The sequence below is a fragment of the Pseudomonas sp. SB113 genome, from assembly GCF_040754745.1.
GTDB classification, from domain to species: Bacteria; Pseudomonadota; Gammaproteobacteria; order Pseudomonadales; family Pseudomonadaceae; genus Aquipseudomonas; species Aquipseudomonas grimontii.
The window spans coordinates 57672-113851 of sequence record NZ_JBFMHW010000018.1 but is presented as its reverse complement, the minus strand read 5'-3'; the positions used below and the strand labels follow the sequence as shown (position 1 = coordinate 113851).

60 protein-coding genes (2 of these 60 cut by a window edge) are annotated in these 56180 nt (G+C 59.2%); 44 read left to right on the top strand and 16 right to left on the bottom strand.

Going from position 1 to position 56180, the window contains the following annotated elements; all coding sequences use genetic code 11:
- The 23 genes from AB1462_RS22305 to AB1462_RS22195 all read left to right on the top strand — a co-directional run.
- Positions 1-207, top strand: partial view of a YmfL family putative regulatory protein gene (locus AB1462_RS22305; protein ID WP_367247942.1) — the end only. Its footprint begins 276 nt before the window's first position; the window shows 207 of its 483 coding nt (coding positions 277-483); its start codon lies off the left edge, out of view; its stop codon occupies positions 205-207.
- Between the two features lie 64 nt (positions 208-271).
- The gene (locus AB1462_RS22300; protein WP_367247941.1) at positions 272-574 is read left to right on the top strand and encodes an ogr/Delta-like zinc finger family protein; all 303 of its coding nucleotides are present in this window, start codon (positions 272-274) and stop codon (positions 572-574) included.
- A gap of 3 nt (positions 575-577) precedes the next feature.
- Positions 578-940: a hypothetical protein gene (locus AB1462_RS22295; RefSeq protein ID WP_367247940.1), complete on the top strand. Its 363-nt coding sequence runs from the start codon at positions 578-580 to the stop codon at positions 938-940.
- A 66-nt stretch (positions 941-1006) separates the two neighbouring features.
- Positions 1007-1240, top strand: coding sequence for a hypothetical protein (locus AB1462_RS22290; RefSeq protein ID WP_098480574.1), 234 nt, complete (start codon positions 1007-1009; stop codon positions 1238-1240).
- Positions 1241-1255: 15 nt separating this feature from the next.
- On the top strand, positions 1256-3973 hold the full coding sequence (locus AB1462_RS22285; protein WP_367247964.1) for a toprim domain-containing protein: 2718 nt from the start codon (positions 1256-1258) through the stop codon (positions 3971-3973).
- Positions 3974-4021: 48 nt separating this feature from the next.
- On the top strand, positions 4022-4162 hold the full coding sequence (locus AB1462_RS22280) for a hypothetical protein (RefSeq protein WP_367247939.1): 141 nt from the start codon (positions 4022-4024) through the stop codon (positions 4160-4162).
- Between the two features lie 53 nt (positions 4163-4215).
- Entirely contained in the window at positions 4216-4488 is a 273-nt protein-coding gene (locus AB1462_RS22275) for a hypothetical protein (protein WP_367247938.1), read from the top strand.
- 10 nt (positions 4489-4498) lie between these two features.
- Positions 4499-5089: a hypothetical protein gene (locus AB1462_RS22270; RefSeq protein WP_367247937.1), complete on the top strand. Its 591-nt coding sequence runs from the start codon at positions 4499-4501 to the stop codon at positions 5087-5089.
- Positions 5086-5475 carry a hypothetical protein gene (locus AB1462_RS22265; protein ID WP_367247936.1) on the top strand — a complete coding sequence of 130 codons (390 nt, stop codon included), beginning with the start codon at positions 5086-5088 and terminating at the stop codon, positions 5473-5475. The genes AB1462_RS22270 and AB1462_RS22265 overlap by 4 nt, the downstream gene beginning before the upstream one ends.
- Before the next feature lie 59 nt (positions 5476-5534).
- Positions 5535-6497 carry a hypothetical protein gene (locus AB1462_RS22260; protein ID WP_367247935.1) on the top strand — a complete coding sequence of 321 codons (963 nt, stop codon included), beginning with the start codon at positions 5535-5537 and terminating at the stop codon, positions 6495-6497.
- Between the two features lie 61 nt (positions 6498-6558).
- Positions 6559-6999, top strand: coding sequence for a hypothetical protein (locus AB1462_RS22255; RefSeq protein WP_367247934.1), 441 nt, complete (start codon positions 6559-6561; stop codon positions 6997-6999).
- The gene (locus AB1462_RS22250) at positions 6996-7169 is read left to right on the top strand and encodes a hypothetical protein (RefSeq protein ID WP_177318316.1); all 174 of its coding nucleotides are present in this window, start codon (positions 6996-6998) and stop codon (positions 7167-7169) included. The genes AB1462_RS22255 and AB1462_RS22250 overlap by 4 nt, the downstream gene beginning before the upstream one ends.
- On the top strand, positions 7166-7369 hold the full coding sequence (locus AB1462_RS22245; RefSeq protein ID WP_367247933.1) for a hypothetical protein: 204 nt from the start codon (positions 7166-7168) through the stop codon (positions 7367-7369). The genes AB1462_RS22250 and AB1462_RS22245 overlap by 4 nt, the downstream gene beginning before the upstream one ends.
- Positions 7359-7691 (top strand): hypothetical protein, encoded by a 333-nt coding sequence (locus tag AB1462_RS22240; RefSeq protein WP_367247932.1) that lies wholly within the window; start codon positions 7359-7361, stop codon positions 7689-7691. Before AB1462_RS22245 ends, AB1462_RS22240 begins: the two co-directional genes overlap by 11 nt.
- Positions 7688-8323: a hypothetical protein gene (locus tag AB1462_RS22235; protein WP_367247931.1), complete on the top strand. Its 636-nt coding sequence runs from the start codon at positions 7688-7690 to the stop codon at positions 8321-8323. Before AB1462_RS22240 ends, AB1462_RS22235 begins: the two co-directional genes overlap by 4 nt.
- Positions 8320-8592, top strand: coding sequence for a type II toxin-antitoxin system HicA family toxin (locus tag AB1462_RS22230; RefSeq protein ID WP_367247930.1), 273 nt, complete (start codon positions 8320-8322; stop codon positions 8590-8592). Before AB1462_RS22235 ends, AB1462_RS22230 begins: the two co-directional genes overlap by 4 nt.
- Positions 8585-8791 (top strand): hypothetical protein, encoded by a 207-nt coding sequence (locus tag AB1462_RS22225; protein WP_010213996.1) that lies wholly within the window; start codon positions 8585-8587, stop codon positions 8789-8791. The genes AB1462_RS22230 and AB1462_RS22225 overlap by 8 nt, the downstream gene beginning before the upstream one ends.
- 78 nt (positions 8792-8869) lie before the next feature.
- A complete protein-coding gene (locus tag AB1462_RS22220) occupies positions 8870-9079 on the top strand; it encodes a hypothetical protein (RefSeq protein WP_010213998.1) in 210 nt (69 codons plus the stop codon).
- Positions 9076-10218, top strand: coding sequence for a tyrosine recombinase XerC (gene xerC, locus AB1462_RS22215; protein WP_019817887.1), 1143 nt, complete (start codon positions 9076-9078; stop codon positions 10216-10218). The genes AB1462_RS22220 and xerC overlap by 4 nt, the downstream gene beginning before the upstream one ends.
- Before the next feature lie 327 nt (positions 10219-10545).
- The gene (locus tag AB1462_RS22210; protein ID WP_367247929.1) at positions 10546-11874 is read left to right on the top strand and encodes a tyrosine-type recombinase/integrase; all 1329 of its coding nucleotides are present in this window, start codon (positions 10546-10548) and stop codon (positions 11872-11874) included.
- A 906-nt stretch (positions 11875-12780) separates the two neighbouring features.
- Complete coding sequence (locus AB1462_RS22205) at positions 12781-13761, top strand: integrase domain-containing protein (RefSeq protein WP_367247928.1); 981 nt, start codon at positions 12781-12783, stop codon at positions 13759-13761.
- Positions 13758-14033 (top strand): hypothetical protein, encoded by a 276-nt coding sequence (locus AB1462_RS22200; RefSeq protein WP_367247927.1) that lies wholly within the window; start codon positions 13758-13760, stop codon positions 14031-14033. The genes AB1462_RS22205 and AB1462_RS22200 overlap by 4 nt, the downstream gene beginning before the upstream one ends.
- Positions 14034-14456: 423 nt before the next feature.
- Entirely contained in the window at positions 14457-15434 is a 978-nt protein-coding gene (locus tag AB1462_RS22195; protein WP_273527772.1) for a DUF4917 family protein, read from the top strand.
- Between the two features lie 209 nt (positions 15435-15643).
- On the opposite strand, the gene AB1462_RS22190 is transcribed toward AB1462_RS22195, so the two are convergent.
- The 3 genes from AB1462_RS22190 to AB1462_RS22180 are packed head-to-tail and all read right to left on the bottom strand — an operon-like array spanning position 15644 to position 19536.
- A complete protein-coding gene (locus tag AB1462_RS22190; RefSeq protein ID WP_367247926.1) occupies positions 15644-17014 on the bottom strand; it encodes a hypothetical protein in 1371 nt (456 codons plus the stop codon).
- Position 17015: 1 nt separating this feature from the next.
- Positions 17016-18179: a UvrD-helicase domain-containing protein gene (locus tag AB1462_RS22185; protein ID WP_103308411.1), complete on the bottom strand. Its 1164-nt coding sequence runs from the start codon at positions 18177-18179 to the stop codon at positions 17016-17018.
- A gap of 19 nt (positions 18180-18198) precedes the next feature.
- Positions 18199-19536, bottom strand: a complete 1338-nt coding sequence (locus AB1462_RS22180) for a protein kinase (protein ID WP_103308412.1) — start codon at positions 19534-19536, stop codon at positions 18199-18201.
- A gap of 1046 nt (positions 19537-20582) precedes the next feature.
- Here AB1462_RS22180 and AB1462_RS22175 point away from each other — a divergent pair.
- Both AB1462_RS22175 and AB1462_RS22170 read left to right on the top strand, forming a co-directional pair.
- Positions 20583-20867, top strand: a complete 285-nt coding sequence (locus AB1462_RS22175; RefSeq protein ID WP_090401066.1) for a DUF3077 domain-containing protein — start codon at positions 20583-20585, stop codon at positions 20865-20867.
- 345 nt (positions 20868-21212) lie between these two features.
- Positions 21213-21392, top strand: coding sequence for a hypothetical protein (locus tag AB1462_RS22170; protein ID WP_367247925.1), 180 nt, complete (start codon positions 21213-21215; stop codon positions 21390-21392).
- Here the strand turns inward: AB1462_RS22170 and AB1462_RS22165 are convergent.
- Positions 21389-22705: an OprD family porin gene (locus AB1462_RS22165; RefSeq protein WP_259194603.1), complete on the bottom strand. Its 1317-nt coding sequence runs from the start codon at positions 22703-22705 to the stop codon at positions 21389-21391. The genes AB1462_RS22170 and AB1462_RS22165 overlap by 4 nt on opposite strands.
- Positions 22706-23116: 411 nt before the next feature.
- Here AB1462_RS22165 and AB1462_RS22160 point away from each other — a divergent pair, with 411 nt between their 5' ends.
- The gene (locus AB1462_RS22160; RefSeq protein ID WP_315337642.1) at positions 23117-25189 is read left to right on the top strand and encodes a TonB-dependent siderophore receptor; all 2073 of its coding nucleotides are present in this window, start codon (positions 23117-23119) and stop codon (positions 25187-25189) included.
- Positions 25190-25388: 199 nt separating this feature from the next.
- Here the strand turns inward: AB1462_RS22160 and AB1462_RS22155 are convergent, their stop codons facing one another.
- The 3 genes from AB1462_RS22155 to AB1462_RS22145 form a co-directional block, all read right to left on the bottom strand.
- The gene (locus AB1462_RS22155; RefSeq protein WP_367247924.1) at positions 25389-25604 is read right to left on the bottom strand and encodes a hypothetical protein; all 216 of its coding nucleotides are present in this window, start codon (positions 25602-25604) and stop codon (positions 25389-25391) included.
- 234 nt (positions 25605-25838) lie between these two features.
- The gene (gene aguA, locus AB1462_RS22150; RefSeq protein WP_090401071.1) at positions 25839-26945 is read right to left on the bottom strand and encodes an agmatine deiminase; all 1107 of its coding nucleotides are present in this window, start codon (positions 26943-26945) and stop codon (positions 25839-25841) included.
- A gap of 122 nt (positions 26946-27067) precedes the next feature.
- Positions 27068-29968 (bottom strand): aminotransferase, encoded by a 2901-nt coding sequence (locus AB1462_RS22145; RefSeq protein WP_367247923.1) that lies wholly within the window; start codon positions 29966-29968, stop codon positions 27068-27070.
- A 146-nt stretch (positions 29969-30114) separates the two neighbouring features.
- Between AB1462_RS22145 and rfbB the strand changes: the two genes are divergently transcribed.
- The 7 genes from rfbB to AB1462_RS22110 are packed head-to-tail and all read left to right on the top strand — an operon-like array spanning position 30115 to position 37189.
- On the top strand, positions 30115-31197 hold the full coding sequence (rfbB, locus tag AB1462_RS22140; protein WP_367247922.1) for a dTDP-glucose 4,6-dehydratase: 1083 nt from the start codon (positions 30115-30117) through the stop codon (positions 31195-31197).
- A complete protein-coding gene (rfbA, locus tag AB1462_RS22135; protein ID WP_367247921.1) occupies positions 31194-32069 on the top strand; it encodes a glucose-1-phosphate thymidylyltransferase RfbA in 876 nt (291 codons plus the stop codon). Before rfbB ends, rfbA begins: the two co-directional genes overlap by 4 nt.
- The gene (gene rfbC, locus AB1462_RS22130) at positions 32066-32611 is read left to right on the top strand and encodes a dTDP-4-dehydrorhamnose 3,5-epimerase (RefSeq protein ID WP_259194609.1); all 546 of its coding nucleotides are present in this window, start codon (positions 32066-32068) and stop codon (positions 32609-32611) included. The genes rfbA and rfbC overlap by 4 nt, the downstream gene beginning before the upstream one ends.
- Positions 32608-33489 carry a dTDP-4-dehydrorhamnose reductase gene (gene rfbD / locus AB1462_RS22125; RefSeq protein WP_367247920.1) on the top strand — a complete coding sequence of 294 codons (882 nt, stop codon included), beginning with the start codon at positions 32608-32610 and terminating at the stop codon, positions 33487-33489. Before rfbC ends, rfbD begins: the two co-directional genes overlap by 4 nt.
- 36 nt (positions 33490-33525) lie before the next feature.
- Positions 33526-35334: an ATP-binding protein gene (locus AB1462_RS22120; protein WP_090401077.1), complete on the top strand. Its 1809-nt coding sequence runs from the start codon at positions 33526-33528 to the stop codon at positions 35332-35334.
- The gene (locus AB1462_RS22115; protein ID WP_090401078.1) at positions 35331-36707 is read left to right on the top strand and encodes a sigma-54 dependent transcriptional regulator; all 1377 of its coding nucleotides are present in this window, start codon (positions 35331-35333) and stop codon (positions 36705-36707) included. The genes AB1462_RS22120 and AB1462_RS22115 overlap by 4 nt, the downstream gene beginning before the upstream one ends.
- 26 nt (positions 36708-36733) lie before the next feature.
- A complete protein-coding gene (locus AB1462_RS22110) occupies positions 36734-37189 on the top strand; it encodes a thioesterase domain-containing protein (protein ID WP_259194611.1) in 456 nt (151 codons plus the stop codon).
- A 77-nt stretch (positions 37190-37266) separates the two neighbouring features.
- Here the strand turns inward: AB1462_RS22110 and cysQ are convergent, their stop codons facing one another.
- Together cysQ and nudE are read right to left on the bottom strand one after the other, a co-directional pair.
- On the bottom strand, positions 37267-38103 hold the full coding sequence (gene cysQ, locus AB1462_RS22105) for a 3'(2'),5'-bisphosphate nucleotidase CysQ (RefSeq protein WP_090401079.1): 837 nt from the start codon (positions 38101-38103) through the stop codon (positions 37267-37269).
- The gene (gene nudE, locus AB1462_RS22100; protein ID WP_090401080.1) at positions 38100-38666 is read right to left on the bottom strand and encodes an ADP compounds hydrolase NudE; all 567 of its coding nucleotides are present in this window, start codon (positions 38664-38666) and stop codon (positions 38100-38102) included. The genes cysQ and nudE overlap by 4 nt, the downstream gene beginning before the upstream one ends.
- An 87-nt stretch (positions 38667-38753) precedes the next feature.
- Here nudE and yrfG point away from each other — a divergent pair, with 87 nt between their 5' ends.
- Positions 38754-39416 carry a GMP/IMP nucleotidase gene (gene yrfG / locus AB1462_RS22095; RefSeq protein ID WP_090401081.1) on the top strand — a complete coding sequence of 221 codons (663 nt, stop codon included), beginning with the start codon at positions 38754-38756 and terminating at the stop codon, positions 39414-39416.
- Positions 39417-39524: 108 nt separating this feature from the next.
- On the opposite strand, the gene lysM is transcribed toward yrfG, so the two are convergent.
- A complete protein-coding gene (gene lysM, locus AB1462_RS22090; RefSeq protein WP_053140321.1) occupies positions 39525-39965 on the bottom strand; it encodes a peptidoglycan-binding protein LysM in 441 nt (146 codons plus the stop codon).
- Between the two features lie 132 nt (positions 39966-40097).
- On the opposite strand from lysM, the gene AB1462_RS22085 reads away from it, so the two are divergent.
- The 4 genes from AB1462_RS22085 to AB1462_RS22070 all read left to right on the top strand — a co-directional run bounded on the left by AB1462_RS22085 (position 40098) and on the right by AB1462_RS22070 (position 44946).
- Positions 40098-40985: a LysR family transcriptional regulator gene (locus AB1462_RS22085; RefSeq protein WP_048725293.1), complete on the top strand. Its 888-nt coding sequence runs from the start codon at positions 40098-40100 to the stop codon at positions 40983-40985.
- Positions 40986-41082: 97 nt separating this feature from the next.
- Complete coding sequence (gene fdhD, locus AB1462_RS22080) at positions 41083-41922, top strand: formate dehydrogenase accessory sulfurtransferase FdhD (RefSeq protein WP_259194612.1); 840 nt, start codon at positions 41083-41085, stop codon at positions 41920-41922.
- Positions 41919-44267 (top strand): FdhF/YdeP family oxidoreductase, encoded by a 2349-nt coding sequence (locus AB1462_RS22075; protein WP_259194613.1) that lies wholly within the window; start codon positions 41919-41921, stop codon positions 44265-44267. The genes fdhD and AB1462_RS22075 overlap by 4 nt, the downstream gene beginning before the upstream one ends.
- Positions 44268-44472: 205 nt before the next feature.
- Positions 44473-44946: a glycine zipper domain-containing protein gene (locus AB1462_RS22070; protein ID WP_090401085.1), complete on the top strand. Its 474-nt coding sequence runs from the start codon at positions 44473-44475 to the stop codon at positions 44944-44946.
- Positions 44947-45089: 143 nt separating this feature from the next.
- Here AB1462_RS22070 and AB1462_RS22065 read toward each other — a convergent pair whose 3' ends face one another.
- The 3 genes from AB1462_RS22065 to AB1462_RS22055 all read right to left on the bottom strand — a co-directional run bounded on the left by AB1462_RS22065 (position 45090) and on the right by AB1462_RS22055 (position 48884).
- Complete coding sequence (locus AB1462_RS22065; protein ID WP_367247919.1) at positions 45090-45521, bottom strand: acyl-CoA thioesterase; 432 nt, start codon at positions 45519-45521, stop codon at positions 45090-45092.
- A gap of 23 nt (positions 45522-45544) precedes the next feature.
- Positions 45545-47482 carry an ATP-dependent DNA helicase RecQ gene (locus AB1462_RS22060; protein WP_090401087.1) on the bottom strand — a complete coding sequence of 646 codons (1938 nt, stop codon included), beginning with the start codon at positions 47480-47482 and terminating at the stop codon, positions 45545-45547.
- 226 nt (positions 47483-47708) lie between these two features.
- Positions 47709-48884, bottom strand: coding sequence for a tetratricopeptide repeat protein (locus tag AB1462_RS22055; protein ID WP_090401088.1), 1176 nt, complete (start codon positions 48882-48884; stop codon positions 47709-47711).
- Between the two features lie 177 nt (positions 48885-49061).
- Between AB1462_RS22055 and AB1462_RS22050 the strand changes: the two genes are divergently transcribed.
- The 5 genes from AB1462_RS22050 (at position 49062) to AB1462_RS22030 (ending at position 52173) form a co-directional block, all read left to right on the top strand.
- Positions 49062-49232, top strand: coding sequence for a YhfG family protein (locus AB1462_RS22050; protein WP_083221252.1), 171 nt, complete (start codon positions 49062-49064; stop codon positions 49230-49232).
- Positions 49232-49831, top strand: coding sequence for a putative adenosine monophosphate-protein transferase Fic (locus AB1462_RS22045; protein WP_090401089.1), 600 nt, complete (start codon positions 49232-49234; stop codon positions 49829-49831). The genes AB1462_RS22050 and AB1462_RS22045 overlap by 1 nt, the downstream gene beginning before the upstream one ends.
- A 332-nt stretch (positions 49832-50163) precedes the next feature.
- On the top strand, positions 50164-50634 hold the full coding sequence (locus AB1462_RS22040; protein ID WP_367247918.1) for a hypothetical protein: 471 nt from the start codon (positions 50164-50166) through the stop codon (positions 50632-50634).
- Between the two features lie 277 nt (positions 50635-50911).
- The gene (locus AB1462_RS22035; protein WP_090409817.1) at positions 50912-51268 is read left to right on the top strand and encodes a DUF1493 family protein; all 357 of its coding nucleotides are present in this window, start codon (positions 50912-50914) and stop codon (positions 51266-51268) included.
- 53 nt (positions 51269-51321) lie between these two features.
- Positions 51322-52173 carry a DMT family transporter gene (locus tag AB1462_RS22030; RefSeq protein WP_090401091.1) on the top strand — a complete coding sequence of 284 codons (852 nt, stop codon included), beginning with the start codon at positions 51322-51324 and terminating at the stop codon, positions 52171-52173.
- 57 nt (positions 52174-52230) lie between these two features.
- Here AB1462_RS22030 and AB1462_RS22025 read toward each other — a convergent pair whose 3' ends face one another.
- Complete coding sequence (locus AB1462_RS22025) at positions 52231-53772, bottom strand: phosphoenolpyruvate carboxykinase (protein ID WP_367247917.1); 1542 nt, start codon at positions 53770-53772, stop codon at positions 52231-52233.
- Between the two features lie 179 nt (positions 53773-53951).
- A complete protein-coding gene (hslO, locus tag AB1462_RS22020; protein WP_367247916.1) occupies positions 53952-54854 on the bottom strand; it encodes an Hsp33 family molecular chaperone HslO in 903 nt (300 codons plus the stop codon).
- A 126-nt stretch (positions 54855-54980) separates the two neighbouring features.
- Between hslO and AB1462_RS22015 the strand changes: the two genes are divergently transcribed.
- A complete protein-coding gene (locus AB1462_RS22015) occupies positions 54981-55784 on the top strand; it encodes a phosphatase PAP2 family protein (RefSeq protein WP_090401094.1) in 804 nt (267 codons plus the stop codon).
- A 63-nt stretch (positions 55785-55847) separates the two neighbouring features.
- Here AB1462_RS22015 and AB1462_RS22010 read toward each other — a convergent pair whose 3' ends face one another.
- On the bottom strand, positions 55848-56180 hold the 3' portion of the coding sequence (locus AB1462_RS22010; RefSeq protein ID WP_090401095.1) for a S4 domain-containing protein. Its footprint extends 75 nt past the window's final position; only the last 333 of its 408 coding nucleotides appear in the window; the start codon falls outside the window, past its right edge — the gene reads right to left on this strand; its stop codon occupies positions 55848-55850.

Sequence of the window (56180 nt, the reverse complement as noted above, 5' to 3'; positions counted from 1 at the left end):
GACCTCTACCAGCGCTCCCTGGTCACCGACGTGGCCGAGGGCAAGGTCGACCAGATCATTGCTAAGGCCTTGGCCGACGGCCGCCTAGAAGAGGCCGAGCTCGCCGACATCATCGCTGCCCACCGCGCGCACATTGCCGCCAGGCATGCCGAGGTGGGGGCCGTTATCACGTTGCACCGGAAAATCCCGGGCAATCAGGAACAGTAGTTGGCGCACGAAGCGTCGCATTTTTCGGCTTCGGCCAATGCCGCACTCGCGGCGGGGAGAATTCATGAGCACCAATCACGGCGGCGGTTACAAGTGTCTGTGTCCGGCCTGCGGCAGCCGGATGCGTATCCGCAATTCGGAAGAGCAAACACCCATCTTCAAGACCATGTATGGCGAATGCACCAACCTGGGATGCGGCGCCACCTATGGCGGCTCCCTATCGTGGGAGTACGAGCTAACCACCTCGGGCCTGGACCGGCCCCGGGTCCGTCTCCCGGTTGCCCCCTCGGTAAAACGCAGGCAAGCCATCCGCGACAGCGCCGAGAAGACCAACCAACTCGACATTTTCACCGTCCTGGAGGCCTAAGCCATGGAACTCGTGCAGCTCACCGCCCCGCAGCTCAACGACTACCGCACCGTCATGCAGAGCAACGCCGCTGCCTTCATCAAGCGCCACCAGCAGGAACACCTGCACGACGACAGTCTGTTCGACCGCGCCGTCAACAACCTGGTCGACGTGTGGGACGTGCCCGTGTTCATGGCCGACCGCCTCGTCCACCTGGCCATGACCGAGCGTTTGCCCAAGGGCCGCCGCTGGATCGGCATAGACATGGCCAGCGGCCCGGACTTTTGCGTTTTCCACGACCGACGCGCCAACAAGATCGTTCAGGTGCCGAGCTCGAACAGGCTGCATAGCTTCCTGCAAAACCTGGCCAACCAGGCCCCACGCTAACCCACAAACGCCCAGCCCCACTCCCGTGGGTTTGGGGAAGTTGCACCCGCAATCCGAGGACGCGCCATGCAAAACGCCGTTGCGATCCAACTGGACCTGCCCAAGCCCTGGGCTGAAGCGCTGCTCAGCAGCCTGCGCGCCGAGCTGCGCCGGAGCATGACCGAGCACTGGTACGACGACCGCTACCGCACCGTGCCGGCTGGTTTGCGCAGCAACCGCATCCTCGACGACTACCCGGCCCTCGCCGGCCACAAACGCACCATCGGCGCGCTGCAAGCCGCCCTTGCCGCCAATCAGTAAGGCAACTCCATGACGATGCAAGAGAAACTCAGGGGCGAGGTGCTCCGCCGGATTGAGTCCGACTTCGGTCTCAAGCACATGACTGGCACCAACTACATGCGCAAGGGCAAATGCCCATCGCACAAGTGCGGAAAAAACACCCTGTACACCTTCCACGACTCGCCTTGGATGCTTATCTGCGGCCGGCCGGAAGCGTGCAACCACCGCGTCCATGTCAAGGACCTCTATAGCGACCTGTTCAACGACTGGAGCGAGCAGGCGCCGGCCACCGCCGATGAGCCAACCGCCACCGCCCGCGCCTACCTTCAGTTTGCCCGGGGCTTTCGCCTTGAGCTCATTGACAGCTGGTTCACCCAGGAGAACTACTGGAGCCGCGACATCGGTGCCGGCAGCGCGACCGTACGTTTCCCCCTGGATAAGGGAGGCTACTGGGAGCGCCTGATCGACCGTCCCGAGCGCTTCGGTAAGCAGAAAGCACGCTTCAAACCGGGCGAGAGCTACAAGGGCGTTTGGTGGTGCCCGCCTTCACTCACCCTGGTCGACGTCGACGAGCTGTTCATTGTCGAGGGCATCTTCGACGCCATCGCCCTGCTGCACCAGGGCATCCCCGCCGTCTCTATGATGAGCAGTGCCCCTTTCCCCGAGGAATCAGTCCGCGCCCTCAAGAAGGCATGCCAGGAGGCGGACAAGCGCCTGCCACGCCTGGTCTGGGCGCTGGATAACGAACCTGTGGCCAAGGCCAACATGCGCCGCTGGGCCAAGGAGGCCCGCGACCTGGGCTTCAAGTGCGACGCCGCTGTCATCCCGCAGCGCGGCGCCAAGAAAATCGACTGGAATGACCTGCACCAGCGTTGGGCCTTCATTGAGGGCGACGACGAGCGCGCTAAGCGCGTCGAGCTGGACCTTGCCGATGCACGTCACCAGGGCGCGCTGCTGCTGGCCGACTCGGCCGAAGAAAAGGGCTTGCTCATGTACGAGTGGGACGAGCGCAAGGAATTCAACTTTACCTACCGCTCCCGCCTGTACTGGTTCCACCTGGACCTGGAGAAGTTCGAGCGCGCTGCCCGCGAATTGGAAGGCTCTAATCACCAGGAAGATCAGTTACTCAGCGACAAGCAGCGTCGGGACAAGGCTCTGCGCCAGAGTTCGTCCGTGGTGCGTATCGCCAATTGCGCTTTCCAAGCGCTGTACTACATGCGCAACGACGTGACCCAGGAGGCCTGGTACTACTTCCGCGTAGATCGACCAGACAGCCGTGCCGTCAAGACAACCTTCACTGCCTCGCAGATAACTGCCGCACCGGAGTTTAAAAAGCGCCTGCTCAACGAGTGCAACGGAGCCATGTTCACCGGCACTCCGCAGCAGTTGGAGCGCATGCTCGGCTTCCAGCTCGACGACCTCAAGACCGTCAACACAATCGACTGGATCGGCTACACCCGCGAGCACGGCGTCTACGTGTTCAATGACCTGGCCATCGCCGGCGGCAAGGTGCACAAGCTCAACGTAGAGGACTTCTTCGACGTAGGGTCCCTGAGCATCAAATCGCAGAGCCTGTCCCCTATCCTGCACATCAACGCCGACCTGGCCGACTACGACGAAGAGTGGTTCGAGCTGTTCTGGCGCTGCTTTGGCGTGCGCGGCGTTGTCGTGCTGACCTGGTGGTTGGGCGCCCTGTATGCCGAGCAAATCCGCCAGTTGCACAAGTCCTACCTGTTCCTGGAGCTGATCGGCGAAGCCGGCTCCGGCAAGACCACGCTGGTGGAACTGCTCTGGAAGCTCACCGGCCGCATCGAATACGAGGGCTTCGACCCGTCCAAGGCCACCCCAGCCAGCCGCGCGCGGAACTTCGCCCAGGTCGGCAACCTGCCGGTCGTGCTGATCGAGTCCGAGCGCGAACAGAAGGAAGGCGCCCCGGTGAAGCACTTCGACTGGGACGAACTCAAGACCGCCTACAACGGCCGCAGCGTGCGTTCCACCGGTGTGAAGAACAACGGTAACGACACCCGCGAACCACCGTTCCGTGGCGCTCTGCTGATCGCGCAGAACAACGCCGTCAACGCCTCCGAGCCGATCCTCCAGCGCCTGGGCCATGTGCATCTGACCCGCGAGCACCAGACACCGGAAACCAAGCTCTTCGCCGAGCGCCTGGAACGCATGCCGGTGGAGCAGCTCAGCGGCTTCATCATCAAGGCGCTGCAGCCCGAGGCTAAGGTCCTCAAGCTGCTGGACGAGTGCACCTCCGGCTACGAGCAGCAGCTCCTGGCGCTGCCCGGCATCCGCACTGTACGTATCGCCAAGAACCACGCCCAACTGCGCAGCCTGGTGGACGCACTGCAATTGGTCGTACCGCTGAGCGACGAGCGTGCCGCCCTGGTGCATGCCGAGGTGGAGCGTATGGCCCAGGAACGTCAGGAGGCCATCAACGCCGACCACCCACTCGTGCGTGAGTTCTGGGACATGGTCGAGTTCCTCAACGGCCCTCTGGCCGAGCCCGGCGGCAAACTGAACCACTCCCGCAAGTCGGGCTTCTTCGCCATCAATCTCAACGAGTTCGTCGAGACGGCGGCCAACAAGCGCCAGCAACTGCCGAACCTCAGCGAGCTCAAGCGCGTGCTCAAGACCAGCAAGTCGCCCAAGTTCCTGGAAACCAACAAGCCCATGAATTCAGCCATCGCCGTCGATACCCACGGCTCCGCAAGGACAGTGCGCTGCTGGCTGTTCCAGCTCGTTTAACCCAACCCCGGCGCGGCAACGCCGGCATCAACCCCAAGGAGAAGCACCATGCACGACGACAACGACCACTTCTACCAGAGCAACCGCGTCGACACGCTGGTCACCCTGGTTATTAGCGGCCTGACCCTGCTGGCCCTCGCGCTGGCCGGCTACTACGCCCCGTCTCTTCTGAGCGTGGCACTGCACTAAACCCACCGCCCGGACGCGGCAACGTCCGGGCAACCAACCCAAGGAGAAGCACCATGCAATTGAACGTAGAACGCGGCGCACCCGCCACCGGCAAGACCATCCGCCTGCGCCAGATCGCCAAGGCCGACGGGCAAAGCGAGCAAGAGATTCTGGTAGGCCGCCACTGCACACCTGACGCATTGGCGCGCTCGGTACGGTGGCTCGCGAATCGAGGCGCCAATGTCATCTGCATCGACGAATGCAGCGAAGAACAGATTGAACTTTTACAGGTCCTGGCGCGCCGCCTGCCGGGCAACCAGACCATCCACGCCGTCGTTGCGAACTGAGGGGACCACCATGTCGAACTACTTCTACAAGTCCGAAGCCCCAGAGGTGGTGGCCATCGTCCGGGAGTTCTACCAGGCGAAAGACCTGCTGAATGAGCAACTGGTCGAGTTGGGCAATCTGTTCGGCGGTGCCATCGCCCCAATGCGCGACATCACCTCCCACTACGCCGGCGGCGTGAAGCTGTCCGCCAGCCGCGAGCTGGACGTCCACTGGTGCCGCCCTGACGAGTACGGCTACCGCAGCCTCCGCCAACAGGCAGTGCCACCCAAGGGCATCACCAAGGAGCAGCGTGCTGCTATTCGAGCCGAGCACGAGCGCCTGCGCGAGTTATGGAAGGAACACTGCCCGCCTAGCCTGGACACCCACGACTACTGGGACCGGCTCAACCTGAACACCGGCAGCCTGCTGCTTTGTGGCGGCATCAAGTTTGAGCACCAGGGCGTGGCCTACTTCGTTCTCGGCTTCTCCATCAACCAGGCCGACCACGAAGCGAACGTAGCTGCAGACCAACCTACGTCCGGCTGGATCACCGGTGCGGTGGAGATTCTGCCGAGCGAATACGAGGCCGCCCGCGTGGCCAAGTTGGGAGAGCGCGCATGAGCACTCAGCTACTCGCAGACCTGAACATGCTGTTTGCTTTCGAAGACGTGGCCACCGCCAACAACTGGCCCACGGCGCGCAACGAGGCCGACACCGGGTACGTCGACCCAGTCACGCAGGCGCGCTGGGAAGGCTTCGAGTTGGCCCATGGGCCACACGGCGTGCGTCCCGAGGGGCAGCAGTTGTACGCAGAAATCAAGAAGTCGAGTAAGTACGCGCACCAGGCGACCTGGGCAAAGAGCCAAGGGCCGTACCCATTCCCTGTTCGAGTCGTAGACGACCGCGGCGGCCTGTACTGCGTCGCCGGGGGACCGGGCGGCGCGTACCGACTGGCGGACGTGAACCTGTACGTGATCGAAGACGGCAAGAAAGTCCGCGTCCGTTGACCACTGGCAGGCCCCGCCGAGCGGCAACTCGGCAGGGCCTGCCCCCAAGGAGAAGCACCATGCACCACTTACAACAACACCACCGCTGGCCGTTACTGGCCATGGTCGCCGCACTGGCGGGCGTGACCGCCACGTCGGTGGCTCTGGCTATCGCCGCGCTGATCGACAACACCCTGCTCGCCGTTCTGTTCGCCTCGGCCGCGGTGGTCCTGGACCTGTTCAAGTACGTCGCCTGGCCGCTGGCCCTCGGCCTGCTGGTCGTGCGCCGAACCCTTTGCGCGCTACTGATGATGGCCTGCGCGCTGGCCCTGGGCGCCGTCTCCGGCTGGGCCACTTACGACCGGCTCATGTCCTCGATCATCAACAGCCGCGCCGAGCACCAGGCCCGCCAGGAACAACGCCAAATCGACCTGGTGGAGCAGCGCGACGCAGACGCCGCCCGCATCGGGCAGCTCGACAGCGATGCGGCAGCTTTCCACCAGCAGGCCAACGCACTGCGCGAGAGAGGCATGGTCACCCGTGCCCTGGAGCTGGAGACAGCCTCCATGGCACGCATCGACGCCGAACGGGAGCGCGCCCAGGCGCGTCGGGACCAGTCGTCGCAAGAGCTCACTGCCCTGCTGGCGCTGCCAGCCAAGGCCGCGGGCCTGCCTCTCGAATTGGCCACCCTGCTCTGCCTCGGCTTCGCCGCTGCACTAGAGATTGTGCCGGCCCTGATCCTTTCCGCCCTACGTCCAGCACCCGCGCAGGAACGCGCCCCGGTACCAGTAGCAGCGGAACAGGAACGGACCGAGGAACAGCAACAGGAACGCCAGAAAACAGAGCAGGTTCCAGCAGCCAGCGAAGGGCTGCCGACCGATTTGCTGCAGCTCATAGCCAGCACGGAAAGAGGAACGAAGGTGGCAGTGCGTCAGGTCGCCAAGTGTCTGCGGATAGGCAGTGACCGAGCCACCAAGCTGATGCAGAAGGCCGCCGAAGCCGGCCTGCTGAGCAAGACCGCCGCCGGTTACGTGGCGGCATAAAAAAAGATGGCCCCGGAGGGCGGCAACCCTCCGAGACCGACCAACCCCAAGGAGAAGCACCATGCAAGTACAAACCCCCGAAGTCAGCACCGAGAAGGCTACCACACTGCGTTATGACACCATCGTCATCCGCGGCGCCACCGGCAAGGAAGTTCCCCACACCGTAGACGGCGGCGAAGTGGTCAGTTGGGCGCGCGGGCATGAACTGGCAGCCGGCGATGCCCTGCTGGAGTTCGTCAACTACGTCGCCGATGCTGATTGCGGCATCAGCCCGGAGCTGAGCGCAAAGGCGCGCAAGGCACTAGACCTGATGGAGCGGCGCAACAGGCTGGGCTGGGAGGCGGACGAACAGCCAGAAGACTGGCAGGCCTCGGTTAACCGTGCAGCGCAAACGGCCCGCGAAGTGTTCAGCGAATCCCATGACGACGCCATCCAGGCGATTGAGTACATGCAGGCTCTGCTGCAACTGGCTGCCCCTGTCGTGCAAGGCGGTGACGTATGAAGCCATGCACCCTCGGCAAACGTCACAGCTGGACATTCGTCCGCAACGTCGTCACCAGTCATCTGAGCGGCCGCATCGGCCGCATCACCAAGCGCGGGCTCTATCGCTGCGAATGCGGCGCTCAGAAAAACGGCACCCCCGGCCACCAGGACGCAGGAGGTGCCCAATGACCAACCGCATCCGCCCGACCATGGCCAGCCACCGCCTGGACCTGCCCAGCATTTGCGACATCTGTGGCAAGGCCCGATCCACCCGCAAACACGCCGCCTGCAGCCGCACGCGCCAGCAACTCAAGCGAGAAGAGTGGGCCAGCTACATGGACAACATTGCCGCCAAGAAAGCCAAGGGAGGCCGCCGCCATGCAAACTGATAACACTTCGCCCATTACCATCAACGTCCGCCAGAGCACCGGCACCTATATCGCCAAGGCCAATGGCCACAAGGCAACCGCAAGCTGCACCACCGGCCCGATCCAGGCGGCCGAGTCGCTGGCACGCAAGATCGGGCTGGCCCCCAGCATGATCCAGGAGCAGCAACGTGACGGACTCGGCTACGGCTGCTCACGCTTCACACACCCCGGCGAGCTGGCCACCAACACCAGCGACAGGGCGCACTGCCCAAACTGCGGCATTTGCCACACCCGCGAGGAAACCTGCATCGAGGCGAAGGCGCGCATCGGAGGTGTAGCATGACTGACTTCTTCTACCTGCAGGACAGCCGCAGCAACGTCGGCAGCCGGGCGATGTTCTGGCGCGAGAGCGGCGGCTACACCTCGAACCTGGACGAGGCCGAGCAGTTCAAACGCGAGTCCGCAGTCAAGCAGTACGAGTGCCGCGAAACCGACCTACCCTGGCCGGTGGAGTACGTCCGCACCCGGGCACAGGTCGGCGTCGATCATCAGTACCTGGACGTGCCAGCGGAACAGGCGCTGGCCGCTGCGCCGGCGGACGACCGCATCTACGTCGCCTACAAACAGGCATGGGACGGCAACTGCCTGATCTGGATGGCGCTGGGCATTGGCCCCACGTCCAACCTGACGGACGCCAGCACCTGGAGCCTGGAGCATGCGGCAGGCTTCACCGGGCGCGGCTATTTGCCATGGCCGAAAGGCTACATCGACCAGCACAGCCGGCCGGTTGTGCTGGCCTCCATGCTCGACCACAAGCAAGCACTGCGCTCGATCGGCCTCAAGCTGCCCAAGCTTAAGCGCCCGCGCTCCCAGCGCTACAGCGACCGACTCAACTGCGACGGCTGCGGCCGCTTCCTCAGTGACCGCCAACGCTTCGAGGATTGCCCCAACTGCGGCGCGAGGAATGCGCCATGAGCCGCCGTCTGATGGTCCAGGGCGGCCGCCGCTGTGGTCGCTTTAAACGCCTGCTGCCGCTGCTCCAGTACGCCCAGGGCAACGGCTGGTCAGTCGCTTACACCAACGGCGGACACCTGCGCTTTACCAAGCCTGAGCGGCCAATCATCCACACCAGCAGTACGCCGAGCGATTGGCGTGCTGTCCACAACGCCTTGGCCGTCCTGGCCAGAGCCGACCGGATGACTGTGGTGGAGCTTTCGCATGGGGTGGCCATCTACCATGGCTGACCAGGACGAACGCCAGCACATGCTGGAATGCGAGGCCAGGTACTGGCTCCGGCGTGGGAACACCACGCCGGAGAAGGTGGCCGAGCTGAAAGAGACCCACCTCAAGAAGCGCGGCGAGCAGGCCGTCACCCGGCTGATCGAGGAAATGCGCAAGCAGTGGCGTCGCCGCCACGAATGGCTAGGGAGGGAGCATGGGTAACGACGTGCGGCGAGAAGGCCGGAGCTACGATTCTCGGCGGTGGCCACAGGCCGTCGGCAGTACACTGGAGGCCCAGCCATGAGCGAAGTCTCCCGCGTGCTGACATTCGACGACCTCAAGCGCATTACCGGATATGCCCGACGGGCAGACGTGGAGCGGACCCTGCACGAGCAGGGCATCCGCATTTTCCGGGGCCGCACCGGTCCCTGGACCACCGTGGAGCTAATCAACCAGGCCGGCGGGCTGAAAGCCGGCACCCAGGAGCAGTACGGCGTCGAGATTCTATGAGGCGATCCAGGAAGAACAACCCCAATATCCCCCAGCACATCGACCAGGCCGCTATCCCAGCGGCCGTTTTCTTTGACCACCGAGGCAAGGGAACCTGGTACACCCTGCACCGCGATGAAGCCGGCCGGCAGCGCCGGCAGAACATCGCCAGCTGTTCGGCCACGCTGGCCGAGCTGCACAAGATCATGGAAGTCCGCAACGGCATCGACCGCGAGAGCCTGAACCACCTTTGCGAGCAGTACCATGACAGCGCCAGGTTCAAGAGGCTCGCGCCGAAAACCCAGGAAAGCTACACCTGGTCGCGCGACGTTCTGGCCAAAATTCCCACCAAGCTGGGCAAACCCCTCGGCGAACTGGCCGTGCGCAAGTTCACCCCTGCGCTGATCCAGCGGATCATTGACCGGATCGCTGACGAGGGCACGCCGTCTAAGGCTGCCCATGCGCTGCGGTACCTACGCCTGGTGATGCAATGGGGCCGCAACCGCGGCTATCTGGACAGCAATCCGGCCATGGGCATCGAGGCGCCTGTAGAGCGCAAGCAGCGTCGGCTGCCGTCGCATGACGTGATGCAACGCCTGATCGGCCGCGCCCGCGAGCTGGGCCAATTGAAACGCGGGCAGAAGGACGCGGTACCACCGCACCTGAGCTACGTCATGGAACTGGCCTACCTATGCCGGCTGCGCGGCATTGAGGTCGTCACCCTGACCGACGCCAACGAGTTGGCCGACGGCGTGCTCACCAACCGACGCAAGGGCAGCCGTGACAATGTGGTCACCTGGACGCCGCGCTTGCGAGCCGCCTGGGACGCTGCAAAGGCCCGCCGCTCCCAAGTATGGAAAGCCCGGGGCACGGCCGTGCCGGTCAATCCCGAGAAACGCTTCATCATCACCGCCGACCACGGCGGCCCGTTGGGCAAGTCCGGCCTGGACACCGCCTGGAACCGCTTCATGCGTAACGCCATCGTGGCGGGTGTTATCACCGCCGAGCAACGTTTCGGCCTGCACGACCTCAAACGTCGCGGCATCACTGACACCCCAGGCACCAGGGCCGACAAGCAGGAAGCCAGCGGCCACCGCGACGAGTCCATGCTCGACATCTACGACCTGAGCATCCCGAAGGTCGCCCCCTCAGCTCTCTGATCCCCCCGAAACCTGCGTAACAAGCGCGCCGGACTCCGCATGGAATCCGGCCGTCAGCGCTGCCATTACGTAACAAGCCACGACCTAAGTGACTGACCAGCAGGCCGAAAATGGTTTTCTTGTAATCAGTAGGTCCCGGGTTCGACTCCTGGTGCCGGCACCACATTAGGCTCCATTGCATTCCACCGAATGCTCTGGAAGCCCCGAAAACCCGCCCTTTGGCGGGTTTTTTCGTTCCAGGACCCTCTGTCGGGATCCAACAAAATCCCCCTTCCCCGAGGGTATGTTAGGGGTACTGCGATTTTCCGGCCAGGAGCGCGTACCCCTATGCCACGTCTAGCGATCCCCCTCAGCGACCTGCAATGCCGCACGGCCAAAACCCGCGAACGCGCCTACAAACTGTTCGACGGCGGCGGCATGTACCTTTTCGTCAAGCCCAATGGCGTGAAGACCTGGCGCTTGAAGTACACCAAGCCCAGCGGCAAGGAAGGTACGCTCATCATCGGCAATTACCCCATCGTTACCCTTTCCGTCGCACGGCGTAAGCGAGACGAAGCCAAGGCGTTGCTGCTAGACAACCTCGACCCAATGGAAGAAAAAAAGAAAGCCAAGATCGTAGCCCAGCGGGCGGCATTGCTTTTCGAAACCGTTGCTCTGGAGTGGCACGCCGACATGTCCCGTCGCTGGACCGAAGGACACGCAAAAACCGTGATGAGCCGACTGCGTACCCACGTCTTCCCGCTGATCGGCCAACGACCCATCGCTGAACTCGATACCCATGACCTGCTAGAGATCACCCAGCGCATCAAGGAACGCGGCACCATGGATGTGGCGTTAAGGGTAAAGAACTACTTATCCACCATCATGCGCGGGGCCAAAAGGGCTCGGCAGATCACCATGAATCCTGCACTGGATCTGGCAGGCTCGATTCACGCGCCGCGCACAGTCCATCGCCCGGCCCTCTCCCTCAACCGCCTACCCGAACTGCTACACCGTATCGACAACTACAATGGCCGCGAGCTGACGCGCCTTGCCGTCCTGCTCACGCTACATGTATTCGTCCGCTCCAGCGAACTGCGCTTCGCGCGATGGAGTGAGTTCGACCTCCAACGCGCCATGTGGGAAATCCCCGATACACGCGCACCGATTGAAGGGGTACGCAACTCCACACGTGGGACCAAGATGAATGGCGACATTCAAATGGTTCCGCTATCGCCGCAGGTCATCGAAATACTGGAGCGCCTGCGCAGCCTCAGTCGCTTTTCAGAGTTAGTGCTACCGGGCGACCACAAGTACTGGAAGCCCATGTCCGAGAACACGGTGAACACCATGCTTCGCAACGTCGGCTATGACACCAGCAAGGACGTGTGCGGCCACGGCTTCAGGACCATGGCCTGTAGCGCCCTGCTTGAGTCCGGGTTATGGACCGACGCAGCCATCGAAAGACAAATGAGCCATAAGGAACGCAACCGTGTGCGTGCCGCGTATATCCACAAGGCCGAATTCCTCGAACAGCGCAGGCTGATCATGGCGTGGTGGAGTAACTACATCGACGCCAACCGCCATGGGCATGTGACGCCCCACGAATTCGCTCACCCAGTCGGCGACAACATCACAGTCCTACAAAATAGCCGTGGCGCATCCAAACGTGGGTAAGCCTGTGAGATCACCGTTGTCCGCCCTTCCACGCGGGTCCATCCAAGCGGGGCTGCAAAGCCGCCCTGCTTGGATGGACCTCATTTAAAAAATCTAAAGCCCACGCAAATTGTCTGTGGAAAACCATAGATTTCCACCGGTGGATAATTTCATCCACAGCCGCAGAATTCCCGAAAATTCGAGCCTTGACCCAAATTATCCACAGGCGTAGAAAAGATCGGGCAAAGCGCTGTCTTTGACAGCAACCCAGGTAGCCAGAACCTTTAAGGCTACGCCACACCGTGGTGGTTCTCCCAAAGTGCGATTAGCGTCCGGCGGCTCGCACGGTCACAGCGATGTGATGGATGCCTACTTCTACCAGAGTGCCCACTGCGGCAACTCATACCCCTTTATAGCTGCCCTGCAGCAACCTATCCGCTTGGCCATTTCATTGCGCCAACCTGCGCCCGTCTCTTTCTTCCGGAAAGAGACGGGCGCTCCTACCGCTGCTGCAGCCCACCTCGTACAAGGCTTTGCGGCATTTCCCCTCGTGACAATCGGCGTGACAAACACCGAAGTCACCAGCAACAGCGATGCAGATGATGGTGCCGCAGCCCAAGGAATGGGCTGTACCTGACTGACAGTCAGGCATGCCCCGGTCATCTCATCACTGCCTTCACCCGACTCAGGATCTCGCGGCGCTGATCTCGTCAGCCAGTGCAACCTCCACCCGCCCACCTCTTCGGAAGTGTTCAGGAGGCCAGATCTTGAGATGCCCAAGCTCCCGGTCGTAAAGAGCCGCCAGTCCCGCGTTAGTGGACAACCCTCACAGGTCGCAGGGGCCTTGATCCCTGATAACACTCAACATTCTTGGCGGGATGACGTGGGGAAGGTTTCAAAGGTTTTGGCTTCGAGAGGAGATTGATCATGGCATTGGTCGGTAGACGAGACGGGCGGAATTTTGGCTATGGCCGGCAATTGAGTTATGCCGGGCCACAGGCGTTGCGCGATCTGTTTGGCGACGGGCATTACGGCACGGTCAAGGCGCACAGTGATCGCTGGCAGGCGTTTGTGCTCTGGTGCCGATCCGAAGATGGGCCCGGATACAACGATGCTCGACAGATTGATCGGCAGACCTTGCTGGACTATGCCGGGCATCTGCGTCAGCAAGTTGAACAAGGCGACCTCGCCATCGCCACTGCGCAAAACCGATTGTCCAGCGTGAACCGAACCATGGCCGCGCTTCGCGGTGATCAGTATGTGAAAGTGCCGAGCCCGAGCAAGGCGCTGGGAATGCGGCGCACCAGTGTTCGTTGCTCGGTTCCGCAAGGCCAAGACCGCGAACAGGTGAAACGGATCGTCGACGTGCTTTGCGAACATCAGCAGCCGCGCGCCGCAGCCATCGTGCAGTTAGCGCGAACCACCGGCATGCGCATGCGCGAGGCCATTTTGGCCGACCTGTCCCGATTGCAACGTGAAGCAGAGCAACTTGGCAGAATCAACATCCAGGACGGCACCAAAGGTGGCCGCTCAGGTGCATCGGCACCTCGCTGGATTACGGTAGATGATCATGTTCGTGACGCACTTAGGTTTGCCGAACAGGCCTCGCCCGACGGTAGCCGCAACCTGCTTGCTCCGAACGAAAGCTACCAGGACTTTCTGCGGGACACCGTCCGCCCCGCACGGGACATCATCCATAAGCACGACCTCAAAGGCTTCCACGAATTGCGGGCAGCCTATGCGTGCGAACGCTATAAGCAAATCACGCACCATCTCGCCCCCATCAACGGTGGCCATTGCTATCAACTCGACCGACGCCTAGATCAGGATGCCCGAGTACAAATCAGCTATGAACTGGGGCACGGCCGTATCGACGTGGTGTCGGCTTACATTGGTGGTCGAGCATGAGCATGGCATTCGATATGGAGCTGTTCCTGTCAGGCGTCCTGACCGGTTCGCATACCACACGCCAACGCCACCTTAGTCAGGCAAAGACTATCCAAGCAACAATCGCTGATCGCTGGCAACGCGACAATCCATGGACTTGGCAGAGAAAACACCTTGCGTGGTTTTTGAATCACCACCTAAAGCAGCACACTGAATCGACGCGCTATTACTATTTGCTGACCATGCAATTACTCACTCATCGCCTAGGGAAACCCTGGCAGCTCAACCGTTAAGCGAAGGTCAGAAAACGGCCCATAGTATGTAAAAACGCTTCGTCAAAATTGATGTTTGCGCGTCTATGCGAAATCTGAAAATTATCGGCTACTCAGCCGATCTGGATTTTGCATAGAAATGCGATTTCCAGCCCAACACCGGGCTCAAATCGCGCTGAAAAACGTTTTTACACAACCTCGACCAGAAGCGGATGTAATCCCAATTGCATCCTAATATTTTCACGGATAACCTCATCCCTTCTCAATACCACGCGCAAAGGGACTTGATGTCATGGTGTATAGCTGCTTTTCCCCTCATGCTCTCAAACGCCACACGGCAGAGCTGCTCTGTGCTCCATCTTCGGAATGTTGTCCACCTCGTCCCACTGGGTGTTGCCTACAACAGTTGGGGTCTATTTCATGTTATGCAATTGGAGCTACCAAGTGCTGACCTTTCAAGAAGCTTTAAATAGTATTGATAAAGAAGAAACGCCCTCGATTTTGTTAGCGAACGGATTTTCTCAAGCTTGGAATGCGCAAATATTTAACTACGCAAACCTTCTTGAAGCTGCGAACTTCGGTGAACGAGACGCGATAATTAGATCGTTATTCACAAATTTGAATACCTATGATTTTGAAGCAATCATGAGGCAATTGGTCGCAGCCGAGATTGTTTGTAAAGCATATGGGGTAGAACAGGCAACCATTAATCAAATAAAGCAAGATCAGGAGAAGCTGAAACAAGCTTTAATAACTGCGATTTCGAATACCCATCCACATGTGCCGAATGAAGTCTCGGATGCGCAATATACCTTCGTGCGTAAATTTATCTCCGGCTTCAACAAAATATTCACTGTTAACTACGACCTGCTGCTTTACTGGTCTAGAAATAAAAATGATTTACCACCGCACAATTATAGAACTGACGATGGGTTTCGAGCCCAGCAGCGATGGGCAGGGCATAGCACAAATCAAGAAGTTCATTTTTTGCATGGAGGACTCCATATATACGATACTGGCTCAAACATAAAAAAACATGCCTTTACTGAGGATGGAGAAACAATTATCGAGCAGGTTAGACAAAATCTTGAGCAGGGAAAGTTTCCCCTATTTGTTTCCGAGCCCGGTCATGAGGGTAAGCTCAAGAAGATCGAACACAATCCGTACCTGAACTATTGCTTTCAGGAACTAAGAAATCTCAAAGGGACGCTATTTATATACGGACACTCAATGGATGAGAACGACAAACACATTTTCAGTCAGATTAAGAGCAGTCAGATAAGCAAAGTGTTCGTGAGTATTTACGGCAATGAGTATAGTGAGGCGAATACAAGAGCTAAGGCAAATGCGCACGCATACCTTCACCGGCCTGGGCTCAATGTGGATTTCTTTGATGCCGCAACGGCCCCGGTGTGGGCGTAACATAACGGTTTGGTTAGATTATTAACACTTTTAACTCAGCAGATAACTCGAGTATTAATCACGGCAAAGAACAAAGAGGGACAGATTTATTTTTAAGACAAGACCTCAAAGCTTATCTAGAAATAAATCTGTACGCTTTTCGCGACTTTCGCTCCCTGTCGGGCCAAGCCTCTCCCGCCTTTATAAAAATTTGGGAGAGGAATACTAAATCAAAACTCTTTCTGCCTGCCCACCTTTCTTCCAGTTGAATATTTTTCTCTACTACGATCAGCATGAAGATCACGATCGTCTTTAGTCTCCAACAAACTGGATATTTTATCTAGTAAATAGCGAATCTCTTTATTCCTATTTTTTAAAACAACCTCATGATCATCGTTAACCTTTCTTCGACCAACTCTGAAAGTTGCGGAAACTTTAGGAAAAATTTCGACCTCAATTGTGCTCTGCCGCAATCTTCTTGTACGCGGCACGCCCACATCATCAATACTAACAACTCGCAATTCATCTAACGAAATATCTGACTGACTAGTTTCCCAGAAACCTCGCCGCCCAACACGCTCACGCGCAAGTCTACGACCAAGGCTGTCCCCAATAAATATATAGTCGGAGCCTGGAGTGAAGGCGGAAAAAAGAGCAAACCAAAGTGGTGCAAGTTTTAGTTTCGGGAACAAATCATACGCCAGAGACAAATACTGCAATGACCCGCCTCCAACTCTTGCAGCCAAATACCCTGCAATAATGGAGTTTGAGCTCTGAGTGCCGCGTCCCGATACTAGTATTTCAGTTATTGCTTCATCAAAGGCTCTTACCCGTGCCTCTCTACTACCATCCATGAGTTTCAACGCATTTCGCGAAGCTGGTAGATTTTCGGTAATAAGTTCCCACTCTAATGTAATTGATTTCCGCCCGAGTAAAACTGCACCTATAAAATCAAGCGTACCAGGGGCTGATGGTTCCTGTAGCAACGAGTAAGATTTACTATTATATGTCAAGCTATCAAGAACTAGCTTCCAAAAACCAATAAGCTCTTCAACTGAGAGAGGTAGCATTTCGCCACCAAGCAAATCCCTTGCCTCTGACCAACGATCAGCCAACTCATCAATCTGATCGCTTTTATCATCATAATTTACCATCTGAATTACTGAGTCAGAAAATGTACCAAAGCAAGCAGACACAGGTACATCTGCAACTCCGGCTTTTTTTCCACCCATTTGGACATATGCCTCAGCAATTACGACTGCGACAAAGCGAGACAATATATCTTCAGGTAGCCCTTGTACCTTATTAAATATCCTACGCGCGACCCCAAGGCCTATAACGTTAAAGAAAGCTGAAAATGGTTTATACGATCCGACATACGTACTCACAAAAGCAAAAAAATCTACCAAATCCGCGTCTGGAACTATAATTAGAGGAGGCTCTGGGGTTTTCAGCGTAGGTTTTCTACTCCAAACAAGAAGAACCTCCCCACTCTGCACATCCAGAATCTCGCTCTTAGCGGTATTATCTCTAGCAGGGAGCGTAATTCGATCCCCTAGCCAAGATACGAAGTCTTTTCGACCCATAGATAATGTATACATCTCAGCCTCTAGCCTTAAATAATTCAGCAGCAGAAACAGGATGCTGCGAGTTAACAGTCAAGAGAGCGATTCCTTTCTGGATATACCCAGGCAGCGCCCTTTCCGAATAAATAGCAAGCGATGTTTTTGCTCGAGATACAGCGGTGAACGACATGTTTTTTTGCGCCTTAAATCTGGTCACTTTGTCCATGGCCAGCAGATGCAGCGCTCTGAACTCAAGGCCCTTAGCCCCATGAATTGTCGTTATTACAATACGTTTCTCTGGCTCAAATGAGTGATATCCAAGTGTGCTATTTTGGACTTGGGTATCACCGTTAATATCAGACAACCCGAAGACCCTGGCGACCTCGGTCACATCCGCATTTTTAGGGCACAGAACACCAATTAATCCAAGCGGATATGCCCGTAACTGATCACGAACGGAGTCGATGCATTTTGCTATTTGCTGCTCCAGCGATAGACCAGAAAAGTCCTCTACGGTAGAGGGATTATCACTCTCCACATAATTACAATTAATTTCCAGCGATAGGTCTGTACCATTGTGATTGCGAATACCATCGGCGACTTTACATATCTCTAGACCGTTACGATAATGATGCGGCAAACTTTTTACATCATCACAGAATGCCTTTAGTGCGTCCAAACCACCGTTCTGAGAGTATATGCGTTGGCGCTCATCCCCGACAGCAAATATACGATCTGCAAAGGACGAAATGACCTCTATTTCATCTGCAGAATAGTCTTGGGCTTCGTCGAGTAAAATACAGTCAAACCGATCTTCTAAATTCCCTCGCATAGATAGGGACTTCAACCCTTGAAGGATAGCGTCCCGAACATCATCAAAGTCGCCTTCCGAATCAACTTCGATACCATTAGACTCTAGTAAACCTCGGGCCCATGAAACATATGTCTGTATCCGCTCAGGAGGAAAGGTGTACTGATCTGCCCCCATCACCAGAAATTCACGCAATACTCTACCAATGGTTAGCACAGAAAAATTCTTTAAGCTATTCGCATGCAAATATTTCGCCCGCATAACTAACAGGTTCGTCTTCCCTGAGCCAGGCGGTCCTAAAACTAAAAAATTTCCGTTCATGTCGAGGGAGATTACCTCCTTCTGGTTATCGTCAAGCTTTTCAATATCTGCCCACCATGTCTCTTCCATAAAACCCTCTGACAGTTATTTATTCCTGAAATTTATCAACGCACTTAAATAGCGCATCCTCTAACGCACTCATAACTCCGCCAGCGTCAAAAACACCGTCATAAAAATCTTCGAATCCAGAACAATCTATGCCTCCAGGAATCGCATCACGAAAACCTTCAAAAGATAACGTGAGAGCTCTCTCTACTGCATCTCTGATCAAGATATGGACGACAAAAACCAACCCATCATCCAACCCGAAGTCTGAGCTAGCGGCGAACTTTACAACAATACATCTAGAGCATTTTTTATTACCCAAAAAACTAACCGGAGGTAACACATCCGCTCTTATATTTCTAATACCTACCGATATAAAATCTTTTGCCTCACCAAAAAAGAAATTTTTATCCGCCTCCGTTTCGGCTCGCTGCTCTCTTCGTTCCAATCCCTGAGCGCGTTTGAAAGACAACCTATCTAGGACCTTCTGTTTTGCAGATACTCCTTCAGCCGGAAAAAGCTTTTCGAGAGAAAAGTCTTCCCAAGTCAAGCATCCCAGCCTTAACTCTGGCTTCTTTAAAAGGCAACATCTTGCGACGTGTATTAATCGATGGAGGGTTTCAGGTCCCTCGATGACAGGAACTTCGTTTTGGACCGCGTTAACAAGCCGCGCATATGGAATAGTACTTTCCTCAAACAGCCTCCGACGCATGATCAGGTCATGCATTACTCCGCCTATCTGATAGAAAGTGAGTGCTCGCCACCCCGCTATATCGTGAGATTCATTTCTTAACAAAAACTCTGGCGAGCTATATTGTAAAGTTCCAACAAACTGCTGAATACCATCACCATCAGTTAAGCCGGCCTCACCCACCACTTTAATAACACCAAAGTCAAGCAACACCAGTCGGCTATAATCATCAAGCAAAACAATATTTTCAGGCTTTATGTCCCGATGAACTAAATTCCGACTTTCTAGAAACTGAGCAGCGCTTGCAAGCTGGCTTATCAAAGTAGGTACTTTATCAAGTGGTACCTTATCGAGAACTCGCTTTAAATTCTCCCCTGACAAATATTCCATGACCAAATAATGATTACATGATTCGTGATCGAAGCCGCCGCCTATCACCGCTACCATATTAGGATGATGCACACCAACCAACTGCAACTCTCTCTCAATTCGAGCCAGTTGAACCCGATCTCCATAACGTTGAATTAACTCATCATCGAATATCTTCAACGCAACCTTCTGGCCGTCATCTGCAAACGCTTCAAATACGGCAGCAGATTTTCCGTTATCTATAAGTGCCCCTACACACCAGTTCCCAATAATCTTCCCGGCGAAATCTTTTTCCCATTGCGCGGCCTTTACAGCATCCATACATTCACCTTCGACTGGTGTTTACAATTCAGCGGTGCATCGGGTACTCAATCATTGACACCCTCTGCTCCCTGCTCGCACTCAACGGGTACCACTAGACACGAATCTACACGAATCCATTAGGCCTTGGCACGCTTCAACCGAAACAGATTACGTACGTGCTTCTAAGCTGCGAATGACTGAAAAAGGTAGCCGCATTATCCGCTGCCTAATCAGCGTTTCATTTAAGATGCATCCTACAACGCACATAGAAGGGACATTTATCGCGTCCATAGGACAAAGTATTAAAGAGTGCTTCGCACAGTAGATTTGAGGGAAGCTTTAGGTGTCGATCAATAGCCAGATTGCCCTGGAGGATAGGTACGTAAGCGCCCGAGTTCGATTCCACTGACCTCCATAACTAGCTGATTTATTTATAGTTACCTATCGGGGTACGCCAAATTTTCCACCGAATTCCAGACCCGCAGAAAACCTAGCCCCGCCGACCACTACCGTTCGTCTGGTGCCGGCACCATATAAGACGAAGCCCCTGCAGAAATGCAGGGGCTTTGTTGTTTCTGGGATATTCATCCTCGATCAACCCTTTCCCGCCTCACCCCCCTTCCTGTTGAATCACCTCTTTTCGGGCCAAAACTCCAGATTTCATCCTTTATGCTGAATTATGGGTAGCCAATAATTACGGCGTATTCATAAAACAAATAATGGCATCAACGCCTAGTCGCAACCTTTCAGGAAGAGCTGAAAAATCAACCAATCCATTTTCCCGATTGATCCTCACCGCTCACCACGCTAACCTCCCCCCGTCGCTGCCAATTCAGCGATCGGGCCTGAGAACCCGGCAAGATGCAGGCGCACAAAGCGCCCCCAACACCCGATTTTGAAGGCGTTTTTTTTTCGCCTGAAAATTCGTGCAATGGCGGCTGTGCGTGGGAGACCTTCGGGTCTGCCGGGTTCCTGTATCTCCGGTTTCTCAGCCTGCGCACAGCTGCCACCCATTCGCCTGAGAACGAACGTGGTAGCTCTCACTCGATATGGGAGTTTTACCGATGACCGCTACACATCCCTCTGCGTTAACCACCCTCGGCGTCACCCCGTTCTCCTTTCACTCCGACCAACCTCTGTTCCGCGTCAACAGCGGTGTTTCCCTGCATGAAGCCTTGCATCACGTTTCCGACTTGCTCCACGTTGCCAAGCTGCTCGCCGAAGATGCAGCGATGACCAAGGAGACGGACCGTTATGCCTGGGCGTCGCATTATTTGCAGGAGATGAGCAAGGCGGTGATTGATGATGTGGTGAAGGTGTTGGAGTCGCCTGGGAATACCGAGCTATAGGAAGGGCTATGGTGGTTGGGGGTCGTCGCGGTTTTAATCGGCCCCGCGTGGCAGCTGTCGAGCGCAAGCGAGGCTGCGTTTGCGGGCTGCCTGATACACCGCAACGCAGCCTCGCTTGCGCTCGGCAGCTGCTACGGATGTGCGTGGTGTTGGGTAAGACGGTGGTTAGCTGCCAACTTTAAGCGCCTCGGCCTGGGGCGCTTTTTTCGGTATAACCCACCTACCCGCGTCGTGAGCAGACTCATGAACGCTCTGAAACTGATCTGACTGCGGGTCGTTTTCCCGCTGTTGCTGGCCGCCCTCGGTGGCTGGGAGCGTCAGCGGGCTGACGAAGCCACCCCTGCGATGGTCGACCTGATCAATGAAAAATTCAGCGTGCAGACAGCCCTCTCGCGTCCGGAAAAAATCGAAGCCGAACTGCCTACCGGCCACGGAGTGAACCGTGCGATCCACGCCCATAAAAAAACCCCGAACCAGCCGGGGGTTTTTATCGCCTGGAATCAGGCGCTACGCGCGATCAATTAGAAAACGTTGATCGGGTAGTCGGCGAACAGACGGATTTCGTTACCGCCGACGTTGTACTTGTCGGCATTGCTGGAAACGCGCAACCAGGACGCACGCGCACGCAGGCTCAGGTCTTTGGCCGGACCGCTCTGCACGACGTATTTGAACTGGTTGAAGATTTCACGCTCGGTGCCATTGCCACGGTTGGAACCATCGTCAATGTTGGTACCACGAACGTAGGCAACGTTGTAGGTCAGGCCAGGCACGCCGAAGGTGCTGAAGTCCAGGCCGTAGCCGGCTTGCCAGGAGCGCTCGTCCTTGCCGTTGAAGTCGGACCAGTAGGAGTTGGCCAGCAGGATGGTGTTGCCGCCGTCGCCGATGCCGCCAGCGTTGCGGTAGCCGCCGTACAGGTAGCCGGTGTCGCCGGTGCTGCGCTGGTGAGCGACGGTGAAGCTGTGCGGGCCAACAGCCCACGTGGCGCCCAGGCTCCAGATCTTGTTGTCGCGAGCGTCTTCGCTGCCTTGGTTTTCCAGGGCGAAGCTCTTGTCCAGCTTGGTTTTGTAGCCGTTGAAGTCAAAGGTCAGCGACTGTTTCTCTGGCAGCACCAGTACGTAGTTGACGTTGACGTATTGCTTCTTCAGCACGTCTTGCATGTCGGAGGCGTACAGCGCGGCCGACAGGTTTTCGGTGAATTTGTAGCTACCACCGACGTAGTCGATGCTTTTCAGACGGCCGCTGTCGGTGCCTTCGGCGCTCTTGCGAGCTTCCTTGGTGAAGTGACCGGCGTCGAGTTGCAGGCCGGCGATTTCTTTGGAGACGATCGACGTACCCGTGAACGTTTCGGACAGCAGACGGGAATTGTCGTAGGCCAGGACCGGAACGTTAGGGAACTGATCACCGTACTTGAGCACCGTGTTGGAGACGCGGAACTTGACGGCTGCGCCACCTTTGGCCAGGTCGTGGGGTGCCGAGCCAGGGTTTGCCGTGCCATCAGGGTTGGTGGTGCCATTACCCTGCTTGAAGAAGTCGATACCGCCCGCACCGGCGCGACCTTGGCCACCGTCCAGACGAATCGCATATTGACCGATCACGTCCACACCCACACCGACGGTGCCTTGGGTAAAGCCGGACTCGAACTTGCCGATGAAGCCCTGGCCCCACTCGGCTTTGTCTTGCTTGCCGTTTTTGTAGTCGCGGCTGATGTAGGCGTTACGTGCTGCGATGTTCAGATGGCTGTCTTCAACGAAACCCTTGGATTGCTCCTGGTCGTTTGCCATTGCTGTCGATGCGCTCAAAATCCCCAGAGCGATCAGACTCATCCGTTGCTTCAACATTTTTTTGTATTCCTTATTACGGGTTGAGTACGCGCTATGACACCGGGCTCCATGTCGCTTTTCTGGTGTCGACTTTCTCCAAAAAAAAAAGGCCCGCGGACGACTGAACATGCCGCGGGCCTTTTCTTATTGGATGAGTCATGGCTGTTAGCCACAGGCGTTGGGCGCAATCCTAGTCGCGCGTTGAACTATGTGTCAATTTCGTGAATCGTCTGTATTTAGGCGAAATAATTCTAAGCAATGGCCTACGGCCTTTCTGAAAACGACCTAATCCTGTGTTTAGCGACCTCAAAAACACATTTCGTAACAAATTTCAAAGCCGACACGTTTGGTAATGGATAACGCTCGCAAATGCAAAGCATTACCATTAGCGCGCTTTTTTCCTGCCAAACACTTTGGATGCATTCCACCATGCCTGCCCTTCGCCTGACGCCCATGACCCTTGGGCTTTCTGTTCTGCTGTCTGCCGGTTTTGCCTGTGCGGCCACCACCTTGCCCGAAACTTCGATCAGCGCCGAAGCTGACGAAGACGACCCGCGCGTCAAGGAAACCAGCACCGCTACCCGCACTGCCACACCCGTGCGTTATGTGCCCCAGGCCATCGACTCGGTGAAGACCGAAAGCCTGCGCGCCTACGGCACCAACGACCTGGGCCGGGCGTTGAGCGGCATCCCCAACGTGAGCAGTGGTGCGGACACGCGCTTCGACAGTTTGCGCATCCGAGGCTTCGACGCGAGCAATGACTTCTACCTCGATGGCATTCGCGACGACAGCCAGTACGTACGCGACCTGCACAACATCGAGCGTATCGAAGTGCTCAAAGGGCCGGCCGCCGTGCTGTACGGGCGCGGCGGCCAGGGTGGGATCGTCAACCGCGTGAGCAAACTGCCAACGGCCGGGCATAAGTCGAGCATCGAAGCCCAGGGCGGCAGCAACGATTTGCGCAGTGTGTATGCCGACCTGAGCACCGACCCCACCGATAACATCAGCCTGCGCCTGAACATGGGCAACCAGGACAACAACAGCTTCCGCGACGGCGTCAGCGGCAATCGCCAACTGTTCGCGCCGTCCATGAGCTGGCAGCTCACGCCGGACCTGAACTGGCTGGTGCAATACGAGTACAGCCGCTACAACCGCACGCCGGATCGCGGCATCCCCGGCGTCAACGGCCGCCCCGCCGACGTCAGTCGCAGCACCACCTACGGCGACAGCCGCGATTACATCGACGACAAAAGCCAGTCACTGCGCTCCAAGCTGGCCTACGAACTCAACGACAACTGGCAACTGCGCCAGACCCTGGGCGTGTTCAAGCTCGACAGCGATTTCGACAACACTTACCAGACCGCCTACGTTGCCTCGACCAATCGGGTGACGCGCCAACGCTGGCAGCAAGACCTGACCACCCTCAACGTCTTCAACAACGTCGAGCTCGAAGGTGGCTTCAGCACCTTCGGCCTCGAACACCGCCTGCTCACCGGCGTGGAGCTGGGCAGCCAGCGCCGCGATCCAAAGCTGTACACCGCCCCCGCCTCGGCCGTGCCAGCCCTGGACCTCAACCAGCCCAACCGTCGCCTGAGCCACACCGGGCGCATGAGCGTATCAAGTAACAACCACACCGAAGTCGAAAGCCGCGCCCTGTATGTGCAAGACCAACTGCGCCTGAACGATCAGTGGCAAGTGCTGGCCGGCCTGCGTTACGACCGTTTCGAAGTGGACACCAAAAACAAACTGCTCAATACCCAACAAGACGTCAAAAGCCACAGCACCAGCCCGCGCTTTGGCCTGGTGTGGACGCCCCTGGAACACCACTCGTTCTATGCCTCGTGGAGCAAGACTTTCTCCCCGGCGGGTGGCGGCCTGATCGGCATCACCCCGAACGCCGCCGGCAGCGTCAACGACCTGAGCCCCGAGCTGACCAAGCAAAAAGAGATCGGCGTGAAAAGCGACTGGCTCGACGACCGCCTGAGCACCACCCTGGCGGTGTACGAACTGGAACTCTACAACCGCCGCACCAGCGACCCGCTGGACCGCACCATTACCCTGCTCAGCGGCCTGCAGCGCTCGCGCGGCGTGGAGCTGACGGCCACCGGCAAGATCGTCGGCAACTGGTACGTACGCGGTGGTGTCGGCCTGCAGGACGCCAAGGTCGAGAAGGACAACAACGGCTTTGAAGGCAAGCGCGTCAGCGACGTGGCCAAGCGCAATGCAAGCCTGTTTGTCACCTGGAAACCGGAGATGGGCTGGTACGCGGAAACCGGCTTGACGCTGGTGGGCGACCGTTACGCCGACAGCCTCAACACCGTGGTGCTGCCGGGTTATGGCAGTTGGGACGCGTTGGTCGGCTTCCGGCAGAAAGAATGGGACGTGCGCGCGGCGCTGAACAACATCGCCGACAAGACCTACTACGAATCGGCGACCAGCGTGGCGCAGATTCAGCCGGGCGAGCCGCGTAACCTGGTGGTGACAGGGACCTACAGCTTCTAACTCGATAAACCCGTAGAGGCAGTCTCAAACAACACCACGCCCCCCGTAGCAGCTGCCGAGCGCAAGCGAGGCTGCGTCAGGCGCGCTGCCCCAATTCAGAATCGAGCCGCGGCCTACGCAGCCTCGCTTGCGCTCGGCAGCTGCTACGGATTTACGCGGTGTTGGATAAGACGGTATCTACGACGTCAGAGGTGATTGTTCAGTTTTCAATCAACTCACACAACGCGTGCAATTCATCTTCGCTGAACAACCCCACCGGGTAGCGTTCGCTCATCACACTGCGCAAATCCGGCCGCTGCCTGGCCTGGCGCGAGCCGTTTTCCTTCAACCAAAGCCCCAGCGCATGGATCGCATCACTGTCAACCCGCAAAGGGTGGAAGGTGCGCGTGTACATCGGGTTGATATTGGCATTCATTTCGGCGCTCTCTCCTACTGCGTGAGCGGCTAACTTACTCAAGGTTTATGACAGAACGGTGCAGTCATCACCCTGGGTTACTGTCGCAACACCGATACAAGAGCTATGCCAATGTCGCGTGTTTATAGGTGTACGGACACAAAAAAGCCCACGACCGTGCTGGGTCGTGGGCTTGCTGTAGAGGCTAAAACTGAGTAGCGCTGGTTTGCAGGAAAGGCGTTGTTACAACTGCACTCAGTTTTTATGCGGGGCCGGCTGTTGTTGGGTCAGGCAGTGGATATTCCCGCCACCCAGTAACAGTTCACGGCCCGGCACCATCACCACTTCGTGCTGCGGGAACAGGTTCTGCAGGATGGCCTTGGCTTCAGCGTCCAACGGGTCGTCGAAACTGGGCGCGATGATGCCGCCGTTGACGATCAGGAAGTTGACGTAGGAACCCGCCAACCGCACGGTCGGATTACGTTCCTGTGTGCCGTCTACCGGATCGACCCCTGCGCACTCTTCCTCAGTGGCATACAACGGCCCCGGGATCGGCATTTTATGCACTGTGAACGAGCGCCCCTGGGCGTCGGTGCTGCTTTGCAGGACGTCCATGGCGGCGTGGCAACGCGTGTAGTTAGGGTCTTGCGGATCGTCGGTCCAGGCCAGCAACACTTCGCCCGGCCGCACGTAGCAGCAGAAGTTATCCACATGGCCGTCGGTTTCGTCGTTGAACAGGCCATCTGGCAGCCAAATGATCTTATCCACAGCCAGGTTGGCGCTGAGCACCGCTTCAATTTCGGCACGGTCGAGGTGCGGATTACGGTTGCGGTTGAGCAGGCATTCTTCGGTGGTGATCAGGGTGCCTTCGCCGTCGACGTGGATCGAGCCACCTTCCAGCACAAAGCCTTCCGTGCGGTAACGCGGTGCGCGCTCGATTTCGAGGATCTTGCCGCCCACCTGCGAGTCACGGTTCCACGGCGAGTACAGGCCACCGTCAAAGCCGCCCCAGGCGTTGAAATCCCAGTTCACGCCGCGCACTTCGCCACGGTCGTTGATCACGAAAGTCGGGCCGGTATCGCGTACCCAGGCGTCATCGCTGGACATTTCCACCACACGAATATTCGGCACATCCAGACGGGCGCGGGCGTTTTCGTACTGGCCGGCAGAAACCGCCACCGTCACCGGCTCAAACCGTGCGATGGCCTTGGCCACGGCCACGTGAGCGGCCTGCGCGGGCTTGCCGCCCAGGCGCCAGTTGTCCGGGCGCTCGGGCCAGACCATCCAGGTTTGGGTCTGTGGCGCCCATTCGGCGGGCATGTGGAAGCCATCGGCGCGGGGGGTGCTGTGCAGGGTGGTCATGGCGATCAGGACTCCGAATGGGGGTAAAGGCCGACTTTATAACGGATAAAAATCGGCTTTAAAAGCGAACAAACAGGCTAGCTGAAAAATATGACAGCCAATAACCGATAACAATCGATTATTTACAACTGCTCATCCAGCACCTTCGACAGCATGTCGACAAAGAAGTCCACACTGCGCCTGGACGTTACCATCGGCGGCTTGATCTTGAGGATGTTCAAATAATCGCCAGTCGGCTGCATGAAAATCCCCAACTCCCGCAATCGATCACACAACAGGGTGGTCTCTTCGGTGGCGGGCTCCAGGGTTTGCCGGTCACGCACCAGCTCCAGGCCCAGATAAAAACCGGAACCGTGAACCGCACCCACCAGGGGATGACGGTCGATCAGGGCTTCCAACCGCGCCTTGAAATGCCCGCCGACCACTTGGGCGTTTTCCCACAGTTTTTCTTCTTCCATCACATCCAGCACCGCCATGCCGATCCGGCAACTCACCGGGCTGCCCCCTGACGATGAGAAGAAATACCCCTCGGCCTCCAATGCCTCGGCGATGTCGCGACGGGTGATCACCGCGCCGAGTGGCTGGCCGTTGCCCATGCCCTTGGCCATGGTGATGATGTCGGGCACCACGCCCTGCTCTTCAAAGCCCCAGAAGAAATGCCCCATGCGGCCGTAGCCGACCTGCACTTCATCGGCGATGCACACGCCGCCCTGGGCACGTACCAACCCGTACACCTGCTGCAAGTAACCCGGCGGCAGGGAGATACCGCCGGCGTTGCCATACACCGGCTCACAGATAAACCCGGCCAATTGGCGCTTGCTCGCAGCGATTTTCGCCAGGTTATGTTCCACGCTTCGTACGTAGTCCGGCGCACTGTCCTGCCCGCGGAACTCACCGCGATAGGTGTTCGGCGCGGTGACCGGGTGGACCCATTCCGGGCGGCTGCTCAAGGCCTGGGGGTTGTCGGCAATCGAGGTGGACACCGCATCCGCCGCCACCGACCAGCCATGGTAAGCCTCCAGCACACTGAGCATGTCGCGCCCGCCGCTGTAGGCCCACGCCAGGCGGATGGCCAAATCGTTGGCCTCGGTGCCGCTGTTGACCAGGAACACCCGATCCATACCCGCCGGCGCCAGCGCCAGCAAACGCTCGGAAAACTCGGCAATAGCCGCATAGTGAAACCGCGAGTTGGTATTGAGCAGCGACCATTGCCGCGCCACCACCGCCGCCATGCGCGGGTGGCCATGGCCCAGCACGGCGACGTTATTGAGCATGTCCAGGTAAGAGCGGCCCTGCATATCGATCAGGTGGTTGCGCCAGCCGCGTTCGATGCGTGGCGGGTCGACGTAATAGTGTTTCTGCGAGCGGGCGAAACTGGCGTCACGCCGGGCCAGCAGGGCGTGGGGATCGAGTTCCGGTTCGGCATCGCAGGCCAGCCCCAGTAATGCCGCAGGCGATGGACATAAGGCTTGCCAGGCCGATGCCCGGGACGGTGTGCAAAACAGTGGCGGTTCGAGGTCGGCACGACACAGTTGCACGGTCAGCGGCCCATGGACCTCACCGAGAACCTGCCCTTTCACCAACAATGAACCGGGCTTTAACCGGGTGTTCACGCCCCACAACCGCACGCTCAGCTCGACCCCTTGCACGCTCACAAGGCCGTCGGTGTCCTGATGCAGCGTGCCGGCAAAAGGTGCCTCCAACACCGTGCCATGGGGCAAATGCAGCTCCACGTGGAGTGGGAAGGTGTGCGGTTCGGTGGCGCTGTCCGGGCACGTACGCGACAGCCGATATTGGCCATAACGACTCGCCGCCAGCCCATGCACCGCCGCCGCCTGATCCAGCAGATGCCGGTCAATGCCGGGCAGCTCCCAGTTGCCGGCTTCGAAATGCGGACTGAGCACGCCCAGGTCGATCAGCGCGAACTCCCGCCCCACCAGGCCGGGTAGCAAGGGCGCGAAGTCCTGACTGGCCACCGACGGCAGCGTCTCACCGACACTGCTGAGAATCGCCGCCTCCATCAGTTCAAACGGCACCGAGGTGGCCACATGGAAAATTTCCCACTCGTGTTCGGCGTTTTTCAACAGGTAAGTGTTGTGCGGATCCAGGCGTTGCTGCTGTTCGCTGCTCAGCACCAACACTGCTGCGCGGGCGACGATCAACGGCCACAACGCCTGCAACTCCTCGCGCTGCAGCGGGGTCACGGCGTGGCAGGCCTGGACCGCTGGCAGGATGGCAAAGGGGTCGCCCTGCGCATGGTGCAACAGCGCAGCGCAGGTCACCGACAGGTCGGCAATCCGCCAGGTGTTCACCAGGTCGCCGAAATCGATAACGCCTTGCAGTTGCCAGTGCCGTTGCGCATCGCGCTGCCAGACCACGTTGTCATCGGTGATGTCCATGTGCACCGCTTGCCAGGGCAAGCGGTCGGCCAGGGGGCGAATGCGCGCTTCAACCTGCTCGGCCGCCTGCTCCAGTGCGGCGCGGTGGGGCAGATTTTCCAGGGTGGCCAACAAATGGGTGATCAGTTCCCTGGCATGGCGCGGGTCCCATTGCAGGGTGCGGTCCAGTCCAGGGTGGGAGAAGTCAGCCAGCGCCAGGCTCATGCGCCCGCACAGGTCTCCGAAGCCTGCGATGACGTCGCGCCCCAAATGCGGCAGATGGGTCAACGGCTGGCCGTCGATGTAGTCCAGCAACCGCAGGTGCAGGGGCTGCTCGTCGACCGTCACGGTCAGCAGCTCTTCACCGCTCAGGGCCTTGATGACCTTGGGCACGCGCACGGCCTGCAGTGTGTTGAGGGCCGCGTGCTGGGCCTGCAGCTCAATCGCGGCATAATCGCCCCGGCAGATTTTCAGAACAAACCGGCCGCGAGTGCTGTCGACTTTGTAATTGAGATCCTGCTGGCTGCCCAGTGACTGCAACGCGCCGGTAAGCCCGTAATGCTGCATGAGAAGTTGAGCCGCCTGGTCGGGGCCTACTTGCGGGCAGGGTAGACTGGCGCGGTGGATCAACGTAGCGAGCAGCATGGGGGATGGCCTCGATTTTTTAGAGGTGTATATCGCCATTTTTCAGGGGCTTTACGCAACCCCCACACACATGCCGCACTGCCCGGCGCCACAACACAGGCTATGCTGCACTCGCTAAACGTACGTCTAAGGAAAGGGCCCCCGACATGCGCATTCTCATTACCGGTGGCGCCGGTTTTATCGGTTCTGCCTTGATACGTCATCTGATTCAGCACACCGGGCACGAGGTGCTCAACCTGGACAAACTCACCTACGCCGGCAACCTGGAGTCGCTGGTCAGCATCGCGTCCAATAGCCGTTATGAGTTCGTTCAAGCCGATATTGTCGACCAGGCCACCGTCAGCGCAGTGCTCGCGCGCTTCGAGCCCCACGCGATCATGCACCTCGCCGCCGAATCCCATGTCGACCGTTCGATTGACGGCCCGTCGGATTTTATCCAGACCAATATCGTCGGCACTTACAGCCTGCTGGAGGCCGCCCGTGGCTATTGGCAAACACTCGCCGAGCCAGACAAGCGCGCATTTCGCTTCCACCATATCTCCACTGACGAAGTCTACGGCGATCTACACGGCGTGGACGACTTGTTCAGCGAAACCACGCCCTACGCGCCCAGCTCGCCCTACTCGGCCAGCAAAGCCGCGTCCGACCACCTGGTGCGCGCCTGGCAACGCACGTACGGCCTGCCCGTGCTACTGACCAACTGTTCCAACAACTACGGCCCCTTCCACTTCCCCGAGAAGTTGATCCCGCTGGTCATCCTCAACGCCCTCGCAGGCAAGTCATTGCCAGTCTATGGTGATGGTCTGCAAGTTCGCGACTGGTTGTTTGTCGAAGACCATGCGCGGGCACTGCTCACCGTCGTGACACAAGGCGTGGTCGGCGAGACCTACAATATCGGCGGCCACAACGAACAGAAGAACATCGACGTGGTGCGCAGCATCTGCACCCTGCTGGAGGAACTGGCCCCGCAACATCCCCACGGGGTGGAGCAATACACCGACCTGATCACGTTCGTTAAGGACCGCCCAGGCCACGACCAACGCTACGCAATCGATGCCAGCAAGATCGAACGCGAACTGGGCTGGGCACCCGAAGAAACCTTTGAAACCGGGCTGCGCAAAACCGTGCAGTGGTACCTCGATAACCTGGAATGGTGCCGCAGGGTCCAGGACGGCAGTTATCAGGGTCAACGCTTAGGCAATACCGACACGAGGGATCTGATTGCATGATGAAAGGAATCGTATTGGCCGGTGGCTCCGGCTCCCGCTTGCACCCCATCACCCTGGGCGTGTCCAAGCAACTTCTACCGGTGTATGACAAGCCGATGATTTACTACCCGATCTCGGTGCTGATGCTGGCAGGCATCAAAGAAATCCTGGTGATCTCCACCCCGTTGGACTTACCGCAATACCGCAACCTGCTGGGCGATGGCAGCCAGTTTGGCGTCAGCTTCAGCTACGCCGAACAACCGCAGCCGGACGGTTTGGCACAGGCCTTTCTGATTGGCGAACAGTTCATCGGCAACGACCCCGTGTGCCTGATCCTGGGCGACAATATTTTCCACGGCCAGCGTTTCAGCGAGCAGTTACATGCGGCGGTAAAGCGCGGCAAAGGCGCCACAGTATTTGGCTATTGGGTCAAGGATCCGCAGCGCTTCGGCGTGATCGACTTCGACAGCGAAGGCCGCGCCCTGTCCATCGAAGAAAAGCCGACCACCCCCAAATCAAGCTATGCCGTCACGGGCCTGTATTTCTACGACAATGACGTGGTCAGCATCGCCAAGGCCGTCACACCCTCCGCCCGTGGCGAATTGGAAATCACCGACGTCAACAACGCTTACTTGAAACGCGGTGACTTGCAGGTGGAGCGCTTCGGTCGAGGTTTCGCCTGGCTGGATACCGGCACCCACGACAGTTTGCTGGAAGCCTCACAGTACGTGCAGACCATCGAACACCGTCAGGGCCTCAAAGTGGCGTGCCTCGAAGAAATCGCCTACGGGAACGGCTGGATCGACCGCGACCATCTGCTCGAACGCGCCAAATACTTCGGCAAAACAGGCTATGGCCAATACCTGTATTCCCTGGCTGGAGACAACCGGTGAACGTCGTTGACACCTCACTCCCCGGCGTAATGATCATCGAGCCCAAAGTGTTCGGTGACGAGCGTGGTTTTTTCTACGAAAGCTTCAATGCTCGCGCCTTTGCAGAGGCCACCGGGCTCAAGCGCGAGTTTGTCCAGGACAACCACTCGCGCTCGCAAAAAGGCGTGCTGCGGGGCCTGCATTACCAACTGGAGCACACCCAGGGCAAACTGGTGCGGGTTACCGCCGGTGAAGTGTTGGATGTCGCTGTCGACATTCGCCGCAGCTCGCCGAACTTCGGGCAATGGGTGGGCGTGCGCCTGTCGGCACAGAACCATCGCCAGTTGTGGGTACCGGAAGGCTTCGCCCATGGGTTTGTGGTGCTGAGCGACTCCGCCGAGTTCTTGTACAAGACCACCGACTACTACCAGCCCAGCGCGGAACGCAGCATTCTGTGGAACGACCCGACGCTGGCCATCGACTGGGAACTGAGCGAACCACCGCAACTGTCCGCCAAGGACCAGGCTGGAAAACTGCTGATGGAAGCCGATCTGTTCCCATGACGACCCCTTTAAAGATCCTAATCACCGGCCAACATGGCCAAGTCTCCCAGGCGCTGCAACAGCAGCTTCAGGGGCTGGGCGAACTGATTGTGCTCGGCCGCGAGCAACTCGACCTGGTCAACGCCGAGCACATCCGCCAACAGGTACGCGCCCATCGCCCCGACCTGATCATCAACGCCGCCGCCCACACGGCTGTCGATCAAGCCGAAAGTGAACCGGACCCCGCCTTCGCCATCAACGCCATCGCCCCCGGCATTCTTGCCGAGGAAGCCAAGGCCCTGGGCATCCCGTTGATCCACTATTCCACCGACTACGTGTTCGACGGCAGCAAGCCTGCGCCCTACATCGAAGCTGACGCGCCCAACCCCTTGGGCGTCTACGGCCAGAGCAAACTGGCGGGTGAACAGGCGATTGCCGCCGTGGGAGGCCAGTACCTGATCCTGCGCACCAGCTGGGTCTACTCCAACCACGGCAAGAACTTCCTGCTGACCATGCAGCGCCTGCTGCAAGAAAAAACCCACCTGCGCATCGTCGCCGACCAGATCGGCGCGCCGACGTGGGCCGGGACCATTGCCGGCAGTACGCTCGCCCTGATCGAGCGTTGGCAAGCGGGCGAGGCCGGGAACTGGGGCATCTACCACCTGACCGCCGAGGGTGAAACGTCGTGGTTCGGCTTTGCCCAAGCGATTGGCGAGCATCTGCGCGCCAGCGGCCGTGCCTGTGCCGAACTGGAGGCGATCCCATCCAGCGCCTACCCGACGCCCGCCCGGCGCCCGCTGAACTCACGCCTCGATTGCAGCCACCTGCGCCAGCAATGGCACGTCAGTCAGCCCTTGTGGCAAGACGCATTGCGCGAGTGTCTTGCCGGGCAGCACTAGGCATAATGCGCCTGTACCCACAGGCGCACGACTCCCATGACTCCACCCCTTCCGCGAAGACCCCGCTGGCGCAGCCTCGCCCTGTTGGCCCTGTGCCTGGCACCGCTGCTGTGGCCGCTGGAGCATTTGGCCGAGCGCTACTATCGCAGCGAACTGGCCGGGCAAAACCGCCAGACCCTCGACCTGTACGTCGCCAACCTGCTGGGCACCCTGCATCGCTATGAAGTGCTGCCGCAGATCCTCGGCGACTTGCCGGCCCTGCGCACGGCACTGAGTGCGCCGCAAGTCAGCACCAACCTGGTCAACGCCAACCTGCTGCTCAAGGACGTCGCCGCCCAGGCCGGGGTGGAAGTGATGTATTTGATGGACACCACCGGCAAGACCCTCGCCGCGTCGAATTGGGACAAACAGGACAGCTTCGTCGGACGCAACTTCTCGTTCCGGCCCTATTTCAGCGAAGCCATGGCCGGGCGCCTGGGGCGGTTTTTCGGGCTGGGCACCACCTCGGCCAAGCGCGGCTATTTCTTCGCCGCCGCCGTGCGCGATGGCGACACGATCATCGGCGTCCTGGTGGTCAAGGTCGACCTGGACCACACCGAAAGCCTGTGGGGCAATACCCCGGAACAACTGCTGGTCACCGACCATAACGGCGTGGTGATCCTTACGTCGCGCCCGCAATGGCGCTTCCGTGCCACCCGGCCGCTGACCGCCGAAGAACGCCAGGCCATCATTGCCATCCAGCCCTACCCCACACGCGACCCGCAACCCCTGAGCCTGAGCAACAGCGCATGGCTGCGCCAATCCACCGCCATCGCCGAGACCGGCTGGAATGTGGAAATCCTGGCACCGCAATCCTTGATCAGCCGCCCGGTGCGCACGGTGGTTGCCGTGGGCGGCGCCACGTTGCTGGTGTTGATGCTGCTGCTGGGCCTGATGATGCAGCGCCGTCGCCACTACCTGGAACGCATCGCCTTCGAAGCCAAGGCCCGCCGCGAGCTGGAAATGCGCGTCGCGGAGCGCACCAGTGACCTGGAAGGCCTCAACCGGCGCTTGAAACAGGAAGTGCTGGAGCGCGAGCACGCCCAGCAGGAACTGGTGCGCGCCCAGGATGACCTGGTACAGGCCGGTAAATTGTCGGCGCTGGGCACCATGTCGGCGAGCATCAGCCACGAACTCAATCAACCTCTCGCGGCGATTCGCAGCTACGCGGAAAACGCCGAGATCCTGCTCGACCACGAGCGCACCAGCGATGCCCGGGGCAATCTCAAGCTGATCAGCGAACTGACCGGGCGCATGGCCTCGATCATCGCCCACCTGCGCGCCTTCGCCCGACGCGATCGCCATGCCCCGGAGAGCGTGGCCCTGCAACCAGCGCTGGACGATGCGCTGGCCCTGCTGGCCAAGCGGCGGCGGTCGATGGAAGTCGAGCTGATCCGCGATTTGCCGGAAGCGACCCTGTGGGTGCAGGCGGGCGAAACCCGCTTGCGCCAGGTACTGGGCAACCTGCTGGCCAACGCTCTCGACGCGCTTACCGAAAAAGGCCCGCCGCGCAAACTGTGGCTCAGTGCCGAAACCACCGCCCAGGGCGTCAACCTGTACATTCGCGACAATGGCCCAGGCTTTTGCATGGAAGCGTTGGGCCGTGCCAGCGAACCGTTCTACACCACCAAGACGCGCACCCAGGGCTTGGGCCTGGGCCTGGCGATCTGTGAGACCCTGATGCGTGCCTTTGGCGGCGAACTGCTGTTTGCCAACCACAAGGAAGGGGGTGCGCTATTAACCTTGAAATTGCGCGCCGGCTCGCCGGGCGTCAGTCTGCAACCGTCCGAGGACCGCAGTGTATGAGTATCGATAACCAGATTCAGGTGGTGTTGATCGACGATGATCCACACCTGCGTCAGGCCCTGTGCCAGACCCTGGACCTGGCCGGGCTGAACGTCCTGACCCTGGGCGAAGCCACCGGCCTCACCGCGCGCCTGTCGCGGGATTGGCCGGGCGTGGTGGTCAGCGACATCCGCATGCCCGGCATGGACGGCCTGGAGCTGCTGGCCGAGCTGCACGGCCAGGATCCGGACCTGCCGGTGCTGCTGATCACCGGCCACGGCGACGTGCCGTTGGCGGTGCAGGCCATGCGCGCGGGGGCCTATGACTTCCTCGAAAAACCCTTCGCCAGCGACGCCCTGCTCGACAGCGTACGCCGCGCCCTGGCCCTGCGCCGCCTGGTGCTGGACAACCGCAGCCTGCGCCTGGCCCTCAGTGACCGCCAGCAACTGAGCACCCGCCTGGTGGGGCACTCGCCACAAATGCTGCGCCTGCGCGAGCAGATCGGCGCCCTGGCCGCGACCCGCGCCGATGTGCTGATCCTCGGCGAAACCGGCGCCGGCAAGGAAGTGGTGGCCCGGGCGCTGCACGACCTGTCGAGCCGGCGCAGCGGGCCGTTTGTAGCGATCAACGCCGGAGCGCTGGCCGAGTCGGTGGTCGAAAGCGAGCTGTTCGGTCATGAGCCCGGCGCCTTTACCGGCGCGCAGAAACGCCGCATCGGCAAGTTCGAATTCGCCAACGGCGGCACGTTGTTCCTCGATGAAATCGAGAGCATGAGCCTGGATGTGCAGGTCAAGCTGCTGCGCCTGTTGCAGGAGCGCGTGGTGGAGCGCCTCGGCGGCAATCAACTGATCCCGCTGGATATACGCATCATCGCCGCCACCAAGGAAGACCTGCGCCAGGCCGCCGACCAGGGCCGTTTCCGGGCGGACTTGTACTACCGCCTCAACGTCGCGCCGCTGCGCATCCCACCCCTGCGCGAACGCGGTGAAGATGCGTTGATGCTGTTCCAGCACTTCGCCGACGAAGCCAGCAGCCGCCATGGCCTGCCGTTGCACGAGCTGCAACCGGGTCAGCGCGCGCTGCTGTTACGCCACAATTGGCCAGGCAATGTGCGCGAATTGCAGAACGCCGCCGAGCGCTTTGCCCTGGGCCTGGAGTTGGCGCTGGACAACACGCCGGACAGTCCCGCCAGCGGCGTGCTGACTTCCACACCGGGCGGCTTGAGCGAGCAGGTCGAGCAGTTCGAAAAAAGCCTGATCGCCGCCGAACTGACCCGCCCCCACAGCTCCATGCGCAGCCTCGCCGAAGCACTTGGCGTACCGCGCAAGACCCTGCACGACAAACTGCGCAAGCACGGCCTGAACTTCGCCAACCAAAGCGCTGACGACGAATGACCCTGCCCACCCACCAAGAGGCCCCCATGAGCCGTAACAGCCGTTACCTGGAATCCATCCTCCACCACGACATCCCCCTGACCCGCGAAATGGGCCTCAAGGTACTCGACTGGCAAGACGGGCAACTGCAGCTGCACCTGCCTTTGCAAGCCAATATCAACCATAAGAGCACCATGTTCGGCGGCAGCCTCTACTGCGGCGCGGTGCTGGCGGGTTGGGGCTGGATGCACCTGCAACTGCGCGAGGAAGGGATTGAAGACGGGCATATCGTGATTCAAGAAGGGCAGATCAGCTATCCGCTGCCGGTGACGCAAGACGCGACCGCCATTTGCGCGGCGCCGGAGGAGAAGGTGTGGAAGCGCTTTTTAGCCACCTACAAGCGCTATGGCCGGGCGCGGCTGGCGTTGGACACGTGGATCGTGAATGAGGGCAGTGAAGAGCGGGCCGTTACGTTCACCGGCCAATACGTCCTGCACCGCTAGAAGCCAATACACAAAACAAATGTGGGAGCAAGTCGAATCGTCGCACCGCCCCTCCCACATTTAGATCGGCTGAGGTCTTAAGAGCGGGCCAAGGTCAGCAAGCGCTCACGCCACGCCGCCTTCGCCGGCAACGCCAGGAAAAACGGATTCAACAACGATGCCCGCGCCGGATAGCTGAACGGCTCTCCGCTCAACTCCAGCACCTCGCCGCCCGCCCCTTCCAATACGCCCTGCGCCGCAGCCGTATCCCACTGCGAAGTCGGCGCCAAGCGCGGGTAGCAATCAGCACTGCCCTCAGCCAGCAGGCAGAACTTCAATGAACTGCCGATATTCGCCAGCTTCAATTCCCCCAACCCTTCGCTCAAACCATCCAACAAACGCTCTTGCTCGGGGCTGGTGTGCCGACGGCTGGCGACCACGGTAAACGCCTCACCCACTGCCGGCGCCTCGCGCACCTGGATCTGCCTGGGCGCTTCGTTCACATCGGAACGCCACGCCCCCAGGCCCGCACCGCCGAAGTAGCAACGGCCACTGGTGGGCATGGACACCACGCCAAACACCACGCGGCCTTGTTCGATCAGGGCAATATTGACGGTGAACTCTTCGCTGCCGGCGATAAATTCCTTGGTGCCATCCAGCGGGTCCACCAGCCACCAACGCTGCCAGCCGGCGCGTACGCTCTGGTCGATGTCGGCGTCTTCTTCGGACAGCACCGGGATGCTCGGGTCGAGTGCGGTGAGGCCTGCGAGAATCAGATGGTGGGCGGCCAGGTCGGCCGCCGTTACCGGCGAATCATCGGCCTTGGAGGTCACCGCCACATCGGCGCGCCAGTACGGCAGGATCACTTCACCCGCCTGGCGAGCCAGCTCGATCACAGGGGCGATAAACGGGTGGCCTAAAAACAGTTCGCTCATGCGGTAAACGCTCCACGCTGAATCAACAAATCTCGTACCAGATACAACGCCGCCAGGGCGCGGCCTTCGCTGAATTGCTCGCGTTGCGCAAGCTGCGACAGCTCGCGCAGGTTGACCCGCTCCACGCGCATCGGCTCGGGCTCATCGCCTTCCAGGCGTTCTTCATAGAGTTCGGTGGCGAGCACCACCTGGATTTTCTGGCTCATGTAGCCAGGGGACAGCGACAGCTCGGTAATGTGTTCCAACTGCCGTGCGCCGTAGCCGGCTTCTTCCTTGAGTTCACGGTCGGCCGCCGCCAGCACGTCTTCGCCGGGTTCGATCAGGCCCTTGGGCAAGGACAGTTCATATTCATCGGTGCCGCCGCAGTACTCTTCCACCAGCAATGCATGATCTTCGTCGATCATCGCCACGATCATCACCGCGCCGTAGCCGGCACCGCGGCCCACCAGGCGCTCGTAGGTCCGTTCAACGCCATTGGAAAAGCGCAATTGCACTTCCTCCACGCGGAACAAACGGCTACTGGCGACTATTTCGCGGGCGAGGACGGTGGGTTTCTGGCGCATAAGCGGCTCCTTGGCGTGATCGGGTTACTATACCGTGGCTTTTCCGATTGTCTGTGTCGGATATTTCTACTTACATGAGACCGCCCCATGCCCTCTTTGCCCTGGCACGCCATCGACACTGTCCTGCTGGACATGGACGGCACCCTGCTCGACCTGCATTACGACAACCACTTCTGGATGGAGCACCTGCCCCAGCGCTACGCCGAGCTGCACGGGGTGAGCCAGGCCATGGCCGAGATGGAGTTGCAGCCTCTGTTCGAGCGTAACGCCGGACAGTTGCAATGGTATTGCCTGGATTTCTGGAGTGCGGAACTGAACATCCCGGTACGCGAACTCAAACTGGAAACCGCCCACCTGATCGCCCTGCGCCCGGATGCCGATACCTTCCTGGCGGCAATCAAACAGGCGGGCAAGCGCGTGATCCTGATCACCAACGCCCATCGTGATTCGCTGTCATTGAAGTTGGAACGCATTGAACTGGCGCCGTATTTCGAGCGTTTGATCAGCTCCCACGACTATGGTTTCGCCAAGGAAAACCCACAGTTCTGGGACGCCTTGCAAGCCGACATCCAGTTCGACCCGGCCCGCAGCCTGTTTATCGACGATACCTTACCGATCCTGCGCAGTGCACAGGCGTTTGGCGTGGGGTATTTGCTGGCGGTGAAAGAACCGGACAGCCAAAAAGGGCCGAAGGACACCGGGGAATTTGCAGCAGTCGAGGATTACCGGGATCTCATTGTCGGGCTCTGATCAAATGTGGGAGGGGGCTTGCTCCCGATGGCAGTGTGTCAATCAAAGCTTCCTTGACTGACACGCCGTCATCGGGAGCAAGCCCCCTCCCACCTTTTCGCCCGTGTATTACTCAGGAATACGCAGCGTCTGCCCTGGGTAAATCTTGTCTGGATGGGACAACAGCGGCTTGTTGGCCTCGAAGATCTTGTTGTACAGGTTGGCATTGCCGTACACCGTCAGGGAAATCGCGCTGAGGGTGTCGCCCTTTTTCACCACGACGAAACGGGCGGCGGCAACCGCCGGGCCGGATACGGTGATCTGGTCATCCACACTGGCCACACCGGCAATATTGCCCAGCGCCAGCAGAATCTTCTCTTTCTCTTCCTGGGTCGCGACTTCACCGGTTACGGTCACTTTGTCGCCATCCACCGTGGTCTGCACATTCGGATTACCCAGACCCACCTTCGCCACGTGTTCCTTCAACTGCTCACTGGCGTTTGCATTACCCGGCGTCAACAGATCGATCAACTTCTCGCCGGCTTCCTTTACAAAGCTCAAAAGACTCATGGTGCGCTCTCCTTGATGTTTGATTTCCAGATGCCAAAGACTAGACCAACCCTAAACGCTTGGGTTCCAGCCCGACCAAAGACCCAAACGCGCTAGAATCCCCCCGCCATTGGAATAAGCCCTGGAGCGAAGATGGACATCAAGCAGCTGAAATTCCTCATCGCCCTCGACGAGACCCGTCACTTCGGCCAGGCCGCGGCGCGTTGCCACATCACCCAGCCGACCCTGTCGATGCGTCTACGCAGCCTTGAAGAAGAGCTGGACTTGCCACTGGTCAATCGCGGCCAGCGTTTCGAAGGCTTTACCGCCCCTGGCGAACGGGTGCTGGCCTGGGCACGCACGGTGCTGGCGGCCTATGACGGCTTGCAGGCCGAAGCAGCCGCCTGTCGTGGCAACCTGGTGGGGACGCTGCGCCTGGGTGTGGTGCCGTTGTCGAGCTTTGATCCGCTGGCATTGATGCAACAACTGCACAAGGAGCATCCGAGCCTGCGCTTTGAGCTCTCGGCCCTCAGTTCCGAGCAGATCCTCGAACAGTTGGCGAGCAATCGCCTGGACCTGGGAGTGTCCTACCTCGACCGCCTGGACAACGAACGCTTCGACTCCCTGGCCCTCGGCGAAACCCGCATGGGCCTGCTCTACGACCAGCGCTATTTCAGTTTTGGCGACAAGCCGCTGAGCTGGGAGGCATTGATCGAACTGCCCCTGGGCATGCTCACCAGTGGCATGCACTTCCGTCAGTCCATCGACCACAACTTTCACAGCCGGGGCCTGCACCCGCAGCCCCTGTTACAAACCGACGCCGTCCATCAGTTGTTACAAGCTGTGCATGGCGGGCTGTGCTGCGCAGTCATGCCGCTGGACGGCGGCCTCGACGCCCTCACCGAACACTTGCGCCTGCAACCTATCGAAGACGCCCACACCCTGGCGCGCCTGGGCTTGATCATGCGGCGCAGCGCGCCTCGCTCGGCGCTGGCGGAGGCGTGTTTCGCGCTGTTTCAGAAATCGCAAACAGAGTCTTGATCGACGTCATCTATCGGTAGATCAGTACTGGCAATTAGACGCGACGCTTTGTCGCGCCTAGTCTAAACACTGATCAATCCGCCGGTGGTACTGCCCCATGAACGCCAAGCGCCCAGTCTGCGCGGCGCCTGCTCCGCAAACGTCCGCGCCCGTCGCCAGCCAGAGCTACCAGTTTTGCAACCTTGAACACACCGAAGTCGCCAGCACAGCCTTGGCGGAAGAAGTGGCGTTGGCGATTGCCTATAACGACATCAGCCAGGCAGTCATGCTCGTCACGCCGACGGACCTCGAAGACTTTATTGTTGGGTTCAGCATCGGCAGCGGCATTATCGCCGACGTTAGCGACATTTATGATCTGAAACTCAGCGGTTCGGGCTCGACCCAATACGCTCAGGTACAGATCTCCAGCCGTGCGTTCTGGAACCTCAAGCAGCAGCGTCGCCAATTGGCAGGCACCAGCGGCTGCGGCCTGTGCGGAGTGGAAGCAGTGGAACAGGCCCTGCCGGACCTTAAAGTGCTGCCCGGCGCGCCCTTGCCGCCTGCCGAATGGCTCGACGGCCTGCGCCAGCGCATCAGTGCGTTCCAGCCCTTGGGCCAGTACAGCGGCGCAGTGCATGCGGCCGTGTTCATGAATAACGAGGGTGAATTGCTGATGGGCCGTGAAGACATCGGCCGGCACAACGCCCTCGACAAGTTGATCGGCGCGCTGATTCGCCAACAGATCCCGACCGACGGCGGGCTGGCGATTGTCACCAGCCGTTGCAGCCTCGAATTGATCCAGAAAGTCCTGCGCGCGGGCATCCAGACCCTGGTCAGCCTGTCGTCGCCCACCGGCTTGGCCCTGCAATGGGCCCGCCGGCATAACCTCAATCTCATCCACCTGCCGCAGAAAAGTGCGCCGCGGGTCTACAGCCCTGCGATGGAGAACCAGCCGTGAGCAATCATCATCAAGCCGACCAAACCCCAACCCCGCGCTACAAGCCCTACAAAGGCCCGGCTGGCGGCTGGGGCGCGCTGATCAGCGTGGCACAGGCGTGGTTGACCAGCGACAACGCGCTGAAAAACCTGCGCATGATGCTCAAGACCAACCAGAACGGCGGCTTTGACTGCCCGGGCTGCGCCTGGGGCGACTCGCCGGAAAGCGGCATAGTCAAGTTCTGCGAGAACGGCGCCAAGGCGGTCAACTGGGAAGCCACCAAGCGCCGGGTCGATGCGGCATTCTTCGCCAAACACAGCGTCACCGCGTTGCTGGAGCAAAGCGACTATTGGCTCGAGTACCAGGGCCGCCTGACCGAGCCAATGCGCTACGACGCTGAAACCGACCGCTACACCCCCATCAGCTGGGAGGCGGCCTTCGACCTGGTCGGCAAACACCTCAACGCCCTGCCCAGCCCGGACATGGCGGAGTTCTACACCTCGGGCCGTGCCAGTAACGAAGCGGCGTACCTGTACCAGCTGTTCGTGCGCGCCTACGGCACCAACAACTTCCCGGACTGCTCGAACATGTGCCACGAGGCCAGCGGCGTGGCCCTGGCGCAGAGCGTGGGCGTCGGCAAAGGCACCGTGACCTTTGATGACTTCGAGCATGCCGATGCGATTTTCGTGTGGGGCCAGAACCCCGGCACCAACCACCCACGCATGCTTGAACCGCTGCGTGAAGCGGTGAAACGCGGCGCCCAGGTGGTGTGTATCAACCCACTCAAAGAGCGTGGCCTGGAACGCTTCCAGCATCCGCAGCACCCGCTGGAAATGCTCACCAACGGCGACAAGCCGACCAACACCGCGTACTTCCGCCCGGCGCTGGGGGGTGACATGGCGATTCTGCGCGGCATGGCCAAGTTCCTGCTGCTGTGGGAACGCCAGGCTCAAGCCGAAGGCAAGGACGCCGTGTTCGACCACGCCTTCCTCAATGAACACACCGCCAACGTGCTCGATTACCTGGGCCAGATCGACGATACGTCCTGGGATGAAATCGTCGCCCAGTCCGGCCTGCCCCTGGTCGAGATCGAGCAAGCGGCGCGCATGTACGCCAAGGGCAAGAACGTGATCATGTGCTGGGCGATGGGTATCACCCAGCACCGCCACTCGGTGCCGACCATCCAGGAAATCGCCAACCTGATGCTGCTGCGCGGCAACATCGGCCGCCCCGGCGCCGGCCTGTGCCCGGTGCGTGGCCACAGTAACGTGCAGGGCGACCGCACCATGGGCATCAACGAACGTCCACCGGTGGCGTTCCTCGACGCCCTGGAGCGCCGCTTCCAGTTCCAGGTGCCGCGCACCAACGGGCACAACGTGGTGGAAGCTATTCACGCCATGCTCGAAGGCCGCTCCAAGGTGTTTATCGGCCTGGGCGGCAACTTCGCCCAAGCCACCCCGGACAGCCCGCGCACCTTCGAAGCCCTGCGCAATTGCGACCTGACCGTGCAGATCAGTACCAAGCTCAACCGCAGCCACTTGATGCACGGCAAAGACGCGCTGATCCTGCCGTGCCTGGGCCGCACCGACATCGACATCCAGGCCGAAGGCCCGCAAGCGGTGACGGTGGAAGACTCGTTCAGCATGGTCCACGACTCCAACGGCCAACTGCAGCCACTGTCGAAGTTGATGAAATCGGAACCGGCCATCCTCGCCGGCATCGCCGCCGCGACCTTGGGCAGCAAACCGGTGGACTGGAACTGGTTGGTGGCCGATTACAGCCGCATTCGCGACCTGATCGCCGATACCATCCCAGGCTTCAAGGACTTCAACGAGCGCCTTAAACACCCCGGTGGTTTCTACCTGGGCAACTCCGCCGGTGCACGACGCTGGAACACGCCTTCGGGCCGCGCCAACTTCCGCCCGAACATCCTGCCCAAGGACCTGATCCACGAGCGCACTCACGCCACGGGCCGCGTTCCGGACCTGATCATGCAGTCGATGCGCTCCCACGATCAGTACAACACCACTATTTATGGCCTGGACGACCGCTATCGCGGGGTCAAAGGCCAGCGTGACGTGCTGTTCGTCAACGAAGCCGACATCATCCGCCTGGGCTTCAAGCCGGGGCAGAAGGCAGACATCGTGTCGCTTTGGGAAGACGGTCGTGAGCGTCGGGTGAAGGGCTTCACCTTGTTGGCGTTTGATATTCCGGCGGGGCAGGCTGCGGCTTACTACCCAGAAGTGAACCCGCTGGTGCCGCTGGAAAGCACCGGGGACGGCAGCCATACACCGACGTCGAAGTTCGTGGCGATACGTTTGGAAGCTGCGAGTGACAATGGGCTGATCATGGCGCGTTCGGCCTGACTGATCATTTCGGGCACAAAAAAGGCCGCTTTTGCATAAAAGCGGCCGTTCCGAAGTAGCTAAAGACTCGCAAAAATCACTTAAGTTCCCCAGTTAAAACAGTAACTTATAGAATTGTGTACAACTCGTGTTACTGGTCGGATTTCTATTGTAACCATGTCAATACAGCCTCAGGATCGCGCCGTCATCCTCTTGAGGTCTCTCTATGAAGTTCTCCTCGATTCTCTTGTTGTCCCTTGGCCTGGTCAGTGGCGCAGCCATGGCCGGCGGCACCACCGAAGCCGGTGTGGGCGGCGCATTGGGCGGGGTTCTAGGCTCGGTTGTCGGCCAGCAGTTGGGCGGCAACACCGGTTCGACCATCGGCGCGGCCCTGGGTGGCGCAGGCGGTAGCGCGGTCGGCGCCGACAAGCGCAGCCGCGGTGAAGCAGCCATTGGTGGCGCACTGGGCGCAGCCGGCGGTAACGTAGTGGGCCGCAGTGTCGGCGGCAGCACCGGAGCACTGATCGGTTCAGCGGCCGGTGGTGGCGCGGGTGGTGCGCTGGGCAACTACATGGGCAACAAGAGTGATGACGATGATCGTCGTGGTCGTGATAGCCGCCGTTATGACCGCGATGACCATCGCGGCCGCGGCCATGCCTACGGGCATCGCAAGAACAAGCATCACTACCGTCACCGGTAAGCGCTAAAGAACACTGCAAAACCAATGTGGGAGGGGGCTTGCTCCCGATAGCAGAGAGTCAGCCACTCGTGTGCTGCCTGACCCACCGCTATCGGGAGCAAGCCCCCTCCCACATTGAGTTCCGTGGTGCCTGCAGGCCGAAGTCAGACCACCAACCGCTGCAACGCCTCGCGCAACAACCCCGGGATCGTCACCGGCTGGTTAGTCCCCCGATCCACGAACACATGCACAAAGCGCCCCGCCGCACAGGCATCCTCTTCGCCTGCCTTGAACACCGCCAACTCGTACTGCACAGAGCTGTTGCCCAACTTGCCCACCCGCAGGCCGATTTCCACGCGGTCGGGAAAGGCAATCGATGCGAAGTAATCGCACGCCGAACTCACCACAAACCCCACCACCTCACCCTCATGAATATCCAACCCACCCTGTTCGATCAGGTAGGTATTCACCGCCGTGTCGAAGAAGCTGTAGTACGTGACATTGTTCACATGGCCGTACACATCGTTGTCGTGCCAGCGCGTGATGATTGGCTGGAAGTGACGGTAATCGGCGCGTTGCGGCATTGAGTCAGGCATGGGCACGTCTCATGAAAGTAGGGTTACAGGTCATTCAAATGGGCTTGGGCCCACTCACGCACATCGGCGTAGGGGTAGTCCTCCAGCGCAGCAAAACCGGGAATGCCCCGCGCCTTCAACTTGGTAAACAACGGCACGCTGATACCGCCCAGGAAACGTGTCAGCCGCTCAGCGCCCGGCAATTGGCCGGTGTGCTCATGATGCCTGTGGATAAAATCACCGCACAGCCCCATGAAGTTTTTATCCACAAGCGGCGGCAGGCTCGGCGGCGCCGGCAAATGCGCGACATGGCCGTGGCACACAGAACAGTGCCCGCAGCGCTGCGGTGCATTTTCATCGCCGAAGTACCCGGCCAGCCGCTGCCCCAGGCAATGCTCAGTGGCGAACAGATCAAGCATGGCGTGAATCCGCGCCACTTCCGTCACCTCGTGTTGCTTGAAGCCTGTGTATAACTCGACGCTCAACACCTGTGGGTCAAAGTCGGTATCCAGCAGGCTGTAGACCTCAGTCATCTGCTTGCTTTCCAACTCGATGAGGCCTTGCTCCTGGAAGTAATCCAGCGCCTTCACCACGCGGCTGCGCTCGGCATTGTGTTGCTGGTAAAGCGCGTCGAAATCCACGGTCGCCCAGGTTTTCGCGCGCTTGCACACTTGGATAATCGCCGCGACAAACTGCTGGCGCTCGCCGGAAAAACGCGCCAGCAACGCCTCGGGTTCGATCAGGTACTTGAAGCGGTACTCGGCATAAAACGCGTAGCGCGGCGCTATAACGCCCTTGAGCTCCAGTTGCACCAACAGGGTCTTCAGCGGCAGCTCGCGAATGTTGCTGTGGTCCGATAACGACCGCAGCAAGAACTCCCACTGGCCGTCACTCCTCGCCGCCTGTAGCTCCTCCAGCACACGGCGAATACCGTCCTGCTCGGGCGTATCGCCATACACAAAGTTTTCCAGCACATTGAGGCTGTCGCGGTTGGCCAATACCAGGCAGTCCGAGGGCAGCCCATCACGCCCCGCGCGGCCGATTTCCTGGCTGTAGTTCTCGATGGATTTGGGCAGGTCAAAATGCACCACATTGCGGATGTCACTCTTGTCGATGCCCATGCCGAACGCGATGGTGGCGACGATGCAATTGGAGCGCCCACCCATGAAGCGCTGCTGGATGCCCTCACGCCTGTCGTGGGGCAAGCCGGCGTGATACGCCTCGGCCTGGATGCCGTTGCGGTTCAGATGCTCGGCAATCTGCTCGGCGGTTTTTTGCAAGGTGACATAGACGATGCTGGGCTGGTTGGCCCGCTCGTTCATCCACTGCACCAGGCGACGACGTTTGTCCGCACCGGCGACCGGCTCCACCAACAGGTTGAGGTTAGGCCGGTAGAAGCCCGTGGTGACCACGTCGTCCGGTGCAATGGCGAACTTGGCCTGCATGTCGGCAATCACCTTGGGCGTGGCCGTAGCCGTCAGCAGCAGCGCTTGTGGGATCTTGAACTGGCGCTGGTAGTCCGGCAGCTTCAAATAGTCCGGGCGGAAGTTGTGACCCCACTCGGAAATACAGTGCGCCTCATCCACCACCAACAGCGAGATCTGCACACTTTGCAGGAAGTTGCGAAAGCGCTCGTTCTTCAAGCGTTCCACGGAAATCATCAGGATTTTCAACTCGCCCGAACGCGCACGAGCCATCACGTCATTGGCGTCCTCACGACTTTGCGCCGAATCGATACTGCCCGCCGAAATACCGTGGCGCTGCAGGAAGCCCAACTGGTCCTGCATCAACGCCAACAGCGGCGACACCACCAGCGTCAGGTGCGGCAGCAACACCGCCGACAGCTGATAACACAGGGACTTGCCCGACCCCGTAGGAAAAATGGCCGCAGCCGAACGACCGGCCAGTACGGCGCTGACCGTTTCTTCCTGGCCCAAACGAAACTGTGGATAACCAAAGACCTGCTGGAGGGTGTCGTGCATAGGCTGTCACTCCATTGACCGCTGAAAGTGGCTTAAAAACGTAGCCCAGTAAGTTCAGCGAATCGAGAAAGGTCGCATGGAAAAAAGAGACAGGATGATACACAGGGTGCAGCAATGGCCTTGGGCCAAATTCGACAAGTTCGACTGTGGATGTAGGAACACCACAAACCAAATGTGGGAGGGGGATTGCCCCCCTCCCACATTTCAGAACTGCGCTACAGCTGAATCAGCGGTTCTGCACCCGCTCAATCGCCGTGTCATACACCGGATTGGCCTTCTGTTCCTTGGCCAACTGGTAGTGACGCAACGCATCCGCGAACTGCCCCGCCGCTTCGTAGATCCGCGCAATGTTGTAGTAGGCACCTGCACGCACGGTGGCAGCATTGGCGCCGGTGGCAAGGGCGATAGCCTTGCGGTTGGCCCAGATCGACTCGGCAGTGTTGCCGGCTTTCTGATACGCCAGGCCAAGGTTGCCGTAGGCCTTGCCGAACCCATTGTCCAGCTCGATAGCCTGGCGGAACAGGTCGATGGCCTGGTCAAGTTTGCCGGCCTGGTAGGCCGCTTCGCCCTGAAGGTTCAGACGTTTCGCATCGGTTTGTACGGAAGAGCTGACGGTGACTGCGGTGACCGCCACGCTGTCATCCAGCAGCGGTTTGACTTCGTTGAGCACATTGGCGGCATTCACTGTCACGCCGCTGAAGGTGTTGATGTCCTGGAAGTCACCGCTGCCGGTCATGCGGAACACCGTCCACAGGTTGCCGCTGCGGTTCTTAGGCACGTAGTAAGTACGCACCAGCGATTGGCCCATGTACACGAACACCTTGGCTTCGCTGTCGGACAACTGGCGCGAGCCTGGGTTGCCGCCATTGCTGTAGTCGTGCACGGCATAGACGTAGCTTTCGCCGTAGTGCTTTTTCTGCAGGGTGATGGTTTCCGGACCGTAGCTGTCGGTGTCATCCACATCCAACTCGGCGTCGGTACCCTTCTGGTTCTCGAAGTAGATGTTATTGCCGGGGAAAATCATGTGGGAATCGAGGTCACTCGGCGTCTTGCCCCAGGTCAGCACCACACGCAGGCCATCGAGGTTTTCCATCACCGGGCTGATGGCGTAGGTCATGCCCGCGCATGGGCACTTCACCACCAGGTTGGAGTAGCCAGGTTTCTTGATGATCAGCAGGTTGCTCGCATCATCGGCGGCCTCACTGGTCAGCGTCACTTGGCCCTGGGCGTTGGTGCGGCCCACCACATTCTGTGCGCCGTTACGTTGCAGCAGCACTTCGGCATCAGCGATTTTCTGGTCCTTGACCACCGCACTGAGCACTTCGATCGGCAACTGCCCGGCCTGGACCGAAAAAGCCACCGCACACAATGACATCGCCGAAGCAACACGAAGCAAACCCATGCTTAACTCCCTTTAAGTAGCGGGCGGAAATCGCCCTACAAGATTTTTGCGGTGAAACATACGCTGAATTCCGAGTGTCGGCGGATTTTTTGTACAGAATGTGACGTGGTTTTTATCCCGCCTTCCCGTTGAAGCATTGCGCTACAATCAAACCTTGCTACCCAGGAGTGCGCTGCGATGAGCGAACTGACGTTTGAGCAAAAACAGGATCATTACCACAAGATCCGCCGTTCCAATTACCTGGCCAGCCTGCGCCTGGAAGGGTTCGACACCCAACCGGCCGACGTCGACAAACCCCTGCCGACCCGCGAAACCGTGCTTGCCAAGTACCGCAACACGCCACGCTGATGCTCGACAAATACGGGGTGGGTCAGGATCCGTACTGCTATCCCGGTAGCAGCGTCCTGCGCAACCGCCTCGATTTGCTCGACGAAACTCGCCTGCACCAGGCTGAGCGGGAATTATCCGAAATCGCCGTAGGCAGCCTCCCGCTCTTCCCCCCGCCCTACGACCTCGAACGCCTGCAACACATCCACCGCACGCTGTTCGGTGACGTCTACGACTGGGCCGGTGAGCTACGCAGCGTCAACATCCAAAAGGGCGACACCCTGTTCTGCACCCCGGAACGCATCCCACCGGAAGCCGCGAAGATCATCCGGCAGATGGCCGAGGCCAACTGGTTTGTCGGCGCCAGCCAAACCGAGTTGGTGAGCAAGATTGCCGAAGCTTATGGCGACCTCAACGTCATCCACCCTTTCCGCGAGGGCAACGGCCGGGCGCAGCGGATTTTGTTTGAACAGATCATCGTGAACGCGGGGTTCTCGGTGAACTGGTGGCTGGTCAAACACGCGGCATGGATACCGGCGAATATTGACGCGGTGGCGTGTGATTATCGGGGCTTGGAGGCGATTTTTGAGCGGTGTATCAGCAGGCCTGCCGGGCAGTGATCGTTCCTCACGCTCTGCGTGGGAACGATCTGAAATCTAAGCAACACCCTTTGTAGGAGCGAGCTTGCTCGCGAACATCATCAACGATGACGCGGTAAACCAGAACAAACGCGGCGTCCTTGAGTTTTTCGCGAACAAGTTCGCTCCTATAACCGACCCGCTTTGCTTGTTAAATCACTGCCAAGCCACAAATGCCGGAAACGGCCGTAGGAAACCTCCAAACACCGCGACATCCCCTTCCCAAACTGCTCCAAACACCCGCTTGACCCTCTACAGAAGTTACCCGTAGCTGAATGAAAATAGCGCGGTCTCAACTTTCTCGGCAGAAACCTGTGAACATCGAAAGGACTCAACACATCGGCCACTATGACGTCATCTTCACAGAGATTCGCTTCACTGTTGTGCCTGACAATCGGCATGCTTTGGTCAATCTATGCCTGCTTGAAACAAAAACGGCAGCGCGACAAGTGCGCGATCAGATACGTAGGCTGTACGAAAAAATGCTGGCCAGCGATTTGCCATGCGAAATGGCGGTCGCGATTTCCCATCCTTTGAGACGGAATCAGGCCGATCGGTTAAACGACCAAAACGTGCTCATCAAACAAATAATCTCCGGAGCGGTTAAAGCACCGGGGATTGCCATTTCAACCGTAACCGCGGGCTTCGTTGGAGATACGATTTCCGGCAAGCTTCGTAGATATCACGCTGGAGACATCATTATCGGTCTGGATGCCAGTGTGAGAGGAGACATAGGGCCTCAGCGGTCAACACTCTCAATGCATGTCTACTCGGACGAGTCTTAGTGACATGGCCCTTTACCTTCAATCCGCTTCCTTTCTCATTATCTATTTGGTGCTGCACTACCAAATCACAGACCCAATGCTCAGAAAGCACTTCGCAGTCACATGCCTTACAACAGGTCTTATTTTGACGTTCCTACTACCCTATGTAGCGGTGATCCTCAGAATGCCCCTCCTACCTGTCTTTGTATTCTTGATAGGCTTGGCGCTCTTCATCACTCGAAACAAATACCGCCTCCAACGCAACCAGCCCCTTCATCCACTCCAGCGTGCCCCCACCATGAACCTCGCCCCCAACGTCCCCGAAGACCCTGTCATGCAGCAACTCCTGCAACTGCTGCACGAAGAAATCGGCCTGCCGAAACACAAGACCGTCCGCCTGCAAACCTCGCTCAATTTCGACCTGGGCTGTGACGGCAGTGAAGCCAAGCAACTCATGGAAGCGCTGGAGCAGGAATTCGCCCTCGACCTGGGCGACTACGACACTTATCGTTACTTTAACCCACCGGTTTTTGACGTGTTCCTCAAACGCCGGGGCAAGGGGCATGGCGACAAGGTCCCGCTGACCATCGGCATGCTCTACCTGGCCATCAAGACCCACAGCTGGGACACACAGACACTGGAAAACCTCAGCTGAGCGAACACCGGCCCCGCACTCAAAACAACTAAGGACCTTACATGGACGTAACAATGGGCCTGCTGGCCGCCCTGCTCTGGGGTGGTACGGATTTCCTCGTGGGTCTCAACGCCAGGGCCGTGGGCGTTAAGCGCGCGGTGTACTTCGGCCAGGCCCTCGGCTTCGTGATCATGACCTTGCTGCTGATCATCTTCCCCGCCTTGCTCTTCAAATCCCTGAACGCCTCGATGAGCGTCTGGCTGCTGGGCATTGCCGCCGCACTGTTCACCGTCTCCGGCGCCCTTGCCCTGTCCAAGGCCTTCGCCCTGGGCAAAGCCGCCATCGTGGCGCCGCTGGTGACGTCCTACGGCGTCGTCACCACACTGCTGTCCTGGGCCAGCGGCGAACACATCAGCCTGATCCAACTCGGTTGCATCGCCCTGTGCGTCATCGGCGTGATCCTTTCCAGCCTCCACAAGGACAATGGCATCCCGCACAGCAGTTCAAACCGCTCCATCGCTTACGCGATGCTTGCCGCGTTGCTATACGGCACGAGCTTCTGGCTACAAGGTCGCTACACACTGCCCGCGCTGGGGCCGATCACCATGCTTTGGCTCGGCTACCTGGTAGGGCTGTGCGTGCTGGTGGTGATGGTGCTGAAGATCAAGGACGGCCTGAAGATTCCGCCGCTGAAAAACTGCGCCACGCTGACAGGGGCAAGCCTGATGAACCTGGGGGGATTTTCGGCGTTTTCGTGGGGAGCGATGGCGGGGTCGGTTTCGGTGGTGACGGTGATCAGTACGTTATCAGGGGGGATTGCGGCGATTTTGGGGTTTGTGTTTTTCAAGGAGCGGTTGTCGGCGGTGCAAGTGCTGGGGGTTGTGCTGGTGCTAGTCGGGGCGGTGGTCCTGCATATCGTCGACTAACCTTTCACGCACAAAAAAGCCGCCCACAAGGGGCGGCTTTTTAACCGCTTTCGAATCTTACAACTTCGGACCCGCAGCCTTGATCGCGTCGCTCACTTCAAACTTCTTGAAGTTCTCGATGAACAGACCGGCCAGCGCCTTCGCTGCTTCATCGTAAGCCGCCTTGTCAGCCCAGGTGTTACGTGGGTTCAACAGGCCGGTCTCAACGCCCGGTACGGTCAATGGCACGTCGAGGTTGATGGTGTCGAGGTGTTCGGTTTCAACACCGATCAACGCGCCGCTCTGGATCGCTGCGATCACGCCGCGAGTGGTCGGGATGTTGAAGCGCTTACCGACGCCGTAGCCGCCGCCGGTCCAGCCGGTGTTGACCAAGTAGACCTTGGAGCCGAAGCCGCGGATGCGCTTGATCAGCAGCTCTGCGTATTCGCCGGCCGGGCGTGGGAAGAACGGCGCGCCGAAGCAGGTGGAGAAGGTCGACTTGATGCCGCTGCCCGAACCCATTTCGGTCGAGCCCACCAGTGCGGTGTAGCCGGACAGGAAGTGGTAGGCCGCTTGTTCTTCGCTGAGGATGGACACTGGCGGCAGTACGCCGGTCAGGTCGCAGGTCAGGAAGATCACCGCGTTTGGCTCGCCGCCCAGGTTCTTCTCGGAACGCTTGGCAACGTGCTCCAGCGGGTAGGCGGCACGGCTGTTCTGGGTCAGGCTGACATCGGCATAGTCGGCGTGCTTGGCGTCGTCGATGACGACGTTTTCCAGTACGGCGCCGTGCTTGATGGCTTTCCAGATAACCGGTTCGTTCTTCTCGGACAGGTCGATGCACTTGGCATAGCAACCGCCTTCGATGTTGAACACCACACCTTCGCCCCAGCCGTGTTCGTCGTCACCGATCAGGTAACGGCTTTCGTCGGCGGACAGGGTGGTCTTGCCGGTGCCGGACAGGCCGAAGAACAGGGTCACGTCGCCTGCTTCGCCAATGTTGGCGGCGCAGTGCATCGGCAGTACGTCGGAAGCCGGCAGCAGGTAGTTCTGCACCGAGAACATGGCTTTCTTCATTTCACCGGCGTAGCGCATGCCGGCGATCAGCACTTTTTTCTGGGCGAAGTTGAGGATCACGCAACCGTCGGAGTTGGTGCCGTCACGCTCAGGCACGCACTCGAAGTTGGCCACGTTGAGCACTTGCCACTCGTCACGGTCGGCCGGGTTGTACTGGGCGGGGTTGATGAACAGGCAACGACCGAACAGGTTCTGCCAGGCAGTCTGGGTGGTCATCTTCACGGCCAGGTAGTGGTCTTCGGCAGCCCCTACGTGAACATGGGAAACGAAGTGCTCCTGCGCGTTGTTGAACGCCTCGACGCGCGCCCACAGTGCATCGAACTTGTCGGCCGGGAACTTGCGGTTGATCGGGCCCCAGGCGATGGAATCCTGGGTGGAAGGCTCTTCAACGATGAAACGGTCGACTGGCGAACGGCCGGTACGGTGACCGGTTTCTACGACCAGCGCGCCGGTATCGGCAAGCACGCCTTCACCGCGCTGCAGGGCTTCTTTGACCAGATCGTCAACACTCAGATCGGTGTATACGGCGTTATTGGCTTGCGTCATGAGGTTCCCCGTCGGCCTATGGCCGAGTGCTCCAAACGTTTTGTAGTAGAAAGTTGCGCACTACTACCGCGAAAAAAGTGGGCCGGATTATGCCAGAAAAGCCCAAAAATAGTAGGGCCCTCCCGTCAGAACACCTCTAATCCGACATTTGTCAGGTGATTTACCTGTGCTTAAACGTTTTAGTGGCGGGTGTCGGAAGGCGTGTCGATACCTGCGCCGGCGAACAATTGCGCTACATCGGCAGCGTCGAACAGGTAGCGCTGGTTGCAGAACTGGCAGTCGATCTCGATATTGCCACCGTGTTCCACCACTAGGTTCTGCGCATCTTCCAGGCCCAGGCTGACCAAGGCGTTACATGAACGCTCGCGAGAGCAGCTGCAGTGGAAGTGCAGGGTTTGCGCGTCGAACAGGCGCACGGGGTCTTCGTGGTACAGGCGGTGCAGGATGGTTTCGTTGTCCAGGCCCAGCAGTTCTTCGGCTTTCAGGGTATCGGCCAAGGCAATGCAGTGCCGCCAGCTTTCAGCGCGATCTTCGTCGTCCTTGATACGGTCGGCCGGCAGTTGTTGCAGCAACATGCCACGGGCGCGCTGGCCATCGGCGTTGAGCCAGAATTTGGTGCCCACTTGCTGGGACATCACGAAATAGTTGGTGAAGCATTCCGAAAGCGTTTTGCCATCGAGGTCGACGATGCCTTGGTAACGCTGGCCTACGGTCGGGTCAACGGTGAGCGCCAGGACGCCGTTGGGCATCAGGTCGGCCAAGGCGGCGTCCGGGGCAATCTGGTCGGCTTCATAACGGGCCAGGCCACGGATTTCGCGCTCGCTGGAGCACTCGATCATCAGCAGAGGAATCGGCCCTTCGGAACGGGCTTGCAGAATCAGCAAACCGTCGAACTTCATGGTGCCCACCAGCAACGCAGCAGCTGCCATCAGCTCACCGAGCAGTTGCGCGACCGGCTCCGGATAGGGGTGTTTGGCAAGGACTTCGGCGTAGCTGCGCTCCAACGAAACCATTTCGCCGCGGGCGTCGCTCTCGTCGAAGATGAAGCGTTGGGTGAAGTCGGTATCCGGTAGATCAGTCATAGGTCTGGGTATCTGAATTGATGACAAATTGGTTACAAGATTTATAAAATTAAACGCTTTAGCACCATATTGGTGCGGCTCTCTCCTGGAAACAGAGAGCGTCTATAGAGCGAAGAGGGACAGTTTATGAACAATCCGGGTTTGTTCCAAGCCAAGTGGAACCTCCGGCGATGGGCTCTGTGCAATCTACTCGCTATCGGGCTGCTGTGTTTTTGGCTGTGGCCCACGGGGCAGATGCTGTGTGTGATTTTCGACGAGTGGCTGTTTCACCTGCTCAACGACCCGCTGGCGAGCAACGCAACATGGCTGCACGTGTGGGCCGTGGCCAGTTTGCGGCCGTTTGATGCGGTGGTCGGGGTGATCCTGCTGACGCTGCTGATTCGCGGCGACTGGGTGTTCAAAGCCGCGCAGGCACGCCAGGCACTGTTAGGTTTTGTCGGCATTTTGTTGCTGTTGTTGTTCATCCGCATGCTGTTTTCCAAACTCGCGGCGCAGATGGGCTGGCAGCACAGCAGCCCATCGATGGTGATCGGCGGGGCGATTCAAATGAGTGACTATTTCCCGGGGTTGGAGAAGACCTGGGAGTTGAAGGACCGCTCAAGCCAGAGCTTTCCGGGGGATCATGCTTCGGTGCTGTTGATCTGGGCGATGTTCATGACGGTGTTCGCCAAGCGCATCGGCCAGGTGCTGGTGATCTGGGGCCTGGCGCTATTGTTTATGATGCCGCGGCTGGTGGCAGGTGCGCATTGGGGGCAGGACGATTATATCGGCGGGGTCTTGCTGGCGCTGTTGGCGTTGGGCTGGGGGTATTACACGCCGTTTGCCGCGAAGGTGTCGGGGGTTTTGCTACAAGTGACCACGCCGATCTTCGGGTTACTTGGCAAGCTGCCGGTGATCGGTGGATTGAGCGTCGTGCGCACATCCCCTTAACGCTGCCGGCCAAATGTGGGAGGGGGCTTGCTCCCTCCCACATTGGACTGGGGCTCTGCGCAATCAGTCATCATTGCCACTGCCGCGGAACTTGAACAGGTCGCGGCGCTGCTTCTTGCTCGGCTTGCCATCGGTGGTCATCCCCGTGGCGCCCGCCTTGCGCATGGCTGCCGCATTTTCGCGCTTGGCAATGCTGGTTTCGGTTTCGGTGTACAGCGCTTGTGCTTCGGGTGCGCCACGGCGCACGATGGAAAGTGCCTGAACCACGACGGTCTTTTCGTCAAAACCTATCCGAATCTGCAACTCATCACCGACACGTGGCTCTTTGCCCGGTTTACAGCGCTCGCCTCGGTGATGCACCTTGCCACTCTCAATCGCCGCCTTGGCCAAGGCACG

Bases quoted from the DNA above. Each gene is read 5' to 3' on its own strand.
- AB1462_RS22300 (WP_367247941.1), top strand. From the start codon at position 272: ATGAGCACCAATCACGGCGGCGGTTACAAGTGTCTGTGTCCGGCCTGC.
- AB1462_RS22295 (WP_367247940.1), top strand. From the start codon at position 578: ATGGAACTCGTGCAGCTCACCGCCCCGCAGCTCAACGACTACCGCACC.
- AB1462_RS22290 (WP_098480574.1), top strand. From the start codon at position 1,007: ATGCAAAACGCCGTTGCGATCCAACTGGACCTGCCCAAGCCCTGGGCT.
- AB1462_RS22285 (WP_367247964.1), top strand. From the start codon at position 1,256: ATGCAAGAGAAACTCAGGGGCGAGGTGCTCCGCCGGATTGAGTCCGAC.
- AB1462_RS22280 (WP_367247939.1), top strand. From the start codon at position 4,022: ATGCACGACGACAACGACCACTTCTACCAGAGCAACCGCGTCGACACG.
- AB1462_RS22275 (WP_367247938.1), top strand. From the start codon at position 4,216: ATGCAATTGAACGTAGAACGCGGCGCACCCGCCACCGGCAAGACCATC.
- AB1462_RS22270 (WP_367247937.1), top strand. From the start codon at position 4,499: ATGTCGAACTACTTCTACAAGTCCGAAGCCCCAGAGGTGGTGGCCATC.
- AB1462_RS22265 (WP_367247936.1), top strand. From the start codon at position 5,086: ATGAGCACTCAGCTACTCGCAGACCTGAACATGCTGTTTGCTTTCGAA.
- AB1462_RS22260 (WP_367247935.1), top strand. From the start codon at position 5,535: ATGCACCACTTACAACAACACCACCGCTGGCCGTTACTGGCCATGGTC.
- AB1462_RS22255 (WP_367247934.1), top strand. From the start codon at position 6,559: ATGCAAGTACAAACCCCCGAAGTCAGCACCGAGAAGGCTACCACACTG.
- AB1462_RS22250 (WP_177318316.1), top strand. From the start codon at position 6,996: ATGAAGCCATGCACCCTCGGCAAACGTCACAGCTGGACATTCGTCCGC.
- AB1462_RS22245 (WP_367247933.1), top strand. From the start codon at position 7,166: ATGACCAACCGCATCCGCCCGACCATGGCCAGCCACCGCCTGGACCTG.
- AB1462_RS22240 (WP_367247932.1), top strand. From the start codon at position 7,359: ATGCAAACTGATAACACTTCGCCCATTACCATCAACGTCCGCCAGAGC.
- AB1462_RS22235 (WP_367247931.1), top strand. From the start codon at position 7,688: ATGACTGACTTCTTCTACCTGCAGGACAGCCGCAGCAACGTCGGCAGC.
- AB1462_RS22230 (WP_367247930.1), top strand. From the start codon at position 8,320: ATGAGCCGCCGTCTGATGGTCCAGGGCGGCCGCCGCTGTGGTCGCTTT.
- AB1462_RS22225 (WP_010213996.1), top strand. From the start codon at position 8,585: ATGGCTGACCAGGACGAACGCCAGCACATGCTGGAATGCGAGGCCAGG.
- AB1462_RS22220 (WP_010213998.1), top strand. From the start codon at position 8,870: ATGAGCGAAGTCTCCCGCGTGCTGACATTCGACGACCTCAAGCGCATT.
- xerC (WP_019817887.1), top strand. From the start codon at position 9,076: ATGAGGCGATCCAGGAAGAACAACCCCAATATCCCCCAGCACATCGAC.
- AB1462_RS22210 (WP_367247929.1), top strand. From the start codon at position 10,546: ATGCCACGTCTAGCGATCCCCCTCAGCGACCTGCAATGCCGCACGGCC.
- AB1462_RS22205 (WP_367247928.1), top strand. From the start codon at position 12,781: ATGGCATTGGTCGGTAGACGAGACGGGCGGAATTTTGGCTATGGCCGG.
- AB1462_RS22200 (WP_367247927.1), top strand. From the start codon at position 13,758: ATGAGCATGGCATTCGATATGGAGCTGTTCCTGTCAGGCGTCCTGACC.
- AB1462_RS22190 (WP_367247926.1), bottom strand. From the start codon at position 17,014: ATGTATACATTATCTATGGGTCGAAAAGACTTCGTATCTTGGCTAGGG.
- AB1462_RS22185 (WP_103308411.1), bottom strand. From the start codon at position 18,179: ATGGAAGAGACATGGTGGGCAGATATTGAAAAGCTTGACGATAACCAG.
- AB1462_RS22180 (WP_103308412.1), bottom strand. From the start codon at position 19,536: ATGGATGCTGTAAAGGCCGCGCAATGGGAAAAAGATTTCGCCGGGAAG.
- AB1462_RS22175 (WP_090401066.1), top strand. From the start codon at position 20,583: ATGACCGCTACACATCCCTCTGCGTTAACCACCCTCGGCGTCACCCCG.
- AB1462_RS22170 (WP_367247925.1), top strand. From the start codon at position 21,213: ATGGTCGACCTGATCAATGAAAAATTCAGCGTGCAGACAGCCCTCTCG.
- AB1462_RS22165 (WP_259194603.1), bottom strand. From the start codon at position 22,705: ATGTTGAAGCAACGGATGAGTCTGATCGCTCTGGGGATTTTGAGCGCA.
- AB1462_RS22160 (WP_315337642.1), top strand. From the start codon at position 23,117: ATGCCTGCCCTTCGCCTGACGCCCATGACCCTTGGGCTTTCTGTTCTG.
- AB1462_RS22155 (WP_367247924.1), bottom strand. From the start codon at position 25,604: ATGAATGCCAATATCAACCCGATGTACACGCGCACCTTCCACCCTTTG.
- aguA (WP_090401071.1), bottom strand. From the start codon at position 26,945: ATGACCACCCTGCACAGCACCCCCCGCGCCGATGGCTTCCACATGCCC.
- AB1462_RS22145 (WP_367247923.1), bottom strand. From the start codon at position 29,968: ATGCTGCTCGCTACGTTGATCCACCGCGCCAGTCTACCCTGCCCGCAA.
- rfbB (WP_367247922.1), top strand. From the start codon at position 30,115: ATGCGCATTCTCATTACCGGTGGCGCCGGTTTTATCGGTTCTGCCTTG.
- rfbA (WP_367247921.1), top strand. From the start codon at position 31,194: ATGATGAAAGGAATCGTATTGGCCGGTGGCTCCGGCTCCCGCTTGCAC.
- rfbD (WP_367247920.1), top strand. From the start codon at position 32,608: ATGACGACCCCTTTAAAGATCCTAATCACCGGCCAACATGGCCAAGTC.
- AB1462_RS22120 (WP_090401077.1), top strand. From the start codon at position 33,526: ATGACTCCACCCCTTCCGCGAAGACCCCGCTGGCGCAGCCTCGCCCTG.
- AB1462_RS22115 (WP_090401078.1), top strand. From the start codon at position 35,331: ATGAGTATCGATAACCAGATTCAGGTGGTGTTGATCGACGATGATCCA.
- AB1462_RS22110 (WP_259194611.1), top strand. From the start codon at position 36,734: ATGAGCCGTAACAGCCGTTACCTGGAATCCATCCTCCACCACGACATC.
- cysQ (WP_090401079.1), bottom strand. From the start codon at position 38,103: ATGAGCGAACTGTTTTTAGGCCACCCGTTTATCGCCCCTGTGATCGAG.
- nudE (WP_090401080.1), bottom strand. From the start codon at position 38,666: ATGCGCCAGAAACCCACCGTCCTCGCCCGCGAAATAGTCGCCAGTAGC.
- yrfG (WP_090401081.1), top strand. From the start codon at position 38,754: ATGCCCTCTTTGCCCTGGCACGCCATCGACACTGTCCTGCTGGACATG.
- lysM (WP_053140321.1), bottom strand. From the start codon at position 39,965: ATGAGTCTTTTGAGCTTTGTAAAGGAAGCCGGCGAGAAGTTGATCGAT.
- AB1462_RS22085 (WP_048725293.1), top strand. From the start codon at position 40,098: ATGGACATCAAGCAGCTGAAATTCCTCATCGCCCTCGACGAGACCCGT.
- fdhD (WP_259194612.1), top strand. From the start codon at position 41,083: ATGAACGCCAAGCGCCCAGTCTGCGCGGCGCCTGCTCCGCAAACGTCC.
- AB1462_RS22070 (WP_090401085.1), top strand. From the start codon at position 44,473: ATGAAGTTCTCCTCGATTCTCTTGTTGTCCCTTGGCCTGGTCAGTGGC.
- AB1462_RS22065 (WP_367247919.1), bottom strand. From the start codon at position 45,521: ATGCCTGACTCAATGCCGCAACGCGCCGATTACCGTCACTTCCAGCCA.
- AB1462_RS22060 (WP_090401087.1), bottom strand. From the start codon at position 47,482: ATGCACGACACCCTCCAGCAGGTCTTTGGTTATCCACAGTTTCGTTTG.
- AB1462_RS22055 (WP_090401088.1), bottom strand. From the start codon at position 48,884: ATGGGTTTGCTTCGTGTTGCTTCGGCGATGTCATTGTGTGCGGTGGCT.
- AB1462_RS22050 (WP_083221252.1), top strand. From the start codon at position 49,062: ATGAGCGAACTGACGTTTGAGCAAAAACAGGATCATTACCACAAGATC.
- AB1462_RS22045 (WP_090401089.1), top strand. From the start codon at position 49,232: ATGCTCGACAAATACGGGGTGGGTCAGGATCCGTACTGCTATCCCGGT.
- AB1462_RS22035 (WP_090409817.1), top strand. From the start codon at position 50,912: ATGAACCTCGCCCCCAACGTCCCCGAAGACCCTGTCATGCAGCAACTC.
- AB1462_RS22030 (WP_090401091.1), top strand. From the start codon at position 51,322: ATGGGCCTGCTGGCCGCCCTGCTCTGGGGTGGTACGGATTTCCTCGTG.
- AB1462_RS22025 (WP_367247917.1), bottom strand. From the start codon at position 53,772: ATGACGCAAGCCAATAACGCCGTATACACCGATCTGAGTGTTGACGAT.
- hslO (WP_367247916.1), bottom strand. From the start codon at position 54,854: ATGACTGATCTACCGGATACCGACTTCACCCAACGCTTCATCTTCGAC.
- AB1462_RS22015 (WP_090401094.1), top strand. From the start codon at position 54,981: ATGAACAATCCGGGTTTGTTCCAAGCCAAGTGGAACCTCCGGCGATGG.